Origin of the sequence: Psychrobacter sp. TWR1-1-1 (assembly GCF_049895865.1) — a bacterium.
Taxonomy (GTDB): Bacteria; Pseudomonadota; Gammaproteobacteria; order Pseudomonadales; family Moraxellaceae; genus Psychrobacter; species Psychrobacter immobilis_A.
Window position 1 is genome coordinate 1 of sequence record NZ_JAFCTE010000011.1, and the last position, 57,671, is coordinate 57,671.

At 42.9% G+C, this 57,671-nt stretch carries 52 protein-coding genes (1 of these 52 running past the window's edge); 34 read left to right on the top strand and 18 right to left on the bottom strand.

Annotated elements, in window-relative coordinates:
• Positions 1-327 precede the first annotated feature (327 nt).
• From ACP69U_RS10660 to ACP69U_RS10670, 3 genes are all read right to left on the bottom strand, one after another.
• A complete protein-coding gene (locus ACP69U_RS10660) occupies positions 328-936 on the bottom strand; it encodes a nitroreductase family protein (protein ID WP_314884882.1) in 609 nt (202 codons plus the stop codon).
• Positions 937-1,009: 73 nt separating this feature from the next.
• Entirely contained in the window at positions 1,010-1,948 is a 939-nt protein-coding gene (locus tag ACP69U_RS10665; RefSeq protein ID WP_314884884.1) for a pirin family protein, read from the bottom strand.
• 74 nt (positions 1,949-2,022) lie between these two features.
• On the bottom strand, positions 2,023-2,733 hold the full coding sequence (locus tag ACP69U_RS10670) for a pirin family protein (protein WP_060491574.1): 711 nt from the start codon (positions 2,731-2,733) through the stop codon (positions 2,023-2,025).
• Between the two features lie 219 nt (positions 2,734-2,952).
• On the opposite strand from ACP69U_RS10670, the gene ACP69U_RS10675 reads away from it, so the two are divergent.
• A complete protein-coding gene (locus ACP69U_RS10675; RefSeq protein WP_314884885.1) occupies positions 2,953-3,279 on the top strand; it encodes a GNAT family N-acetyltransferase in 327 nt (108 codons plus the stop codon).
• 240 nt (positions 3,280-3,519) lie between these two features.
• Here ACP69U_RS10675 and ACP69U_RS10680 read toward each other — a convergent pair whose 3' ends face one another.
• Genes ACP69U_RS10680 through ACP69U_RS10690 form a run of 3 tightly spaced genes read right to left on the bottom strand, consistent with a single transcriptional unit; the run spans position 3,520 to position 5,247 of the window.
• Positions 3,520-4,254, bottom strand: coding sequence for a YoaK family protein (locus ACP69U_RS10680; RefSeq protein WP_390890576.1), 735 nt, complete (start codon positions 4,252-4,254; stop codon positions 3,520-3,522).
• Positions 4,247-4,801 (bottom strand): NADPH-dependent FMN reductase, encoded by a 555-nt coding sequence (locus ACP69U_RS10685; protein ID WP_060491577.1) that lies wholly within the window; start codon positions 4,799-4,801, stop codon positions 4,247-4,249. Before ACP69U_RS10685 ends, ACP69U_RS10680 begins: the two co-directional genes overlap by 8 nt.
• Positions 4,802-4,854: 53 nt before the next feature.
• Complete coding sequence (locus ACP69U_RS10690; RefSeq protein WP_314884887.1) at positions 4,855-5,247, bottom strand: DoxX family protein; 393 nt, start codon at positions 5,245-5,247, stop codon at positions 4,855-4,857.
• Between the two features lie 142 nt (positions 5,248-5,389).
• Between ACP69U_RS10690 and ACP69U_RS10695 the strand changes: the two genes are divergently transcribed.
• The 4 genes from ACP69U_RS10695 to ACP69U_RS10710 all read left to right on the top strand — a co-directional run bounded on the left by ACP69U_RS10695 (position 5,390) and on the right by ACP69U_RS10710 (position 9,903).
• Positions 5,390-6,295, top strand: a complete 906-nt coding sequence (locus tag ACP69U_RS10695; RefSeq protein WP_314884889.1) for a LysR family transcriptional regulator — start codon at positions 5,390-5,392, stop codon at positions 6,293-6,295.
• Positions 6,296-6,333: 38 nt separating this feature from the next.
• The gene (locus ACP69U_RS10700) at positions 6,334-7,524 is read left to right on the top strand and encodes a low temperature requirement protein A (protein WP_314884890.1); all 1,191 of its coding nucleotides are present in this window, start codon (positions 6,334-6,336) and stop codon (positions 7,522-7,524) included.
• A gap of 216 nt (positions 7,525-7,740) precedes the next feature.
• Positions 7,741-8,727, top strand: coding sequence for a 23S rRNA pseudouridine(2604) synthase RluF (gene rluF / locus ACP69U_RS10705; protein WP_201554444.1), 987 nt, complete (start codon positions 7,741-7,743; stop codon positions 8,725-8,727).
• A gap of 468 nt (positions 8,728-9,195) precedes the next feature.
• Entirely contained in the window at positions 9,196-9,903 is a 708-nt protein-coding gene (locus ACP69U_RS10710; protein ID WP_426138518.1) for a hypothetical protein, read from the top strand.
• Between the two features lie 95 nt (positions 9,904-9,998).
• On the opposite strand, the gene ACP69U_RS10715 is transcribed toward ACP69U_RS10710, so the two are convergent.
• Positions 9,999-10,247, bottom strand: a complete 249-nt coding sequence (locus ACP69U_RS10715) for a hypothetical protein (protein ID WP_201600226.1) — start codon at positions 10,245-10,247, stop codon at positions 9,999-10,001.
• A gap of 552 nt (positions 10,248-10,799) precedes the next feature.
• On the opposite strand from ACP69U_RS10715, the gene ACP69U_RS10720 reads away from it, so the two are divergent.
• The 4 genes from ACP69U_RS10720 (at position 10,800) to ACP69U_RS10735 (ending at position 15,929) form a co-directional block, all read left to right on the top strand.
• Complete coding sequence (locus tag ACP69U_RS10720) at positions 10,800-11,189, top strand: hypothetical protein (RefSeq protein ID WP_201600224.1); 390 nt, start codon at positions 10,800-10,802, stop codon at positions 11,187-11,189.
• A 476-nt stretch (positions 11,190-11,665) separates the two neighbouring features.
• Entirely contained in the window at positions 11,666-12,256 is a 591-nt protein-coding gene (locus ACP69U_RS10725) for a hypothetical protein (RefSeq protein WP_314886303.1), read from the top strand.
• Between the two features lie 453 nt (positions 12,257-12,709).
• Entirely contained in the window at positions 12,710-15,013 is a 2,304-nt protein-coding gene (locus tag ACP69U_RS10730; protein WP_314886305.1) for a TonB-dependent receptor, read from the top strand.
• An 88-nt stretch (positions 15,014-15,101) separates the two neighbouring features.
• Positions 15,102-15,929 carry a sulfite exporter TauE/SafE family protein gene (locus ACP69U_RS10735; RefSeq protein WP_426138519.1) on the top strand — a complete coding sequence of 276 codons (828 nt, stop codon included), beginning with the start codon at positions 15,102-15,104 and terminating at the stop codon, positions 15,927-15,929.
• 75 nt (positions 15,930-16,004) lie between these two features.
• On the opposite strand, the gene ACP69U_RS10740 is transcribed toward ACP69U_RS10735, so the two are convergent.
• Positions 16,005-16,943: a response regulator gene (locus ACP69U_RS10740; RefSeq protein WP_314886368.1), complete on the bottom strand. Its 939-nt coding sequence runs from the start codon at positions 16,941-16,943 to the stop codon at positions 16,005-16,007.
• 33 nt (positions 16,944-16,976) lie between these two features.
• Complete coding sequence (locus ACP69U_RS10745; protein WP_314886369.1) at positions 16,977-19,334, bottom strand: ATP-binding protein; 2,358 nt, start codon at positions 19,332-19,334, stop codon at positions 16,977-16,979.
• Positions 19,335-19,963: 629 nt separating this feature from the next.
• On the opposite strand from ACP69U_RS10745, the gene ACP69U_RS10750 reads away from it, so the two are divergent.
• Both ACP69U_RS10750 and ACP69U_RS10755 read left to right on the top strand, forming a co-directional pair.
• Complete coding sequence (locus ACP69U_RS10750; protein WP_087814501.1) at positions 19,964-20,440, top strand: hypothetical protein; 477 nt, start codon at positions 19,964-19,966, stop codon at positions 20,438-20,440.
• A gap of 205 nt (positions 20,441-20,645) precedes the next feature.
• Positions 20,646-22,580, top strand: coding sequence for an oleate hydratase (locus ACP69U_RS10755; RefSeq protein ID WP_426138520.1), 1,935 nt, complete (start codon positions 20,646-20,648; stop codon positions 22,578-22,580).
• A gap of 141 nt (positions 22,581-22,721) precedes the next feature.
• On the opposite strand, the gene ACP69U_RS10760 is transcribed toward ACP69U_RS10755, so the two are convergent.
• Entirely contained in the window at positions 22,722-23,618 is an 897-nt protein-coding gene (locus tag ACP69U_RS10760; protein ID WP_193008689.1) for a LysR family transcriptional regulator, read from the bottom strand.
• A 178-nt stretch (positions 23,619-23,796) separates the two neighbouring features.
• Here ACP69U_RS10760 and ACP69U_RS10765 point away from each other — a divergent pair, with 178 nt between their 5' ends.
• Positions 23,797-24,924, top strand: coding sequence for an alkene reductase (locus ACP69U_RS10765; protein ID WP_265089718.1), 1,128 nt, complete (start codon positions 23,797-23,799; stop codon positions 24,922-24,924).
• Between the two features lie 78 nt (positions 24,925-25,002).
• On the opposite strand, the gene ACP69U_RS10770 is transcribed toward ACP69U_RS10765, so the two are convergent.
• Positions 25,003-25,404 (bottom strand): DUF1971 domain-containing protein, encoded by a 402-nt coding sequence (locus ACP69U_RS10770; RefSeq protein WP_193008691.1) that lies wholly within the window; start codon positions 25,402-25,404, stop codon positions 25,003-25,005.
• Between the two features lie 325 nt (positions 25,405-25,729).
• Between ACP69U_RS10770 and ACP69U_RS10775 the strand changes: the two genes are divergently transcribed.
• Positions 25,730-27,208, top strand: coding sequence for an MFS transporter (locus tag ACP69U_RS10775; protein WP_426138521.1), 1,479 nt, complete (start codon positions 25,730-25,732; stop codon positions 27,206-27,208).
• Between the two features lie 207 nt (positions 27,209-27,415).
• Here ACP69U_RS10775 and narL read toward each other — a convergent pair whose 3' ends face one another.
• Positions 27,416-28,075: a two-component system response regulator NarL gene (narL, locus tag ACP69U_RS10780; RefSeq protein WP_426138522.1), complete on the bottom strand. Its 660-nt coding sequence runs from the start codon at positions 28,073-28,075 to the stop codon at positions 27,416-27,418.
• Between the two features lie 74 nt (positions 28,076-28,149).
• Positions 28,150-30,183: a histidine kinase gene (locus ACP69U_RS10785; RefSeq protein WP_426138523.1), complete on the bottom strand. Its 2,034-nt coding sequence runs from the start codon at positions 30,181-30,183 to the stop codon at positions 28,150-28,152.
• A gap of 401 nt (positions 30,184-30,584) precedes the next feature.
• On the opposite strand from ACP69U_RS10785, the gene ACP69U_RS10790 reads away from it, so the two are divergent.
• The 14 genes from ACP69U_RS10790 to modA all read left to right on the top strand — a co-directional run bounded on the left by ACP69U_RS10790 (position 30,585) and on the right by modA (position 47,288).
• Positions 30,585-31,964 carry a NarK family nitrate/nitrite MFS transporter gene (locus ACP69U_RS10790; protein ID WP_426138524.1) on the top strand — a complete coding sequence of 460 codons (1,380 nt, stop codon included), beginning with the start codon at positions 30,585-30,587 and terminating at the stop codon, positions 31,962-31,964.
• 438 nt (positions 31,965-32,402) lie between these two features.
• The gene (locus ACP69U_RS10795) at positions 32,403-36,161 is read left to right on the top strand and encodes a nitrate reductase subunit alpha (RefSeq protein ID WP_426138525.1); all 3,759 of its coding nucleotides are present in this window, start codon (positions 32,403-32,405) and stop codon (positions 36,159-36,161) included.
• 122 nt (positions 36,162-36,283) lie between these two features.
• Complete coding sequence (narH, locus tag ACP69U_RS10800) at positions 36,284-37,822, top strand: nitrate reductase subunit beta (protein ID WP_144297179.1); 1,539 nt, start codon at positions 36,284-36,286, stop codon at positions 37,820-37,822.
• 58 nt (positions 37,823-37,880) lie between these two features.
• Entirely contained in the window at positions 37,881-38,690 is an 810-nt protein-coding gene (narJ, locus tag ACP69U_RS10805; RefSeq protein WP_227690332.1) for a nitrate reductase molybdenum cofactor assembly chaperone, read from the top strand.
• A gap of 14 nt (positions 38,691-38,704) precedes the next feature.
• Entirely contained in the window at positions 38,705-39,430 is a 726-nt protein-coding gene (narI, locus tag ACP69U_RS10810; RefSeq protein ID WP_045447153.1) for a respiratory nitrate reductase subunit gamma, read from the top strand.
• A gap of 308 nt (positions 39,431-39,738) precedes the next feature.
• Positions 39,739-40,638, top strand: a complete 900-nt coding sequence (locus ACP69U_RS10815) for a peptidylprolyl isomerase (protein WP_372862747.1) — start codon at positions 39,739-39,741, stop codon at positions 40,636-40,638.
• 125 nt (positions 40,639-40,763) lie between these two features.
• Positions 40,764-42,059, top strand: a complete 1,296-nt coding sequence (glp, locus tag ACP69U_RS10820) for a gephyrin-like molybdotransferase Glp (RefSeq protein WP_426138526.1) — start codon at positions 40,764-40,766, stop codon at positions 42,057-42,059.
• A 333-nt stretch (positions 42,060-42,392) separates the two neighbouring features.
• Positions 42,393-43,508 (top strand): GTP 3',8-cyclase MoaA, encoded by a 1,116-nt coding sequence (moaA, locus tag ACP69U_RS10825; protein ID WP_426138527.1) that lies wholly within the window; start codon positions 42,393-42,395, stop codon positions 43,506-43,508.
• Positions 43,509-43,574: 66 nt separating this feature from the next.
• Entirely contained in the window at positions 43,575-44,105 is a 531-nt protein-coding gene (gene moaB, locus ACP69U_RS10830) for a molybdenum cofactor biosynthesis protein B (protein ID WP_426138528.1), read from the top strand.
• A gap of 3 nt (positions 44,106-44,108) precedes the next feature.
• Positions 44,109-44,876, top strand: coding sequence for a molybdenum cofactor guanylyltransferase (mobA, locus tag ACP69U_RS10835; protein ID WP_426138529.1), 768 nt, complete (start codon positions 44,109-44,111; stop codon positions 44,874-44,876).
• 59 nt (positions 44,877-44,935) lie between these two features.
• Positions 44,936-45,454, top strand: a complete 519-nt coding sequence (gene moaC, locus ACP69U_RS10840) for a cyclic pyranopterin monophosphate synthase MoaC (protein ID WP_426138530.1) — start codon at positions 44,936-44,938, stop codon at positions 45,452-45,454.
• A gap of 52 nt (positions 45,455-45,506) precedes the next feature.
• Positions 45,507-45,797: a MoaD/ThiS family protein gene (locus ACP69U_RS10845; protein ID WP_426138531.1), complete on the top strand. Its 291-nt coding sequence runs from the start codon at positions 45,507-45,509 to the stop codon at positions 45,795-45,797.
• A 59-nt stretch (positions 45,798-45,856) separates the two neighbouring features.
• Complete coding sequence (locus ACP69U_RS10850) at positions 45,857-46,348, top strand: molybdenum cofactor biosynthesis protein MoaE (RefSeq protein WP_109589626.1); 492 nt, start codon at positions 45,857-45,859, stop codon at positions 46,346-46,348.
• Positions 46,349-46,442: 94 nt separating this feature from the next.
• Positions 46,443-47,288: a molybdate ABC transporter substrate-binding protein gene (modA, locus tag ACP69U_RS10855; protein WP_426138532.1), complete on the top strand. Its 846-nt coding sequence runs from the start codon at positions 46,443-46,445 to the stop codon at positions 47,286-47,288.
• A gap of 24 nt (positions 47,289-47,312) precedes the next feature.
• Here modA and ACP69U_RS10860 read toward each other — a convergent pair whose 3' ends face one another.
• Positions 47,313-47,792 (bottom strand): hemerythrin domain-containing protein, encoded by a 480-nt coding sequence (locus ACP69U_RS10860; RefSeq protein ID WP_426138533.1) that lies wholly within the window; start codon positions 47,790-47,792, stop codon positions 47,313-47,315.
• A gap of 63 nt (positions 47,793-47,855) precedes the next feature.
• On the opposite strand from ACP69U_RS10860, the gene ACP69U_RS10865 reads away from it, so the two are divergent.
• The 7 genes from ACP69U_RS10865 to ACP69U_RS10895 all read left to right on the top strand — a co-directional run bounded on the left by ACP69U_RS10865 (position 47,856) and on the right by ACP69U_RS10895 (position 54,513).
• Complete coding sequence (locus tag ACP69U_RS10865; RefSeq protein WP_055125096.1) at positions 47,856-48,296, top strand: CopD family protein; 441 nt, start codon at positions 47,856-47,858, stop codon at positions 48,294-48,296.
• 131 nt (positions 48,297-48,427) lie between these two features.
• A complete protein-coding gene (locus tag ACP69U_RS10870; RefSeq protein WP_426138534.1) occupies positions 48,428-50,149 on the top strand; it encodes a phosphoethanolamine transferase in 1,722 nt (573 codons plus the stop codon).
• A 40-nt stretch (positions 50,150-50,189) separates the two neighbouring features.
• A complete protein-coding gene (locus tag ACP69U_RS10875; protein ID WP_193008708.1) occupies positions 50,190-50,876 on the top strand; it encodes a response regulator transcription factor in 687 nt (228 codons plus the stop codon).
• Positions 50,877-50,948: 72 nt separating this feature from the next.
• Positions 50,949-52,295 (top strand): sensor histidine kinase, encoded by a 1,347-nt coding sequence (locus tag ACP69U_RS10880; RefSeq protein WP_426138535.1) that lies wholly within the window; start codon positions 50,949-50,951, stop codon positions 52,293-52,295.
• Positions 52,296-52,525: 230 nt separating this feature from the next.
• Positions 52,526-52,918: a diacylglycerol kinase gene (locus ACP69U_RS10885; protein WP_426138554.1), complete on the top strand. Its 393-nt coding sequence runs from the start codon at positions 52,526-52,528 to the stop codon at positions 52,916-52,918.
• Entirely contained in the window at positions 52,915-53,706 is a 792-nt protein-coding gene (locus ACP69U_RS10890) for a PAP2 family lipid A phosphatase (protein WP_426138536.1), read from the top strand. Before ACP69U_RS10885 ends, ACP69U_RS10890 begins: the two co-directional genes overlap by 4 nt.
• Positions 53,707-53,880: 174 nt before the next feature.
• A complete protein-coding gene (locus ACP69U_RS10895) occupies positions 53,881-54,513 on the top strand; it encodes a YceI family protein (RefSeq protein WP_426138537.1) in 633 nt (210 codons plus the stop codon).
• A 91-nt stretch (positions 54,514-54,604) separates the two neighbouring features.
• Here the strand turns inward: ACP69U_RS10895 and ACP69U_RS10900 are convergent, their stop codons facing one another.
• The 4 genes in view from ACP69U_RS10900 to ACP69U_RS10915 are tightly spaced (at most 57 nt apart) and all read right to left on the bottom strand, a layout consistent with a single transcriptional unit that may run on beyond the window.
• Positions 54,605-55,018 carry a PaaI family thioesterase gene (locus tag ACP69U_RS10900; RefSeq protein ID WP_045447171.1) on the bottom strand — a complete coding sequence of 138 codons (414 nt, stop codon included), beginning with the start codon at positions 55,016-55,018 and terminating at the stop codon, positions 54,605-54,607.
• A gap of 29 nt (positions 55,019-55,047) precedes the next feature.
• On the bottom strand, positions 55,048-55,590 hold the full coding sequence (locus tag ACP69U_RS10905; protein WP_426138538.1) for a DUF3124 domain-containing protein: 543 nt from the start codon (positions 55,588-55,590) through the stop codon (positions 55,048-55,050).
• Positions 55,591-55,633: 43 nt separating this feature from the next.
• Positions 55,634-56,335, bottom strand: coding sequence for a potassium channel family protein (locus tag ACP69U_RS10910; protein WP_426138539.1), 702 nt, complete (start codon positions 56,333-56,335; stop codon positions 55,634-55,636).
• Between the two features lie 57 nt (positions 56,336-56,392).
• Positions 56,393-57,671, bottom strand: partial view of a TrkH family potassium uptake protein gene (locus ACP69U_RS10915; protein WP_426138540.1) — the 3' portion only. Its footprint extends 482 nt past the window's final position; only the last 1,279 of its 1,761 coding nucleotides appear in the window; its start codon lies off the right edge, out of view; the stop codon is at positions 56,393-56,395.

Genomic DNA, 57,671 nt, shown 5'->3' on the forward strand with positions numbered 1-57,671 from the left:
CCTGCCGCTTCAATCAGCATGCGAACGGCGCGTTCTTTAATCTCAGGAGTATAGGTTTGTCTTTTCATTGTCGTATTCTCTCAGAATATTAGGTCTCCGACAATCCCGGGGCGGTTCATTCCGAAGCATCCGATTAAAGCGCTCGATGATCTTGAATTCTTCTATAGGCATATCTTAAACAACTGGGCTAGTAGGATTTACTACATTAGTTATAGTCTGCTATAAAATCATATTATCCCAGTTTATAATTATAAAAAAACCAATGAAACCGCTACGATATTTTCATAGCAGTTTCATTGGTTATACGGTCTTTAACGCTAAAAATTATTAGCCGAATACTTTCATACGCTTGTCTAAAGGCTGAAACGCTTTGTCGCCTGCGGGCTGCTCAATAGCGCCGAACACCATTTGCGCATTCAATTCCCAATCTTCAGCGATGTCCCAAGCATCAGCAACTCTCTGATCGATGACAGGATTATAGTGCTGCAAATTAGCACCGACATCAATACTGGCCAATGCCGTCCAAATAATATACTGGTGCATCGCGCTGGTTTGATGTGCCCAGATTGGGAATTTATCCGCATATAAAGGGGCTGCTTCTTGCATGTTTCTCACGACACCTTTGTCCTCGAAGAACAATACTGTACCCGCACCCACTCTAAAGCCTGCGATTTTATCTTTGGTACCTTGGAACTTCTCGTCATCACCAACGATAGTCTTAAGTGTCTCTTCAGTGATATCCCATAATTTTTTATGATCTTCACCGAATAACACCACGATACGCGTCGATTGTGAGTTAAAAGCGGATGGCGTATGCAAGACTGCATGCTCGACCAAATTAACGATTTCGTCATTTGATACTGGCAATTGATTACTCAATGCATAGATAGAGCGACGTTTTTCTGCCAATTTCTGTAAATCTTTTAGGTTTGACATGATTTTCTCCAGTGATTATTGATGAATTTATGTGATTAAGAACTAAGTTATAAAGCTAAATGCTAATCAACCTTTAACCTTTAAGGCCTTGCGGTAATTCAGGTGCTGGCAGACGTTTCATATCAGAGTCGACATTACCGAAACGCTCATGACCGTTATTCCAGTCGATGATGGATTGCTCAATCTCTGCTTTATTGTCCGCAACAAAGTTCCACCAGAGTAGGACTTGGTTATTTAATGGTTCACCGCCGATAAACATCACACGTGTGCCTTTTTTGGCGACCAGCTTGATGCTTTTGTTATTAGCAACATCGCTATCGTGGAAGCGAAATAACTGATCTTGCTTACAAATATTACCTTCAGACTCTATCTCACCCTCTGAGACTAAGATGCCATATTCAAAGCTCGGTTCTAAAGTCAGTGTAGCCTCGCCATCTTCGGTGAAGTACACGTCGATACCGACCAGCTTGGAGTATTGGATGGTAGGCGCTTTAAAGTGCTGACCTGAAGCATTGGTATAGCTACCGGTGGTCAAAATCATCTCAACACTATTTTCCGTCCACGTTGGTAGCTCTGGATAATGATGAAAACCGCGCTCAATCTCTTGATCCGTCGGTAGTGCAATCCAGAGTTGTACCATACTGATAGCACGCGCCGCCTCTGACGAACCACCAGTGTCTGGAAAGACGCTTTGTTCCGTATGACTGATACCTTGATTCAAACCTGTACCTGCAGTCATGACATTGACTTGGTTTTTGGTAATGACTTGCTCGTTACCTAAGCTATCTTTATGCAGTACTTCGCCATTTAACATCCAGCTAAAGGTTTGCAGATTGGTGTGCGGATGACGACCGACTTGCATACCGGTTTCATCTTCACCAAAGTCAGCAGGACCAGCGTGATCTAAAAAGCACCACGCACCGATAGGCTGTTTACCTTTATTGGGTAATAAACGGGCAATCGGAATACCGCCGACATCAGCCAACCTTGGCTCTAGGGTTTGAATACTCATCATCCACCTCTTATGATTTATAGTTACAGATTATTGAATACATGATTATGAATTACTACTATTTTTTGTATCAATTAATACATAGGTACTTCCATTAGTAGTACTCTTGCGTCCTCGGTCGCATCCATCGTGAAGCTTTTGGTATCTGAGATACCAAGGCCGTCACGAGTATCAAGAACGTTACCGTTGATAGTAACTTTACCCTCTAGTACCAAGACATAAACACCGTTATTGGCATCTTTTAAATCATAATTCTGAGTCACACCTTTGTCAAAATGACCCATATGGAACCAAGCGTCTTGATGAATCCAAACGCCCGCGTCGTCCGCGTTTGGAGATAGCACTTGGTTGAACTCATTAGCTTTCATGTGCTCATCCATACGCACTTGCTGATAACGCGGCGTCACGCCCATTTTGTTGGGAATTACCCAAATTTGTAAAAACTTGACAGGTTCATTGGCATCGCCATTCATCTCGCTATGAGTAATACCCGTACCCGCTGACATGACCTGAATCTCACCAGTCTCGATAGTGCCTTGGTTACCGATATTATCTCCATGACCGAGCTTGCCAGATAATGGAATACTGATAATTTCCATATCACGGTGTGAGTGCTTGCCAAAACCTTGACCACCAATAACAAAGTCATCGTTGATGACTCGTAGCGCACCAAAACCCATACGCTCTGGATTATGATAATTGGCAAAGCTAAAGGTATGCTTGCTTTTGAGCCAGCCATGGTTAGCATCGCCACGAGAATTTGCTGCATGATAAATCGTTTTCATAAGTTATCCTTTATTTTTAATTGGCTTGTTTAAGCTATGGGTCTATTATAATTGTTGAGCAGATATAGATAAACAGTGCTTATTGCAAATAACTATTCTTATTTATAGAACAATAGATGCTTAGAATTAACGTAATATAGTAGTCACGCCATCATTCGCGTCACCCGTTAGTACCAATAAGTAGGTATAAAAAATATTAATGATAAAGAGAGGGAAACCATGTCAAATCTACATACATTGAATAATGAAGTCATCGACAACAAAGCTCAAAAACGTTTTGAAATTCATATCGATGATCAGGTTGCGTTTGAAGAGTATGAGTTTTTTACCACATCCGCAGGTGAGGAAGGTGTTGAGTATAAGCACACATTCGTGCCTGATTCGCTTAGTGGTCAAGGTATCGCTGGTTACTTGGTCAAAATCATCTTAGATAACGCCGCTGCTAGAGATTTACGCGTTAAACCAACGTGTCCTTATGTAAAGTCCTATATTGATAAGCATCCAGAATACCAAGCCAATTCGGTGTTTCATGGCGCAAAGGCTTAAACTTATAGTCAGTGAAACGTAATATCGATACCTCATGCACGGCTCATATCCATTTTCTTGCTTGCTGTGCCTTCGCAGACAGAGGCGGCAAAAATTGATATGAGCCGTACCGTCGCGCTTTTATTATTTGTTAACTATAGGAGTTCAAAATAGTTACAGTGACGCTCAACGAAAAAGCCATGATAAATCATCATGGCTTTTTACGATTAATGGCATTACTCAATAACGGTAGAGCTTTTATTAGCTCATATGCTGTAAGAACTCCGAATTACGCGCTAGTAGTGATAAGTACAGCACAGGAATGACAAACAAACCGACTGCCCAATAACTGAGATTTACATACAGCACCGCGCCGAGTAGTGCGCCAATCACAAAGCTGATAACCAATGCCGCGCTATGTCCCAATTTTTTAGCATTATCAGCGCTACGGTTGGCAATATAATCTGACAGACCAATGCCCAATTGGGTCGTATTACCCGTCATTAATACCGTAGGACTCATATGTTTGATGACTGTTTTACTAGCCGTATTACGAATAGCAAGTGCCGTTAAGCCCAAACCACCAGTAATGGCGACCGATATATCGCCTGCTTCAGTGAAAGGTTGAAAGGACAATCCTGCTATCATAAATGCGCTCAAAAATAGCGCTTCTGCTAAAAACAAATGACTGAGTACTAACGTTTGCTTTCGGCTTTTATCAATGTATATTTTGGTAATAACCACCGTTATTATAAAAAGTGGCACCGATGCCAGCTTGATCCACAAGCCATCTTCACCTTTAACCAAACCGCTACCAGCCAGTACTAAGTTACCCGTGACATGAGCGGTAAAAAAGCCAAATAAAGTGATAAAGCCAATGGTATCAATCGCCCCACCAACTATCGTTAATAGTATAGGCGCTTGATAGCGTTGCCAAAAGCTTGGTGGCTCATCATGTACAGGCGCAGTATTATTATTAGTTACCGTTTTACTCACTAGTATTTCCTGCAAAATCCACAAAATCAGTCACAAAGCGCTGTAAGAATTTCTGTGTGCGCGGGCTAACACTGCCATCATCATTTAAGCTGTCAGTTGCATAACTTAAATGAATTTCAGGATCAATCATCATTTGTGCCGAAAGCATTTGCATGCTTTTTCTGACATCAAGGCCACTATTGATACCGCCGAAACTGCCTGGCGAGGCCGTCACTACCGCAACTTTTTTGTGGGTCCACACGCTTTCTTTATAAGGACGTGAGGCGATATCTACGACATTTTTCAAGGCGGCAGGCATAGTGCGGTTATGCTCTGGCGTGACAATTAATACGGCATCAGCGCCTTTCAGCTGCTGACGCACACGCTCATAGCTATCGATAGTCGTATCATCATAATCTTGATTATAAAGCGGTAAGTCTGCGATATAGACTTCTTTTATAGACACGCTTTCAGGCATCTGCGCCGCAATAAACTCTGCAAATTTACGATTGATAGATGCTTTTCGCAAGCTGCCAATAATTAAGGCGATGTTGATTGATGTACTCATAGCGGCTCCCTGATTATGATGATAAGACGATATTTTCTAAGCCATTTACTTTACTATATTCTGCGATGATTATTGTTATCGATTGAATAAGCACCTGCTCCATGAGCAAATATCATCAAGAAACCACCCGCCATCGCAATGTTTTTCATGAAAGGGTTCATCTGTGATTCATCTATCCAGAATTGATGGAAAAGCAGCGCTGATATAATATTGAATCCAACGAGTAAAATAGCAACGAAACGCGCTTTAAAACCAAAGAGAATAGCGAGGCCGCCGAAAAGTTCAACCGCGATGACCAGCGGCAATAACATCCCAGGTACACCCATTGATTCCATATAACCTTGAGTGGCCGCGTAGCCGGTAATTTTAGTAAAGCCTGAAAAGATAAAAATCATTGATAAAAATAGGCGACCAATTGGGACGCTAAGCTCTTGTAGTTTATCCATGGGTTTTCTCCAGTAATAGAATGTTTTTTAAATTTTATTTGATTATGCGATGGCCTTATTGTATTCGTTGCTTATAATTAGATAAACCGTGATAATTGCAAATGTAAGTTCTTATTTAAAGAACAATTAAGAGGTGGTTTACATGGGACAATTAGAAGATATGGCAATGTTTGTGCGTATTGTCGAAGCAGGCAGTATTACCAAGGCTGCCGAGCAACTGAATATCGCAAAATCTGCGGTAAGCCGGCGTTTAAAGGAGTTAGAGACACGCTTGGGCAGTCAACTGATTAGCCGAACCACGCGTCAATCAAACTTAACCCAAGCTGGTGAGCAGTATTATCAAAAGGTGCACCATATACTCAGTGAAGTGGATGCGCTGAATGAAGAGACGAGTGGTACTCCGACACGTATCGAAGGAACATTAAAGATGACTGCGCCATTGTCCTTTGGTTTGATGCATTTAAACGATGTCATCGATGAATACGCCAATCAGCATCCTGAGTTAAAGTTTGAGCTGGATTTTTCTGATCGTCATACTGATTTGATTGAGGAAGGGTTTGAGTTAGCAATTCGTATTAGAGAGTTGCAAGATTCCAGTTATCAGGCCAAACGTTTGGCACTGATTCGTTATGCGTTATGCGCCAGTCCTGAATATTTAGAGAGAATGGGTACGCCAAAGACTTTTGACGATCTGACAGAACATGAGTTTTTACAATATGGTATGAGCAAATCTAGCGCGATAGAACTGATAGATAAGCAAGGTAAGAATCATCAAGTCGCCGTAAACGGTAAAATCAAAGCCAATAATGGGGACTTTTTGCGGGAGATGGCAGTCAAAGGTCATGGTATTGCTTTTCTGCCAACTTTTATTACGTATCAAGCCTTAATCAGCGGTGAGCTTGTGCCTATCCTCCAGCAGTATCAATTACCTACTTTAAACGCTTATGCGGTCTATCCTAAAAATCGATTTTTATCGCAACGTTGTCGTTATCTCATTGATTTCATTGCCGAGCGTTTTGGTGATAATCCGTACTGGGATAAGTTTTGATAAGCATTTACGGCTCAACACTTAACGGACAAGCTTAAATGAACACTATACCTGCTCTCAATAACATAAGTGCCCGCGATCCCAATGAGCCATATCGGGCATCAACAACGCTTGAGTTATTATTTGATTTAGTCTACGTCATTGCCGTTTCAGCAGCAGCAAGCGGTCTTCACCAGCGCTTGCTTGAGCATGACTTTTTAGGGTTTTTGACCTTTATTATAGCCTTCTTTATTTTATGGAATGCTTGGACGAGCTTCACATGGTTTGCTTCCGGCTACGATCCTGATGATTGGTACTATCGTCTCTCAGTATTGCTACAAATGTTTGGCTCATTAATGATTGCCGCCAACATCAATCAGTTTTTCGAGCAAGGATTAACATGGATAGGAGTCACTGGTTATGCGATCATGCGATTGGCCAGCTGTAGCCAGTGGTGGCGTGTCTATCGCCAAGTAGAAGGTCACAAACGGGTGGCTGGTCGCAGTATTATTGGCTTATTAACGCTACAAAGTGTTTGGATACTTTGGTTGTTTCTACCTGCTTCGATACAAACGCCTGCGTTATTTTTATTTATAGCGGCTGAATTACTGATGCCAATATGGGCGCGTGCCGCACAGAACATCAATTGGCATCCTCATCACATGGCTGAACGTTATGGTCTCTTGACCATTATCGTTTTAGGCGAAGGCGTGCTAGGAGTTAGTAATAGTATTCGCACCTTTTTAGTCAACTCCGAGTCTGCTGCTAGCGCTATTATATTATTAGGTTCAAGCCTTGTAGCATTGGTTTTTGCCTTATGGTGGCTCTATTTTACGATCCCGTTTGGTACTATTTTGAACAATGAGCGTCGCCGTTATGATTTATTCTTATTTGGCTATGGGCACTTTTTTGTTTTCGCTACGCTTGCAGCGTTAGGCAGCGCGCTTAATTTAGTGACCGACGCTTGGGCAGATACTCTGAATCGTACGGTCACCCAGCCTTATGCTATGGGATTATTGATGATAATGCTATTTGGCTTTTTAGTGACCCTAACTTTACTTCGAGCCTTGATGTGCCGCAAATCAACTCACAATATGACCGCTCTTATTCTTGCCACCTTTATTATTTTGCTGAGCTATATCACAGTAGCGCAAGGGCTATCGATTACTTATGGTATTTGGCTAAGCCTGCTCGCGCCTATAATAATGACGTGGTACTTTCATCAAGATAACAAGCAATGGCAAGTATGACCTCTGCCGTCAAATCCGTAGACTTAAACATAGGATAATATTGATTTTAATAGGTACAAATACGATACTGAATATATTTCTAAGGTTTTGCCCTTCTCTCCCGAAATGGATATTGAATTTCCTATATAATGTGAGCCATCTCTTTGTTGATAACCCCTTTAATTTAGGCTTTTTTCTTAGTAAAAAAATGCTGCTTATCAGGTAAAACGGTGCTTTATGTTTAACGCTTCCTCAACTCGTTTAAATAAATACATCAGCGAAAGCGGTATTTGCTCCAGGCGAGACGCTGACCGCTTTGTTGAACAAGGTAATGTATACATCAATGGTAAGCGTGCTCAAGTAGGCGATCAAGTGGTTGCTGGAGATACGGTAAAAGTCAACGGGCAACTCATTGAGCCGCGAGAGGCGGATGATTTTGTGTTTATTGTCTTGAATAAACCCGTGGGTATTGTGAGCACTACGGAAGCTTCAGAAAAAGATAATATCGTTGATTTCGTTAGACATAGTACACGTATTTTTCCGATTGGACGTTTGGATAAAGACTCTCAAGGTTTAATCTTTTTGACCAGTAATGGTGATCTGGTTAATAAAGTATTACGTGCTGGTAATAACCACGAGAAAGAATATTTGGTGACGGTGAACAAGCCGATAACAGATAGTTTTATTGAGGGTTTAGCTGGTGGCGTGCCAATGCTTGGGAAGATGACCAAGAAATGCCCAGTTACTAAGGTGGCACCCACCGTGTTTAACATCACGCTAGTGCAGGGTTTAAACCGCCAAATTCGCCGTATGTGTGAGCATTTTGGCTATGAAGTGGTGAAGCTTGAGCGTACGCGGATTATGAATGTCAGTCTTAAAGGTACTCCCGTTGGAGACTGGCGAGATTTAACCGAAAAAGAGTTGTCTGTTTTACTTAAGTCCATAGAAGGTTCTTCTTCAGATGCCAGTAATCCGGGCAAGAAATCTCGTAATGCGCCACGAAAAAATGCTCGTACTGATGATTCATCAAAGACAAAAACGTCTTCAAAATCAGCGGGGGCAGCAAAGGGCAATAAAAAACACGCCAAGGATGATGCTAGAAAACCAGCGGGTTCTAAAGGTAAAGATAGACGTCCTTTTGGTAATGGCAAGAAGGCTGTGGGCAATGGCAAACCTGCTACAAATGGTAAGCGCCCTGCAAAAGGTCGAAGTTCTAAGCGGTAGCAGTATCGCGACTATAGATTGATGGGTAAAGGTTAGCTAATTAGAACACTTGATAAGAAATACTGCACAAAAAGCCAGACAATTTAAGTTGTCCGGCTTTTTTGTGGTCTGCAGATTTTCTCAACCAAATAATTTTTATTATAAAGCCAACTCATAACTCGTACGACACCCCGAAGCTTGAAATTTTTGCGGCATCCCCTGCTCTACTAAGTCATTAAACTCTCTTAATGCGGTATCGATAGAACATTTGGTCATAATTGCTGCGGCGCTGGCATACTATAAAATCGTTGGCGACTGTCATCGCTTTGCACCAGTAATCTCTCAGTAATCTATCGTTAATTTCACAAAGTACCGTTGGTATAGGTCGACTAAAAATAGCAGAGTCTAAGACAGTTAGCAGATGTCATTATTTAAAAATTCGATTATAGTAGATATCGAATCATACATTTAAAAGTTGAGGACAAAATAATGAAGACACTAAGTTTATGTATTGCAGCAGGACTAGGTTTAAGCGCTTGTGCTGGTGGAATGACAGGGAACACGGGTCAAAACAATAATATCAATGGTATCGTCACTCAATACCCTGTCGAGACTGCCATGCTCAACATCTATACCAAACAACGCAGTGATAAATTAGTTGCGGTTGTCGGCAGTCAAAGCGTGTCAGCAGAGATTCAAGTGACGCCTAAAGGCAGTATGGTATTTAATAATAAGTCTGTACAAGGTACCGAAATAAACACCATCAATAAGACGAATAATCAAATCACCAATCAATCCGTCGCTATCAATTACTTCACCCTGAATCCACTGATATTCCATGGTTTTACAGACGGTACAGGTAAATACTCACTATCTAACCAGACGACCACCATTCCTAAAATGGCGACAGTGGGTGCTTCTAGTAAGCTGCTGACGGAAAATGTCTATGCCGATAGCAGCATGCGTAACAAGATAGGGACTTATAACCAAGACTGGTCTTTGTCGCGTGATACGAATAATACCGCATGGTTCTGTATAGAAACCTCAAGCAATCTATTACTCAGCTTTGACCCTGCAGGCACTTCATCAGAATGCTACAAGATCAATGCCAAAGGCGATATCTTAGCAAGCAAAGTGACACTGAGTCAGCCTAGTAGTGATGGTAGTACTAAGACGGTTACTTTAAACAGTCAGTAGTGATTATCTTTGTGACATAGCACTTATTACATAACAACGAAACAAAAAAATAGCGCCTAATATGGGCGCTATTTTTATATCAGTCAGCTGAACGATTAAGAACGATGTCCATGAGTATGCTTAGCTTGATATTTGCTTTTTGCTTTGAGATGAGCCGCTGGTTTTTTTGATTGATGCTTTGACACTACTGCCTTTTTCTTCACATGCTGATGTTTATTATCAAACTTTGCATTGACCTTTTGATGCTTCACTTGAGCAACATGATGCTTAGCAATTTGCGGCGCAGCACTTGCTTGGCTAACCATTGTGAAGCAAGCAGTAATGGCTAGCATTGAACTTATCATTATTTTTTTCATTATTTTTTCTCGTATAAAGTCATATTAGTTATGAGTTGTGGTTGAAACTGCCTTACTTAATATCGAGTAAAGCATTCACGTGATAAAAAGCATCATGATAAAAATCTGCTCTATCGACAACGAGAATGATAAATGATTCAAACGTTAAGTAGATTTATGAAGATTGAAGAAAGGTAACCTTAATGAGAGAAGGTTTCTTAAGTGGTACGCTATAAGCGTCATATTGGCGCTTTTCTAGACGGGCAAGTAATAGCGAATGAAAAGATATCTTATATATAGATTATGATGACTCGCTTTGGCATATTTTTTATAAAGCGTAGACGTTGTCACGATACTTTCATTTTCACCCTATAAAATGCGTTGATTATTCAAAGCCATTGACGATATGCCGCATCACAATAAAGACTTTTAAAGAGTGAAGACCAAACTAAGCAGGCGAGATAAGTATTTTGCAAGAGTCTTTGGCATGTGGATTTTTTTAAAGTAGCCACACTTATGGCCTTCTGAATAGCAATTTTGAAATAACTGAGAATCGATGTAATGAACCATTACTTATGTTTGACAGATTATGAAAAAAACTTGATTGATAGTGCTTTGCTCATTCTGATGAAAAAAAACATCCAATATAGCGATCAATCAAAAGAAAACTCAGTGCAGCAATACTATCAAGATTTTAATCTCACACTTTTTGAGCTATGTGCAAAAATAAAAGCACCTGATTTTGATAAGCAAATGGATTTATCCTCAAAAGAAATCAAAGCAATTAAAAAAGCCCTAACCTCACTGTATAACCGTATCTATCAAAGAACCCTTAAGGATATAGAGGGCAACCAAGAAGATCACTATAAGAGCTGTAAGTTACAGATTATAGAATTAGAGAGAAAAATCGATATTATCGAGAAAAACAATATAGAGAGCAATAGTTGTTAAATTGTCCTTTTTTAGCGAAAAATTTCACTATTTTTAAGTCGCTAGCACCATCAATATTGGTCGCGTAAAACGAAAAATCGCACCCCGCATTACATTAGCCTATCTTTTCCGCTGGGTTTTATTAGCTCTTTCCCATTTTCTTGATTATCGTCTAGTTACTTCAGTCATATAGTCTTCTCAGTACAAGATGAATAGGTACAGCACAGGATAATACGGCAAATAGTAGTACGGCAAATAGCAGGCTGAGCAAACATGACGACGCTGTGACCGATTTCTCTAGAATGCCCGATATATCTCTATACAAGACTTGTAAAGAGCATACCCCTTGTCTTAGAATGGCATTGTTAATGATAATGTCTATTTTGTTAAGTATTCTTTCTAAAATGCTTTAAACTGACGTTTTAAGTTAGCACACCTTCTTACTTATAAATGTTACCTATGCATCATCAGCATGCTGGTAATACGATGACCCTATCATGTCTACTAAGCGCCGCAAGCTTGTTTTACGATATTCATCACCGGTAACGATGTGGTTCGGCATGTTGGTCGCATGTTTTGCTTGGATCATGCACATCATGCTGTTGCTCACACCTCTATGGGATGATAATGCCCACTTAGGTCATGGTATCTGTGCAGAGCTTGCACCGATTGTATCGGCAGCTAAGCAGTATGAGCAAATACAGACTGATATTGCGCAAACGAATCACAACATACCCATTGATAGTGCCGCTCGTCATTTACTTCATCATAATGCATCCCTATCTTTAGCATCGCCTGCGACCGTTGAGCCAGTCATAACGGTAGACGCCGCACCTTCGCACGAAGCTTTGTATAGCAAAGATAAGGTTGAAAGCTCTGAATCTAACCCTGATGCTGTAAAATACACTGGCTGTGACCTTTGCACTGCCATGTCTGCGGCACTATTGCCAGTCGCTTTTACACATACTGACTCGGCTTTGATTGAGCTGTCTACTGTCTCAGTCACGTTTTTGTATCGCTCACATGCCTACTCTCCTAGTAATTTTTTACGACCCCTCGCACGCGCTCCTCCAGTCACACCCACATAACTATCTACATAATTATCCACATTTATAGTCCAATATTTTTAGGGCGTGTCCTCATTTTAAAAATGGTGATAAACATGAGATAAATTGCCGTCAAACAAGAAAAGTAGCGCAAATAATATCGAGATATTAATAAGCTATTTGATGATGCTTGGCAAAATTTAGCCATTTTTAGTCCATTTCGAAAGTAATCAATTGAATTGAGGACACGCCCTAGAGCATTAGTGACAATGCTCTCATTTGAGCTCTGATTGAGGCACTTGTATGCGTTTGCCTAAAACATTGCGCTCAAAACTGTGCTCATAATATTGTGCTCAAAATGCTATCTATTTATATCGGAAAATATTCAGTAATCACCTAGTCTAAGTCCATAAATGGCTTGGCTGACATTGCCTCTTGGTAAAAACTGAATAACCGATTTCATAAAATATTTTTGCGAATTTCTAGGAAAGTAAGATGTTACCTTTATCAATGAACGCTGTACCTATTTTAAAACTAAGTGTTTTAGCTTTGTCTTTATTGCATATCAGTAGCGCTTATGCGGATTCCACAACCGTAAAGGCGCACCTGCCTACTACTGATGATGAGCCACATATTCAATTGCCAGAAATCGTCGTTTATGCGACAGCAGCGGATAAGCGCTCTAGTACCAATGCACCTGGGACAGCCGCCACCCTTGATCAAAAATTTATTAGCAGCAAACAAGTGGCAAGCAGTGATACGGCCACTATACTGACAAAAATACCCGGTCTAAATGTCCAAAGTGCCGGTGGTATCTCAAACCTGCCCGTGATAAGAGGCTTGGCGGACAACCGTCTGCGTATCTTAGTAGATGGCGTTGACTCAATCGCCTCCTGTCCAAACAGTATGAACTCACCCCTGTCTTATATTGCGCCAAGCGCTATAGACAAGACCACCGTCTATGCAGGTGTGACGCCTGTGAGTGTCGGTGGTAATAGCATTGGCGGTACTATCGTTGTCGAAACAGCAGAGCCTATGTTTTCAACGGATAGCGACATATTAACTTCAGGTGAAATCGGCACATTTTATCGTAGTAATGGTGACGCATATGGTGCCAATTTATCTACCACAGCGGCAAACGAGCAGCTTAGCCTCACCTATAAAGGCAGCTTTGCGCAGGCGGATAATTATAAAGCTGGTGGTGATTTTAAATCTTATACAGAGACAGGGAACGCTGGTAAAACCTTAGCGAAAGACGAAGTTGGTTCAACCGCCTATGAAAGCAAAAACCAGTCAGTAGATGTGGCTTATAAGAACGGCAATCATCTACTACAAGGCACTTATTTGTGGCAAAACGTCCCAAAAGAGTTATATCCAAATCAGCGGATGGACATGCTCGACAATCAGCTTGACCGCATTAATTTGCGCTACAAAAGCGAGTTAAATTGGGGACAGCTAGAAGCACAGGCCTATCATGAAGATGTCGATCACTATATGAACTTTGGGGAAGACAAACAGTTCGTGTACGGTAATGCCAAAGGTATGCCGATGTACACCAGTAGCGAGACCATCGGTGCCAATCTTAAAGGTATTATTGATTTGACCAATCAAGGCACGCTCAATATAGGTGCTGAATATCAAGACTACACGCTCGATGACACGTGGGCGGCATCTGGCGACGGTATGATGTCACCAAACGACTTTCAAAATATCAACAATGGTCAGCGTCAGCGTATCGGTATCTATGGCGAATGGGAAACAGACATCTCATCTGACTGGAGCACCCAGCTTGGCGCTCGCTATGAAAACGTACGTACCAGTGCTGATGAAGTACATGGCTATCAAATCGATGGTCAAAACAATATGACCAATCAGCTGCGAGATAGCGCTAACTTTAATGCCAGTGACCGCCGAACCACTGATAACAACTTTGATATTACTGCACTCGCACGCTACGACATTGATTCACAAAAAAATCTAGCCTTAGGTCTATCGCACAAAGAGCGCACGCCAAGCTTATATGAACGCTATACCTGGTCCACTTGGAAAATGGCGGCCATCATGAATAATACTGTTGGTGATGGCAATGGCTATTTTGGTGATCCTAATCTACGCCCAGAAAAATCCAACACCCTATCTGCCACCTTAGACTGGCGCGGTGCTGATGATAGCTGGGGCGTTAAAGCCACTCCTTACTATTCAAAAATTAATGACTATGTCGATGCCGTACAGTGGAACCCCATGGCAAACACAGCAGCTAGCACTCAAACAACGAATCAATATAATGTGCTGCGCTATACCAATCAAGATGCTGAGATATATGGCATGGATATCTCAGCCAATCGGGAGCTGGCAGCAAATGCTTGGGGGTACTGGGATATAGTAGGCTCCTTAAGCTATACCAAGGGGAAAAATAAAGACAGCGGCTCAGACTTATATAACATCATGCCATTCAATGGCAGTGTTGCCCTGAATCGGGAAAATAATGGTTGGACAAACCAAATCGAAGTGGTGGGCGTCGCGGCTAAAAATGATATCTCAACCCCTCGTAACGAAATTAAAACGGCGGGTTATGGTCTCTTAAATCTCAGTACAGGCTATCAGTTTAAAGAGGTAGCGATTGAGGCTGGTATCGATAACGTATTCGATAAAAACTATGCCCTACCTCTAGGGGGCGCATACATGGGTCAAGGCAAAACCATGTCGATGAATGGCGAAATAGGTAGCGGTTCTAACTGGGGTACTGCCGTCCCTGGCGCGGGCCGATCATTGTATGTGGGTGTCAACTATAAGTTTTAGGTGTCATTAAGATAGGTCATTAACTGACTAGCATAACGATTAAACCTTCAACGGATTTTATTTATTTTATATCTTAGGAAGTACCTTCATGACTATGGCACTATTAATTGCAGCATTCTTAATGGGATTTTTTGGTTCGCCGCATTGCTTAGGTATGTGTGGCGGTATCGTCACCGCATTCGGACTATCGATGAAAGAAACCAGTCTAGCAAAAAAACGCGGCCTCATTGCGACTTACCATTTGGGGCGCTTACTCAGTTATGCCCTATTGGGCTTAATTGCTGGAGTGATTGGCACCACGGTATTAACCCCTCTGATGGTTGGCAATAGCACACCTCGCATTCTACTAGGGTTGGTCTTGGTATTTGTAGGATTAACCATGCTAGGGTTGCCCTTTTTGAACAGGCTTGAACGTCTTGGTATGCATTTTTGGCAAGCTTTATCACCTCTGCGGCAGAAAGTCTTCCCCTTAAACACCTTTCCTCGAGCATTGACGGCAGGTTTATTATGGGGATTTTTACCCTGTGGTCTCGTTTATGGCGCATTACTTATTGCGGTCGTCGGTCATGACCCGCTCACAGGTGCCGTATTAATGTTTGTCTTTGGTCTAGGAACCGTACCCATGCTCGTCGCCACGCACGAAACGGTCAACTGGATGCGCAATCAAATCGGGCGTTTGCGCCTAAGGCAAGTGAATGGCGCAATCATAATGCTATCTGGCTTAGCCGTCATAGCGGTGCCGATGGTCATGGCCAATATGCATGATGGACACGGGCAAATGAACCACGAGCAAATGAACCATGAGCAAATGAATCACGAGCAAATGAATCACGAGCAAATGAATCACGAGCAAATGAATCACGAGCAAATGAATCACGAGCAAATGAATCACGAGCAAATGAATCATGAGCAATAAAAATGTCTCTCATGTACATAGGAGGCAATGATATTTTAAATTATGGATAGGGCATTTTTAGCGTGCCCTATTTTTTTATCTGCTAATGCGCCAACCCCTGAATTTGGCAAAGAAACCTTTCAACCTTTCAGAAAAGTTAAAAGCCTCTGACTCCGGCACTTCTTCAACATGATGACGAGCTGCCAGTATCGGCTGCTGCACCAATCTTGCGTGATGATCAAAAGCCCGATCAAGACTGATACTCATGATAGAGAAGTTAGTCGGACGTGGTAGACAGCGATATACCTGACCCTTATTAATTAAATCAATGACCATATGGGCATCTTTGAACTCAGTCAACATCAGCACCATCAGATCTGGCTGGATATTTTTTAAGGCATAAACGATGGGCGTAATATTTTCTTTATTGAGCGTCGAATCTGTAATCGTGACACCAAAGCGTTTTTTTTGTAATAACTTTGCGGCCTGTTCAAGGTTACTCGCCCAGCTCACGGTATAAGCGCTCTTAAAATGACTTTTTATTTGTTGATAGACGCTCTCATCATCGTCTAGTACCAATATATTGCGATTGCTAACCGTGCCACTATTAACACGGTTTTGAGTTGCATCCTTTTCCATAGAATTTTGTGTGATTTCTTGCGTTTGCTGAGCAATTTCTGTGGCTTTATTAACAATTTTTTTGAGTTCGTCATTTTGCCATGGCTTAGTGATATAACGATAAATTTCGCCCTCATTCACAGAATCCATCACAGCATTCAGATCCGCATAACCAGTTAACAAGATACGAATAGTATTTGGTGAAGCTGCTTTGATGTCACTCAATACTTCCGTACCTTGCTTATCTGGCATACGTTGATCGCTGATGACCACTTGTACTTCATTCGTGCTGACATATTCCATTAGCTCAGTGGCATCGGTAGTAATAAATACGTCATGTGACTGGCGAAAATGCATTTTTAAGCTGCGCAAGATACGCGGCTCATCATCGATAAAAGCGATTTTTGGTTTTTGCATGACGCTCTCTTTAAATAAATGGTTGGAAGTCTCTCAACTTTCAAATAAGGCTTGCGAAGGTTTCTTTTCATGAACGATAGACTGTATCGGCAGCATGAGGGTAAACGTCGTGCCCGCGCCAACGATTGAGCTAACCTCGATGTATCCACCATGTTGTTCAATGATTTGTGCCGTGATAGCCAATCCTAACCCTGTGCCATCGCCTACTTTTTTGGTGGTAAAAAACGGCTCAAAGATATGCGTTAAAATATGCTCTGCGATACCGACACCATTGTCTATAATGCGTACCACGATATATTGCTGCGCCTCATCGACAGACGAGCTGACTTGCAATGTCCCTTTATGATCTGGCGGCATGGCTTGCGCGGCATTATTAAATAGGTTTAGTAATACTTGGTTAATTTGTGAAGGATTACACTGAATGAGCGGCAGCTCGGCTAGATTGGTATTGACGTCTAAGGTTTTTAAATTATTGCGAGCCATAATCAATGAGGTATTGATGCAATCATTGATATCGACATCTTTTACTTTTGATTCATCCAGTCGAGAAAAGTCGCGCAAGCTGACGACCAGTTCAGCAATTTGATCGACGCCATACAGTCCATCTTTGATTAAATCTGCCAAATCTTCATTGACTTCATCTTCTTTAATCTCTTCACAGCATTGTAAAGTCTCTTCTATCAGTATCTTGACTTGCTCTTGATTGATAGTTGGCGCTTTTAACGCCTGCAATAATTGATCGGTATGCTGTAGCAATTCATCAAAACGAACAAGATTATCGCCAACCAATTCCATGTTACTTCGCACGTAGCCCAGCGGTGTGTTGACCTCATGCGCCACGCCTGCCACCATTTGACCTAATGTCGCCATTTTTTCGGAGCGCACCAGATGCACTTGTGAGGCTTTCAACTCATCCATGGCTTGCTGCAAGTCTTGGGTGCGGGCAGCGACTTGTTTTTCTAGATGGACATTGATTTCGGCAAGTGCGCCTTCATTTTCGACGACGCGGTCAATCAGTTGATTGGTCTGCTCGCTGATGATTTGAATTTCGCTGACATTTGAGTGTGGCAGTTTAAGCGCGCTTAATTGTTGATATTTTTTTTGCTCAATTAATGCGCCCATATCAGCCACTGCTAGTGCCATATATTTTAGCGGTCGTGTAAAGTAGCGACGGAACACCCACGCGGTCAACAACAGGATAGGAATAAAACCCAGTAGCATGGTTTGAATCAGTTGGTTCGACAACGCATTTGCTACGCTCATCATGTCATTATTGGGCTTGACGATGACCATCTTCCAATAGGTAAATGGCATACGAAACACAAAGGCGGTGGCGGACTGCTGCAACACAAAATCATTGGGCACAGCGATGGTCTCAATCAAGTGACTGTCTACCAGATTAAACGTTTGGTCAATATTCAATAGCAGCAATGCTGACAGCAACTTGGATTCTTGTTCGCTGATTTTATTCAGATTGGTCGTACTCAAAATACTACGTGCCGCGAGCGTATAACGACTCTCATCTTTGGCAACAGCCTCATCGATGAGTGTTTGGTTAATGCTATCTAGGCTGTCCGCAATAGGGGCAAAGCTTGAATGTTTCTCGGCCAATTGATGCGCGGTTACCATCTCGCCTTGGGGATTATCTTCAGTCGCTTGCGTGACCATAGATTGATCAGGAAAGGTCAAAAATCGATTGTCCAAGTCTACCAAAAAGACATAACCACCCAGCTTATCTTGCCACTTTTTCATGGCTTCATCGAGGTTATCTAATAGCAGATTAAAACTCACTACCCCATCAAAAGCCTGATTGCGACTGTCATACAATGCCTTGGCACACGTCATCATCGGCTGATTGCTTTGCGGATCGACATACGCACGGCTCCAGACACAGTGGTCATGGCGTGCGTACATCGCAGGAATGTACCACCACTCTCTATAATAGGGACTCGGCGTTTGGCGCACTTGATTATACTGCTCTAACGGCTGCATGTTGCCTGCGTCATCACGCGCCCACACAAACGACTGACGCTCTCGGTTTTGAGCGTACATATTTGGATCAAACCACACGCCGCCGCCCATAATCCGTTGATCGGTCTGTTGCATGAGATTACCAAAGGTTTCTCTATAAAGACCGTCTTCTTTTGGCAAGCCGCCCGCCATCGCACTGGTTGCCTTTGCCAGTCCGTCGACATGGCTGATATTCGCCATAATGCTATTAATAGCTTCGTTACCCGTTTCAACCACTGTCTCTGAAGTCATCTCCAATATACGAGGCTTAGCTTGAGTCTCAATAACCCAATACACCATCAGGATAATTAGTAAAAAAGCCAATGCTAAAATAATCAGCATGCGTGTGGAAATACTACCAAGCCGACCAGCAACACTCATAGATAAACCTTATATTGATGCGTCTACCATCATCAATGCATCACTTAATGAATAAAGACATCAGTGATACGAAACCACCATTTATAGTGGGCTCAAGGATACGATGCCGTCATGACAATATGATGACAAAAGTTTTTTTTCTTATCTGTTGACCAGCACCTTTTAATTAACAACAATTAGCTTGCCGTTGATAGATACAACCTTGTACTCATTTAGCGCTGCTCTCTTTTTATCATCAATAACATCATGCAGCTTATTGAGCGCATAGCTGTACTATCAGCCATTGCAAGGCACAAAAAAGCCACTTATTGTTTAAGTGGCTTCTTCATATTCAAGTCAGTCGCTAATTTTTTTATTTATGTCATCAATATCTCTATGATTATAGAGTCTGCCAAGTTTATCTTGTTCTGTACTGTGAAATTTTATACATATGTTATATTAATAATACTAATATAGAGGGTGTGTTTGTATTTTATATAATATCGCGGATCACCGTCACTTATCACTGATTGCAAAGCCTGTCTGCTGTACACTCAGAGCTTAATATCACTCGCTCATACAGCTATTCAACTAACCCTAAAGAAAGGCGCTCACAAAGTCTTTCTCTTTTAAATATTAAAGGAAAAGCGATGCGTCCTTTGTTTTTTAGTACTTTGTGCTTAGCAAGTAGTCTTTCACTAATGGCTTGTAGTAGTCATCAACCAACCACGGCAAAAGAATCAACAGCTATCATTAACAACACGGCAAAAGAGAACGCTGACGAACAGCTAAGCATGGAGCCGTCCAGCCCCGAAGAACCGTTATCAGCGTTCACCGCTTTTGGTAATACAGAAAAAAGTTGGCGCACAGTAATTGATGGCAACCAACTCAGCATTGAAGCAGATTTTTTGAAACCAACGACCATCGTTGTCTCTCGTTCGACCTATGCCGAAGGTGTGGAATACGTGAGTACCGTTAGCGGCAAACCTATTATTATGAATATACACAGCCAGATTTGTACCGATGATAATGGCTATCAAAATGAATTTACGGTGACGTTGACTTATGATAATAAAAGCTATCAAGGTTGTGCCGTTGCTGGAGCGTATGAAACAGCGCCTACGTAATTGCATAGAATTTATTGTGGTTAGCAACCATCATAAATAGCCAGCCATTAGCCAGTGGATAACGCATAACTTGGCAAATAAGTACTTATATTACTTTCAACCGATGTCATTATTGTTTAATAAAAACACCCTATAGTCTGTCTATAAACCCTTCATTTTAGTCAAATAACCTTTTATATCAGTCTTACTCAATAAGGATGAACCTATGAAAATTACGAAGACTCAAACCAATAATCCGGTAGACCACGACACATTTATCCATCAGCCTGATGCCAGTAAAACCCGTGTAGCAAACATACCAGGCAAGCGCTTACCCTTCCCTGACCAAATTGGTAATTATCAGCGCAATATTGGGACGCCCACTGACGCTTATCAGGACAGTAAGGTTTATATCGTTGGGGGCGGTATTGCAGGTTTGGCCAGTGCTTATTACTGCATCCGAGATGGCAAAGTATCCGCTGAAAACATTACCATTTTAGAGCATCTTGACGTGGCAGGTGGCTCCTTAGATGGTAGCGGCAATCCTGAGACGGGTTATATGGTGCGCGGCGGTCGTGAAATGGATTTCACTTACGAAAACTTTTGGGATTTATTTCAAGATATCCCCGCTCTTGAAATGCCTGCGCCTTATAGCACCTTGGATGAGTATCGCATAGCAAATGACACCGATCCTAATTACTCTATTGCTCGCCTGATCCATAAGCAAGGCGAGATAAAAGACTTCAGTCAACTGGGATTGAGTAAAGCCAACCAACTCGCTTTAATTCGTTTGCTATTAAAACCCAAGGAAGAGCTAGACGATATCACTATTGAAGAGTATTTTGATGACAGCTTTTTGAGTAGCAACTTCTGGACATTTTGGCGAACCATGTTTGCTTTTGAAAACTGGCACAGCTTACTTGAGTTTAAGCTTTATACGCATCGATTTTTACACGCATTGGACGGTCTAAACGACATGTCTGCACTGGTATTCCCAAGATACAATCAGTTTGATAGCTTTGTTATGCCACTACAAAACTATTTAAAAGATAAAGGTGTGCAGTTTCAGTATGACACGCTCGTTACCGATTTAGACATTGAGTTTGAGCATGCTGACAAGGTAACAGGCACCAAAAAGGTCAAAGCCATCATCACGGAGAAAGCGAGTGAGCAAACCACCATTCCTATGGGTAGCAATGATTACGTCATCGTGACGACTGGCTCCATGACCGAAGATACCCGCTATGGTGATGATCATACTGCGCCGACGCTGGACTTCACAAAAGACACTATGGGGCAATCGTCTGGTTGGAAAGTATGGAATAATCTGGCTAAGCAATCTGCCGTCTTTGGTCATCCAGAAAAATTTAATCAGCATGTGGATAAATCTGCTTGGATGTCGGCGACGTTGACCTGCCAGCCGTCTGCCTTTATTAATAAGCTCAAAACTCTGTCTGTCAACGACCCTTATAAGGGTAAAACAGTGACCGGTGGCATCATTACGATTACGGATTCAAACTGGTTGATGAGCTTTACTTGTAACCGTCAACCGCATTTCCCTGATCAGCCAAAAGACACGCTAGTCGTATGGCTATATGCCTTGTTTATGGATAAAGAAGGCAATTATGTCAAAAAACCCATCCCAGAATGTACAGGCAAAGAGATCTTGAGCGAACTCTGTCATCACCTTGGTATCCTCGATGATATAGATAATATCATGGCCAATACCATCGTCAGAACGGCTTATATGCCCTACATCACCTCGATGTTTATGCCTCGTGCTAAAGGCGATCGCCCTGAGATAGTCCCTGATGGTTGTGTCAATATGGGTCTAGTCGGTCAGTTCGTCGAGACACATAATGATGTGGTATTTACCATGGAGAGCTCTGTTCGTACTGCTCGTGTCGCAGTTTATGAGCTATTAAACGTGCAAAAACAAGTCCCCGATATAAACCCATTACAATACGATATCCGTCAATTACTAAAAGCCGCGAATACACTCAATGATGGTAAAGGTTTCATCGGCGAAGGTCTATTAACTAAGCTTCTTAAAGGTACTTATTACGAGCACATATTGCCAAAAGCCAATCAATCCACCAACGGCAATGACTCAATATTTACTCAGCAGTGGGAGGCAATCAAAGGGCTCTGGCATAAGTAGCTCTGGCATCAGTAATGTTAGTTTTGATAAAAGCAGCTTTGATGAAAATGGCTTTAGTAAAACTAATGACGAAAAATAAAAGCGATAACGCTCTGGGGGATGCATTCATTTTAAAAATGCAGATAGAAATGAGGTCATGCCCTAGTCAGACTTGGATAACTGCTGTAACTGCTCAATCAGCCAACGGTGTATACCACTGTGACTGGTACGTGGATGCCATGCTGCTATCACCTTAAATGTGGGCGGCAGGGCTTCCACTTTGAGCTCTTTAACCCGACTGTTTGGCAATAAACGCGAGGGATAAAATGCAATCATATCGGTTGTATAGAGGATATCTGGCACTGCAGAAAAGCTAGGAACGGACATAACAATGTTTCGTTTAAGACCTTTTTCTGCAAACCACTGATCATGAGAACCACGTAAGTTAGCGCGTGAAGGTGACACCACCAGCTGCGAGTGTGCAGCAATTTGCGCCAGTGACAGCGGCTCTGTTGTAAAACTATTATCGCAACCAGTAATGCAAAAATGTTGTTCTTCAAGCAGCGTCACATAAGCCAAGTTATCAGGGATAAATTCTGGGAAAGTAATCAGCAGATCAAGCTCGCCTGCCGCAATAAGCTGATTGATATTGTCTGAGGCAAAATCACGTACGATTAACTTCAAATCAGGCGCGTCGCGGCGTGTTATATGAAACAACTGCGGTAATAATGCCTGCGTCGCATAGTCGGTCGCGCTAATCGTAAATACGCCTTTATAAGTCTGCGGCGAAAACATATCTGGCTCTAACAGTGCTTCTAACTGCTCTAATATACGACTAATGGGTTGCTGCATCGATAGCGCTTTGGGAGTTGCCACCATGCTATTGCCTTGACGAATAAACAAACGATCATCAAACAAATCACGCAGCTTACGTAATTGTTCGCTGATTGCCTGCTGTGTCAGCCCCATTTTGCGCGCGACTTGTGAGAGATTTTTTAGATCAAGCAACGCATGTAGCACTCGCAACTGCTTGATATCAAGTCGGTTAATTCCATTCATAATATGTACCATTTATAATTGTATCTTAAACAACAAAATCCTGTTTCCGATTGTATCCATAAAACTCTATGCTTGCCAACCTTACTTACGCAGTAATAAAGCATCAAAACAAGCTCAATGGTTTAAACAATAACCCAATCTATTTGTTTTAAAAGAGAGTTTTATGGAACCATCTAATATCGATACCAGCCCATTATTTGCATCTGTCACACTTGGACCATATACGTTAAAAAACCGTATTGTCATGCCACCGTTGACACGCTCTCGCAGCACGCAACCGGACAATATTCCTAATGAATTAATGGCAAGCTACTATACACAGCGCGCCTCTGCAGGTTTTATGGTCACTGAAGGCACGCAAATTGAGCCAAGGGGTCAAGGTTATGCGTGGACGCCAGGCATACATTCGCATGCCCAAATCGAAGGCTGGAAAAAGGTCACTGAATCGGTACACGCAGCAGGTGGTATCATTTTCGCTCAGCTTTGGCATGTGGGTCGCGTGTCTCATACCAGCTTACAACCACAAGGCGCTCAGCCAATTGCACCATCAGCTATCACTGCTGACAATGTAAAAGTATTTATCGAAACAGCACCAGGTGCAGGCGCGTTAGCCGATCCTAGTGAGCCACGCGCACTCAGTACTGATGAAGTTAGTGAACTGGTCGCTATGTATGCGGCAGCCGCGCGCAATGCATTGGAGGCAGGTTTTGATGGCGTCGAGCTGCATTGTGCCAATGGCTATTTGGTGAATCAGTTCATCTCTGAGCATAGCAACACACGTGATGATCAATATGGCGGTTCATTGACCAATCGCTTGCGTTTCTTAAAAGAAATCGTGGCTGCCGTCAGTGAGGTGGTTGGCGCTGATCGCTTAGGCGTACGTTTTGCACCGCTGTTTGCTAGCACAGATGAAACTCGCGTGTATTTAGGGCTAGTGGAATCAGATCCACATCATACGTATATTGAAGCGATTAAAGTACTTGAACAAGCGGGTATCGCTTATTTATCTATTGCAGAAGCTGACTGGGACAATGCCCCTGATTTACCAGAGACTTTTTATCAAGCGGTCAGAGCGGAGTTTTCAGGACGTATTATCTATGCGGGTAAATACACGACGGAAAAATCGGTTCATATGCTAGCTAAAGGTTATGGCGACTTATTTGCTTTTGGTCGTCCCTTTATTGCTAATCCCGATTTACCTGAGCGCATCGCCAATCATTGGCCACTCAACGAGGCAGATCCTACCACGATGTATGGTGGCACCGAAATTGGCTATAATAACTATCCTTACTATCAAAACTCTTAATACAATAAGGCCATTCGTGGCCTTATTTTTTTGCTTATGAATAGGATGTTTTTAATAGCTGATTCATATATATAGCCCTTATGATTCATCCGACTGATCAAATAACTTTTCGATAGGCTTGCTATGTATCTTTGAGCTATTGAACAGCGACTTATTACCAGTATCCGCTTCTGTCCAAAAATTAATATTGAATTGGGCATCATCACTTAATTCTACGCGGTGCCAATATTGAGGCGGACTGACCGCGAACTGCCCTGCTTTAATAACAATTGTTTTTTCAGGTTCAGTGGCGGCTTCATCAGCAAAGCCGTAAAAGGTAACCGTGCCTTGCATGACACAAATTTGGCCGTATACGCCCTCTGCTGTATTGTGATGAGTCAGCAAGGCTTTTGGGACTTTATCTTTAGTAAAAAAGTGGGTCGAACGCTTTATTTTCCAATGGCTGGGTATGACGGGGTTTGAGGCGACAGTATCACTCATGGTAACTCCTTGGCTAATTTGATGGGTGTATCCCAATCCTTTTTATTAACAGCGTACTTGTGAATAAAATTCTATTAATAAACAAGAAAAGCACGCACAGTAATGGTTATTATTACTATAGCGCATCATATTTTTAAATGTATTGCTATCCTCATATCATCTTAGTTAACCATCAATATATAGGATATTAAAGCCACTTTTTAATCCCCATTAAGTAGTATGTGAAATGACATTCATACTGCTTTCGCCTAATGGTTAGCGAGCTTACTTATTGCTACATTAACTCCATCTAAACTATCCAGTTCGACGGTGGAGAATACTTGTCATGCATGCAAAAGAGCTACTTGAGGTTGAACGCCGTGATATAAGAGCGCTTCACTATACGTGGATTGCTTTTTTTCTGACCTTTTATGTCTGGTTCAATATGGCGCCACTAGCCACTTCTATGCTAGAGACCGAAAGCTACTTAACTTCTGAACACATCAAATTATTTCTCATTGCCAACGTTGCTTTGACCATTCCAGGACGAGTGGTAGTCGGCATGGCATTGGATCGCTTCGGTCCGCGTCGCGTGTTTTCCATACTGATGGTCGTCATGGCGATACCGACATGGTTCTTCGCTTTTGGTGATTCCGCGATGCAGCTGTTCGTCGCTCGCCTATTTATGTCTATCGTGGGCGCAGGGTTCGTCGTTGGCATTCACATGACTGCCCTTTGGTTTAAGCCAAAAGACATTGGCTTTGCCGAAGGATTTTATGCCGGCTGGGGTAATTTTGGTTCAGCTGCCGCAGCGATTACCATTCCCACGGTTGCGCTACAGTTCTTTGGTGGTGATGACGGTTGGCGCTGGGCAATTGCATTATCTGGCTTACTGATGGCCGCTTACGGGGTAGCCTATTGGTTTTTAATCACCGATGGTCCTACACAAGATACCCATAAAAAAGCACGTAAGGCGGGTGCTTTAGAGGTATCAAGTTGGAGAGATTTATTATTATACTGCCTATTTATTATTCCTTTATATGGCGTATTGGGTGTATTGGTTTATCGCACTAAAAACATGGGATTCCTGAGCGAAACAGGCGCTTGGGGGTTTTATACTCTCATCGCTGTGGTGGTTATTTATCAAATTTATAAAGCCATCAGTGTCAATGTACCCATGCTCAAAGCGGGTATCCCTGAGGATGACAAATACCCATTTACCTCTGTTGCCGCCCTAAATGTCACCTACTTTGCTAACTTTGGCGCAGAGCTGGCGGTCGTCTCTATGCTACCGATGTTCTTTGCCGCAACGTGGAAGCTCGACCCTACCGTCGCAGGGTTAGTCGCATCGACCTTTGCTTTTGTTAACTTATGGGCACGACCACTTGGCGGCTATATCTCTGATAAGGTTGGCAATCGTCGCTTGGTGATGTTGGTATACATGTTCGGTATCGGTATCGGCTTTGGATTGATGGGATTGCTGAATGCAGAGTGGCCATTGTTTATCGCAGTCGTCTTTACGATTCTATGCTCAGTCTTTGTGCAAGGGGCAGAAGGTGCAACTTTTGGTATTATCCCCTCAATTAAACGGCGCTTAACGGGTCAAATTTCTGGTATGGCGGGTGCTTATGGCAACGTGGGCGCTGTGTTCTATCTATTTATATTTACCTTGGTCGAACCAAATCAATTCTTTTTTATCATTGCGATAGGTGCATTTATCGCTTGGGTACTTTGTTTCTTCTGGTTAAAAGAGCCTGAAGATGCCTTTGGTGACGAATACAAGATGTCCTCGGTCGATCGTCAAATTGCCGCTGAAGAAGGCTAATTTTATTAGCTTATAAAAAAAGCCACCCAGCATCACTGCTCGGTGGCTTTTTTTGACTGATATAGAGAGCTATCTAGACATGTCATAGGGATTATTCAGATGACCCATGATTTTTTATAAAAAGTAAAGCTTTCAAAAAGTAGCGATTTTAAAAAGTAATATTTTAAAAAAACAACTACTTTGATAAATAACCATTTTGACAAACGACTACTTTGATAAATGATTCACGGTCCATACTGCTGCCTCTACCCGTGTGCGTAGTCCGGTTTTGTTCAAAATATGCTTAACATGCACTTTTACTGTGGATTCTGCGATATCCAGTTTGTTGGCGATCATTTTATTACTTAAGCCTTCCGCAATCATTTGAATCACTTGCAACTCTCTAGTAGTGAGATTGCCAGCGATATCTTCAATGCTTGGTGTACGTAACGTTTGCGCCAAGATTGAGGCCAAATTGGGACTAATAACCAGCTCACCGCGCAACACTTTTCTAATATCGACGATGATTAACTCAGGCTCCATATCTTTTAGCAAATAACCATCCACCCCTAATTTCAATGCTTCTTGTACGTCTTCTCCGCTGTCAGAAACTGTAAATAGCAAGGTAGCCACGTCAATATTTCTGGCTTTGATTTCTCTTAGGGTTTCGATACCAGTCAACACTGGCATTTTATGATCTAGAATGACCAGATCGACCGGATTGTTTGCCAAAAAATCCAACGCTTCTTGTCCGTTATTTGCCTCACCAACGACGGTGACATCACTTTCGAGACTGAGCAGTTCTGCGACACCGCGGCGCAGCATAGGATGATCATCAACCAATAATAGACGAGCCGGAGAAACAGACGTATAAACTTTAGTAGTCATAAAATACTCACAAATTGAAAAATGGTACAAAAAACACAATGCAGTGGTTAAGAGCGTTTACTAAGCCTATTCACTTAGTTTTGCTCAGCCATATAATCCGTAAAGAAACTGGGTACAAACCTGACGATGACGCTGGTACCTGCGGGTACATTATTAGAGATAATCAAATCACCGCCTAATTTATAGGCACGCTCTTTCATAATCATTAGACCATGATGCTGGGTCTGATTGACAGTCCCTGATATGCCAACGCCGTCATCATTGACCATCATCGCTACATAATTACTTTCATCATCATAAACCAAATCGATAGTGACGCTGTTAGCATGGGCATGGCGACTGATATTCGACAGCGCCTCCCTTATAATTTGAATGAGATGCACTTGTTCGGTTGCCGTTAGATTCAAGGATAGGATTTGATTGTTGACCTTTATGTCAAACTGCCCTTTCACAGCAAACTCATCAGCCGCCTCATATAAAGCTTCATCAAAATTGCCGCTATCAATCGTCAAGCGAAAAGTCGTCAATAAGTCTCGCAGCTCATGATAAGCAGAGTTCAGACCCATTTTTATTTGTCTAATATGCTGCCCAACCTTGATTTGACTTTGTTCATCAAATACCACCAGCCCACTGTCTTTATCAGCAGACAGTTGCAGATGTTTTTCGAGCACGCTGACTTGTATTTTTAGATAAGACAATGACTGTGCTAAAGAGTCATGCAATTCCCTAGCAATGGTCGAGCGCTCTTCAAGTAGAATAAGCTGATGGTCTTGCTGCCTTTGTCTGCGTAGCGATAAGGCGGTGCTGACGAGATTGGTCAGCACAACGATCAACTCATTATTTTTAGCAATTAAATAACTACTATCCACCTCTACTACCTTGATACGTGTTGAATCTTCCTCGCTTTTTTTCTTATCTTCTGCATAAGCTTTATTGGTCATTAAGACAGATTTTGGTCTGACCTTTAACTCACCAAATTCTATATCTTGATGAATAATCGGAAACGTTTTGGTATAAACGTCTTCTTTAATAGAGCAGCTGTCACAAGTGAGTTTGGTACATAGCTCTTTCATCCTATCATCGTGCAGGGCTATAGAGTTTTTATTGGTTAGAATATTGCTTTGGATACACAGCGTAAAATCTAAATATGGGAATATACACCCAAAGCCAGTAATCAATTCATCAAGCCGATGTAAGCTCACAGGACTACTGGTCAATTGCTTTGAGAAATCATAAAATAATGATAAGGCTTGGTTGGCTTTTACCAGATGCTGAGTCTTTGTCTGTACCTCACTCTCAAGTGAACGCTGATACCTCTCAATGGTACTGGCCATACCGTTAAAAGAATTGCCAAGCGCTTCAAATTCTCTATAGCCGCTGATAGACACTCTCGTATCATATTTGCCTTCTTTAAACGCCCGATTGGCTTTAATGAGTTGCTGAATAGGCGTTAGCACTGAGTTCTGTAATCTCCGTACGCCTATCAGCATGATAATCATGCTCAGTATCAGTGATAGTATTTGTAGGTTTTGCTGCCATGTCTGACGCTGCTCATTTCTATCCTGTAACGCGCCAACAAAACGATTAACATCGTCAATATACTTGGTTGAATCACTATAAAAACCTTGCTTGTCTTGTGCCAACAATGCTGGTTTTAAATCACGAAACCATTGTGATTTTATCTGGCTCCATTGAGCACTGATCGCCTTATCTCTGTTAGCACTGGTCAGTTGATACGCTTGTAATTTGTTGAGACGACTCTCCATGTCTTCAACCAGCATGTCTATTTTTTCAGACTCACTTTTATTGGAGAAATCCAGTCTGTCTTGCTTTTCTACCTGCGGCGCATTGTCACTAGCTAAGCCATCTTGTTTGATATTTAGGCTTGAGCTAAAGGGATGGTTATCCGCAAAGTCAGTTGCTAACTGAAAGCTAATGCGATACGTTGCCATGCGTATCGAGCCTGCGGCATTAATCGCCTCAGCATCAGACTTTGCTACCCAAGCGAGCGCACCGCTGCCTATCGCTGACATCAAAAACAAAGTAGCGATGATCGTAATAGCAATCCAAGTATGAAGGAACAAAGACTGCCGTCGTAGATTAGACATGATTAATAGCGCTCCCATCAAACACTTTCTGCACAAAAGATTTGAGATCTTAAAATTGAACGTCGCAAAGGCAAAAAATACACAGCATAAAAAATACTACAGCACACTTATCCGTCCATAGACAAGCAAAATTTTAGTCATAAATCTGCCCGCAACATACCCCTTTTAGTCATCAGTATACCACTATGTATGAATACTACTCACCGTGATAACACAGTACCGTGAGTTATCATTTTTTGATAGAGCAAGTGATTCATAGCGCTCATAAGCCATTAAGGCGGCTCTTTGTTATCAACATTAACAAGAGTAAGCGCTACGGTTTACTGTAAGTTTAGACAGCCATTTGATGATAAAAAATACTGAACATAACTAGGCATAGCTGATACTAAGTGAGGAATAACATGGGCAATAATTACAACTTCAAAGGTGGTAAGCTCATCACTGACTGGCGACCTGAAGTAGAAGAATTTTGGGAAGGAGGCGGCAAAAAAGTCGCCCGTAGAAATTTATGGATATCCATTCCATCGTTGCTATTGGCATTTGCAGTATGGATGGTATGGAGTGCCGTCATCGTCCGTCTACCAGAGATTGGTTTTGATTTTGATGATGGGCAGTTGTTTTGGCTCGCTGCGCTGCCCGGACTATCAGGGGCAACGCTGCGAATTTTTTATTCTTTTATGGTGCCTATCTTTGGTGGGCGACGTTGGACAGCGATATCTACCTTATCCCTGTTAATTCCAGCATTATGGATGGGCTTTGCGGTTCAGAACCCTGATACGCCATTTATGATATTTGCCATTATTGCCCTACTTTGTGGCTTCGGTGGTGGTAACTTTGCCTCCTCCATGTCCAATATCTCGTTCTTCTTTCCAAAAGCAGAACAGGGCACTGCTCTTGGGCTAAACGCGGGTTTGGGTAACCTTGGCGTGTCGGTGATGCAGTTCGTTGTACCGATGATTATATTGGTAGCAGCCTTTGGTAGCTTAGGCGGCGACCCACAAGTCTCTACAAGCGGTCAGCTGTTTTATCTACAAAATGCAGGCTTTATTTGGGTACCCTTTATTCTGCTATTTTCAGCACTGGCATGGTTTGGCATGAACGATATTGCTACTGCTAAAGCTTCCTTTAAAGACCAATCCGTCATCTTTAAACGCAAACATAACTGGATCATGTGTATCCTATATATGGCAACCTTTGGCTCGTTCATTGGTTTTTCAGCCGCGTTTCCAATGCTGATTAAAAACTCATTTCCTGCCATTGATGCGCTTAAGTTTGCTTTCTTAGGTCCTTTAGTTGGTGCGCTATTTCGCCCCTTAGGTGGTTGGATATCTGATAAAACCAGTGGCGCAAAAGTGACTTTTTGGAACTATATCGTGATGGTATTGGCGGTAGTGGCGGTGATGTATTTCCTACCTAGCGAGACTCATGAGGGCAGCTTTGTCGGATATTTTATCTCCTTTATGGTGCTGTTTATTACCACAGGTATCGGTAACGGCTCTACCTTTACCATGATTCCCGTTATCTTCAGAACCTTTCATGAACGCCTTGAACCTCAAAAAGCAGGTACAGAGGACTTGTTTGTCGAGATACGTAAAGAGTCAGCGGCGGTGGTTGGATTCACCTCAGCAATCGCCGCTTATGGCGCGTTCTTTGTACCAAAAATGTTCGGTTCAGGACTGGGTATTGATGGCACCTTTATCGCCTTAATTGTCTTTTACATTCTCTGTATCGTATTGACTTGGTGGTATTACAGCCGTACTAATGCTGAGATTCCTTGTTAAAGCAGATATTTTATAACACCCCTTTAACAACCGTCTTTTGAATGAGCAATAACCAACCCTATGAAGTGCTACTTGCTAATGTGAGTAGCACTTTTTTTGTTTTAAATTTTTGCTAAGTAATTTTCAGCTGCTAAATAAGCAGGGCTCATGGACGTTTAACGATTAGACGTTTAATGATTAGACGTTTAACAGTTAGACGCTCAATAATTAGACACTTAACAGTTTTTTTAAGCAAATTTGATAACTTGCCGCTACTACTAAGGTGGTAGTGGCCTGCTCATGTTAGCTGATAGTAAGAGGGTGACGGCTTACTTAAAATGACGCTATCGAAATAATATTTACGGCTTAGCTGCATACCGATATCAAGCACTATCAAGATAGAAGCATTCTGCACTCAGCTCTAGATACACCTTAGGCAATAAAACAGAGGATAGCGAAATGAGCCATTTACTCGACCAATTCCGTTTTTTTAAACGTAAACAGGGCGAATTCTCCGATGGGCATGGCGAGACACGCGATGAGTCTCGTGATTGGGAAAATGTGTATCGTAGCCGTTGGCAGTATGACAAAGTTGTGCGCTCAACGCATGGCGTCAACTGTACCGGTTCTTGCTCGTGGAAAATCTACGTCAAAAACGGCTTGGTGACGTGGGAGACACAGCAAACCGACTATCCAGAAACCCGTCCAGACTTACCAAACCACGAACCGCGCGGCTGTCCTCGTGGCGCAAGCTACAGCTGGTATATGTACTCAGCGAACCGTGTGAAATACCCTAAAGTACGTAAACCGCTACTAAAATTATGGCGTGAAGCTAAAGCGCAGTATCCTGATCCAGTCGATGCGTGGGGCAGTATTGTCCAAGACCCTATCAAAGCAGAACAGTATAAATCTAAGCGCGGTTTGGGTGGCTTTATCCGCTCGACGTGGGCGGAAGTCAATGAAATCATCGCTGCCAGTAATGTGTATACCGCCAAAACCTTTGGTCCTGACCGTATCGTCGGTTTCTCTCCAATTCCTGCGATGTCGATGGTCAGTTATGCTGCTGGTAGTCGCTATTTATCATTAATTGGCGGCGTCTGCTTATCGTTTTATGACTGGTATTGTGATCTGCCGCCAGCATCGCCAATGGTTTGGGGCGAGCAAACTGACGTGCCAGAGTCAGCCGATTGGTACAACTCTGATTATATTATCGCGTGGGGTTCAAACGTTCCGCAAACGCGTACACCTGACGCGCATTTCTTTACTGAAGTGCGTTATAAAGGCACCAAGACCGTCTCCATCACCCCCGACTATGCGGAAGTATCGAAATTAACCGATTTATGGTTAAACCCAAAACAGGGTACTGATGCGGCAGTCGCGCAGGCATTCTGTCATGTGATTATCAAAGAGTTTTATCTTAAGCAGCCAAGTGACTATTTCTTAGATTACGCCAAACGCTATACCGATTTACCTGTGCTCGTCATGCTAGAAGGTGAAGAAGGCGCACGCCATGCTGGTCGCTATCTGCGTGCTTCTGACTTAATCGATAATTTAGGTCAAGAAAACAACCCAGAATGGAAAACCATCGGTCTAAATAGTGATGGCGAGCTGGTTTCTCCGCTTGGCTCTATCGGTTATCGTTGGGGCGAAAAAGGCAAATGGAATCTTGAGCAAAAAAATGGCACCACAGGCGCAGATATTGACCTAACGCTGACTTTAAAAGACAGCAATGAAACCTGCAAAGTCGGCTTTGATTACTTTGGTCATGTGGATCATCCTCATTTCACCTCGGTACCGGGCGAAGCAATACAGCAAAAAACCGTCCCCTGTAAAACCATTACTTTGGCCGATGGCACAACCGCTATCGTAGCCACTGTCTTTGATTTAACCGTGGCCAACCTTGGGGTTGATAATGGAGTCGGCGGCGAGCACGTCACCGACGACTATAATGATGCCACCGTACCAGGCACGCCTGCTTGGCAAGAAGTCATCACCGGTCTGAGCCGTGAGCGCGTCATCCAAGTCGCGCGTGAATTCGCTGAAAACGCCCATAAGACTCATGGTAAATCGATGATTATCATCGGCGCGGGTATGAACCACTGGTATCACCTCGATATGAACTATCGCGGCGTGATTAACATGCTCATGCTATGCGGCTGTATCGGTAAATCTGGCGGCGGCTGGGCGCATTATGTTGGGCAAGAAAAACTACGCCCTCAAACCGGCTGGTTGCCATTGGCATTTGCGCTTGATTGGCATCGTCCGCCGCGTCATATGAATGGCACGAGCTTCTTTTACAATCACAGCTCACAGTGGCGTCATGAGACCATCTCTGCCCATGAAATCCTCTCGCCTCTCGTTGATAAAAAGTTTTTCCCTGAGCATATGCTTGATTACAACATCCAAGCAGAACGCGCAGGCTGGTTGCCTTCAGCACCACAACTCAATCGTAACCCACTGACCATCGCCGCCAAAGCCGCCGATTGCGGCAAAGATGTGGAAGAGTATGTGGTCGATTCTCTACAAGACGGCAGCTTACGCTTTGCTTGTGAATCCCCTGATAATCCTGACAACTTCCCGCGCAATATGTTTATCTGGCGCTCAAACTTATTGGGCTCATCAGGTAAAGGCCATGAATATATGCTGCATTATTTCTTGGGCACCAAAAACGGCTTGCTCAATAAGGAAAATGCAGAGGGTCACCTGCAACCAAAAGAAGTTGATTGGGTAGAAAAAGGCCCTACTGGCAAATTAGATTTGGTTGTCACCCTAGACTTCCGTATGTCATCTACCTGTTTGTATTCTGACATCGTACTACCAACAGCAACGTGGTACGAAAAAGATGACATGAATACCTCCGACATGCACCCCTTTATCCACCCATTAACTGCGGCAACCGACCCTGCGTGGGAATCTAAAACCGATTGGGAAATTTATAAAGGCATTGCCAAGAGCTTCTCTGAAGTATCAAAAGGTCACTTAGGCGTTGAGACTGACGTCGTTACTTTGCCGATGCAACATGACACGCCGGGTGAATTGGCCCAGCCATTTGGTGGCACTGACTGGAAAACGGCTGGCGAAAAACCTGTACCGGGTAAAAACTGCCCGATGATTAAAGTGGTTGAGCGTGATTATCCAAACACTTACAAGAAGTTTACTTCTATGGGCCCTGCCCTAGAAAAATTAGGCAATGGCTCCAAAGGTCTGAATTGGGATATGAAAACCGAGGTCAAACAGCTTGGCGATTTAAATCACCGTGTGACTGAAACGGGTATCTCTGAAGGCAGACCGCGTCTTAATACGGCGATTAACGCTTCTGAGATGATTTTGATGCTCGCGCCTGAAACCAATGGTCATGTGGCGGTAAAAGGCTGGGCTGCACTCTCTGAGTTCACCGGTCGCGACCATACTCACCTTGCTAAATCTAGCGAACATGAAAAAATCCGCTTTAAAGATATCGTCGCCCAACCACGCAAAATCATCTCAAGCCCAACGTGGTCAGGTATTGAATCAGATGAAGTCAGTTATAACGCCGGTTATACCAACGTCCATGAGCTGATTCCTTGGCGCACGATTACTGGTCGCCAGCAGTTTTATCAAGACCATCCTTGGATGCAGGCGTTTGGCGAGCAAATGCAGCAGTATCGTCCACCGATTGATACCAAGACCACTGAGCTGCTCAAAGACGCTAAGCCAAATGGTAATAAAGAGATTGTCCTGAACTTCTTAACACCACACCAAAAATGGGGCATCCACAGTACCTACTCTGAAAACTTGCTCATGCTAACCCTAAGCCGCGGCGGCCCTTGTGTTTGGATGTCGGAAGTCGATGCCCAAAAAGCTGGCATCGTCGATAACGATTGGATTGAGCTGTTCAATGCCAATGGTGCTATCACCGCTCGTGCCATCGTCAGCCAGCGGGTCAAAGAAGGCATGACCATGATGTATCACGCCCAAGAAAAACTGGTCAATATTCCCGGTTCTGAGCAAACAGGCACGCGCGGCGGTATCCATAACTCAGTCACTCGGACGATTTTGAAGCCGACCCACATGATTGGTAGCTATGCCCAGCAGTCTTATGGCTTTAACTATTATGGCACCGTTGGTTGTAACCGTGATGAGTTTGTCGTGATTCGTAAAATGTCAAAAATCGATTGGCTCGAGGACAAACCCGATAACGAATTACCGCGCCCATTACCAACCACCATTGAGGATTAAAGCGTTTTCTTCTATTGAAAATCCGTCGTTTTAAAAGACATATTTTTAAAACGACATCTTTTGAAACGACATGATTGAAGAATAAAGGCTGCTTTTTCTACTAATATTTGGAGCACAGATCCATGAAAATTCGTTCGCAAGTCGGCATGGTGCTTAACCTTGATAAATGTATCGGTTGTCACACCTGCTCAGTCACCTGTAAAAACGTCTGGACCAGCCGTGAAGGTATGGAATATGCGTGGTTTAACAACGTTGAGTCAAAACCCGGTATCGGGTATCCCAAAGAGTGGGAAAACCAAACCAAATGGAAAGGCGGCTGGATACGTAATGCCAACGGCACCATCAATCCGCGCATCGGTGGTAAATTCAGAGTATTGGCCAATATCTTTGCCAACCCTGATTTGCCAGAGATTGATGATTATTACGAACCATTTGATTTCGATTATCAGCATCTACATACCGCGCCTATCAGCAACCATCAACCTATCGCCCGCCCGCGCTCAGCCATCACCGGCAAACGCATGCAAAAGATTGAATGGGGTCCTAACTGGGAAGAAATCTTAGGTTCCGAGTTTGAAAAACGTCGTAAAGATAAAAACTTCGACAACATTCAAGCGGAGATTTATGGCGAATACGAAAACACCTTTATGATGTATTTGCCGCGTCTATGCGAGCATTGCTTGAACCCTACGTGCGTCGCTTCATGCCCAAGTGGCGCGATTTATAAGCGTGAAGAAGACGGCATCGTCTTGATTGACCAAGAAAAATGTCGCGGCTGGCGCATGTGTATCTCAGGCTGCCCGTATAAAAAGATTTACTATAACTGGAAATCGGGGAAATCTGAAAAATGTATTTTCTGTTATCCACGTATTGAAGCAGGCTTGCCAACAGTTTGCTCAGAAACTTGTGTTGGTCGTATCCGCTACTTGGGCGTACTGCTTTATGACGCAGACAAAATCGCCGAAGCGGCAAGCACGCCTAACGAGCAAGACCTTTATCAAGCGCAGTTGGATGTATTCTTAGATCCTAATGACCCTGCCGTTATCGCTCAAGCATTAAAAGACGGCGTCCCGCAATCGGTGATTGATTCAGCGCAGCGCTCACCAGTTTATAAGCTGGCGATGGATTGGAAACTTGCGCTACCGCTACACCCTGAGTACCGCACGCTGCCTATGGTGTGGTATGTGCCGCCATTATCACCGATTCAAAACGCTGCTGAAGCGGGCAAGGTCGGTATGGATGGCCTCATTCCAGATGTCGACAGCTTACGTATTCCGCTGCGCTATCTTGCCAATATGCTTACCGCAGGTGATGAAGAGCCGGTGCGTTTGGCATTAAAACGTCTACTTGCTATGCGTAGCTATAAGCGTATGCAACTGGTCGAAAAACAAGAAGTACAAAGCATTTTAGATGATGTTGGTTTGACCAAGCTGCAAGTTGAAGAGATGTACCGCTACTTAGCTATTGCCAATTACGAAGACCGCTTTGTGATTCCAACGGCGCATCGTGAAGAAGCCTTAAGTGATGCCTTTGCTGAGCGTAATGGTTGCGGCTTTACCTTTGGCGAAGGCTGTTCAGGACATTCTGACAACAGTATGTTTGGCCAACGTAAAGCCAATCGCCGCGATTTCATCGATACTGTCCAAAAGTGGGAGTCATAAGATGCAAACTACTCAATTTAATAACAATACTTCGGTGCATGAACCTATTACTTCATCGATGGAGTCACCAACTATCGGTAACTCGGATTTGAAGCTACTCAAGGTCTTAAGCTTACTTATCGACTATCCAAGTAATGAGCTGTTTTTAGGCGATACGCTTGCCGATTGCACCGAGATTGTCGCCAAATCAACGCTGATTAGCCCAGAAGTACGCACGCAAATCATCGACTTGATTGAAGATTTAATCGATACCGGCTCTCTTGAGGCGCAGGCGCGTTATGACGGTCTGTTTGAGCGCGGTCGTTCTTTATCACTATGGTTGTTTGAGCATGTACATGGCGAATCGCGCGACCGTGGTCAAGCGATGGTCGATTTGATGGGTCAGTATCAAGAAGCTGGCTTTGAGATTAGCGTCAAAGAGCTGCCTGATTATCTGCCTTTATATCTTGAATTTTTAGCGTATCAAGCAACCATTATTGAAGACGACATTCAAATTCGTATGGATATCGCTGATGTTAGCCATATCCTCGCTTTGCTTGCCGCCAGATTAGAGGGTCGCGGTAGCTTGTATAAAGGCTGCTTCAATGCGCTATTGCAAATCGCTGGTAAACCGCTCGATATCGTTGAAGAGTACCAAGAAAAAATCAGCAAAGAAAAGCGTGATGACAGCTTTGAGGCATTAGACAAAGAATGGGAAGAAGAAGTGGTGACGTTTTTGGATGCGCAACAAGAAGAGCGCTGCCCGTCACAGACAAGTACCCAAAATCTTGCAGCAAAAGCTGGTATAAAAAATGCCTCTGCTACAAATGCGGTCGATGCTCCAGTGCACTGGGTAGATTTTAAAACCAACCAGCCGGTTAAATCATAATAAGGAGAAAGGACATGAATATCGCAGATCCTAGTGTGCAGTCTTTAGCCAACCTAAACTGGCTACAAATTTTCCTTTTTGGCGTTTATCCGTATGTGGCATTGACCATCGCTATCATTGGTACTTGGGTACGTTTTGATTTATCTCAGTATTCATGGAAGACAGGCTCGACGCAAATGCTCAGAAGCAAAAACATGCGCCTTGCCAGCAACTTATTCCACGTTGGCATTATCGTGGTGCTCCTCGGTCATTTATTTGGCATGTTGACGCCGCATTTTCTTTATGACAGATTTATCAGCGCCGGACATAAGCAGATTTTAGCAGTGGTCGTTGGGGGTATCGCAGGCGTGTTTTGTTGGTTTGGCTTAGTCATGCTCATGTGGCGACGCTTTACCGATGACCGTATCTCAAACACCTCATCGTTCTCAGACAAGCTGGTACTGGTGCTGTTATTTATCCAGCTGAACTTAGGTCTGCTGTCCATCTTTACGTCAGTGAAGCACTTAGATGGCTATACCATGATGAATTTGGCAGGCTGGGCACAGGACATCACAATCTTAAGACCTTTGCAGGCAGCGGCGCGCATTGAGCAAACTGACTTAATTTATCAGCTGCATATGGCGCTCGGCATCACTCTGATTGCGATATTTCCGTTTACACGGCTTATTCATATCATTAGTGCGCCAATTTGGTATTTCGGGCGTCGCTATCAAATTGTCAGACAAAAAAACTCTCAGTAAGGTTATAGAGCGGTATCTAAATGGAACGGCGTTTTTAACCCTATCCTCAACTAGATATTGCTCTTTACCCTACCTTTAACGATAAATCAACACGCCCTATATTTTAGAATTTCTATTACCAGAATCCTTAGTGGAGCAAAGCCATGACTGTCAGTACCTACAATCCAGCCGACCATGCGACCAACCAAAACGCTCATGTGCACAGTGGTAAACATCACAGCCATGGTAATGATAATCACAGTCACAGTCACAGTCACAGTCATGCCGATCACACTCCTACTGGTCGCAGTGATGATATTCTTAGAGTAATGCCAACCTTGTCTGATTTGCAAAAACCACATTCTGACCAAGAGTTCATCGAAAAAGCAATGGCGGAAGAGCGCAGCAACCATAAAAATCTGATTGCCTCTAGCCGTGATGAGCTGCCTTCAGTAACGGTCAATGGGGTGATGATAGATAGAACCAATATCGCTCAAGAGCTGCAATATCATCCAGCAGAAAACAAAGAAGACGCCGTCTTTTTAGCGACACAAGCGCTAGTTGTGCGCGAATTACTGAGATTGGCAGTTTTAGATGAGCCAAGCCTTGGTGAAGCGGCGTGGGAAAACGACGAAGAGCAAGCTATCTCTACCTTAATAGACAAAAACGTTCAAGCAACGATGCCAGATATGGCAACTTGTGAGCGCTATTATAAGCAGAATATGACTGACTTTAAGACTGATCCCATCATGACTGTACGCCATATTTTATTGGCATGCCCGCCTGAAGATGGCGATGAGCGCTTAAAACTTAAAAAGACCGCGTATGAGTTTATCGAACAAATCAAAAATAACGCCAATCCTGATGCAGAGTTTATACAGTTGGCACGCCAGCATTCGGCTTGCCCTTCAAAAGAGCAAGGCGGCGAACTGGGTGTGATTAGCAAAGGTCAAACCGTACCGGAATTTGAAGGTGTATTATTTAAGCTCGATAAAGGACTTGCGCCAAGCCCTATCGAAAGCCGTTACGGTTTTCACATCGTTGAGGTGCTCAATAAGGAACCTGGCATACAGATGACTTATGAGCAAGTCAGCCCTGCGATCCATAATAAATTGAGCCAACAAGCCTTTCACCAATCATTATGCGATTACCTGTTTACCTTAGCGCATGAAGCTGATATTCAAGGTATCGAGATGACGCTTGAGCAAGAGAATATCTTCCGCGGCTAAGCAGTCCGCTGTCGGTCACTTAATTCTTATGTTATAAAGTAGCTGCTATGGTATAAAGGTTCTTATGATACAACACCCTTTTTATGCTATGTGTCGTTCAATATTAATAAAATGAGTAGACGTTTATGATTACGGTTGCAGGACTTATCTCTGAAATACAGCAGCGCATAGAAGCTTATAATACTAAAGACTATCCGCTACATAAAAGAGCGGTCGCAAGCTACGACTTATTAGACAGCCGTCATCATATATTGGCAGAAGATATTGTCTCGCCTTTTGCCATACCAAGACAAAATCTATCGGCGATGGATGGTTATGCGATCGCTAAAGACAGCATACTCTCAGCAGACAGCACGATTGATATCGTGGGTGAATCACAAGCAGGCAGTCCTTATAGTGGTGAAATTTCAGCAGGACAAGGGGTGCGTATTTTTACCGGTGCGGTCGTTCCTGACAGCTGTGATACGGTCATCATGCAAGAAAACACCAATTTTGCCGCCATAAAAGACCGCATTGATAAATCACAGCCCTATGCCATCACTCTCAGTCAAGACGCTAAGCATGATGACAATATCCGTAAACAAGGCGAAGAGATTGAAGCTGGTGAAGCGGTTTTGTTAAAGGGTAAACGCCTAAATCCTGCTGATATTAGCTTACTGGCTAATTTGGGTTTTGGTCAAGTGACGGTATATCAGCCTTTAATCGTTGGTGTGCTCGCAACCGGTGATGAGCTGGTTGCGATTGGCAATGAGCTGATCAGTTTGGCGCAAATCTATAACTCGAACACGCCTACCCTAAAAAGCTTACTCTCTGATTTGCCCATTACTATTCGTGATTATGGCATTATCCCAGATGACTTAGATAAAACCACCACCGCTGTAACCCAAGCGATGCAAGAGTGCGACGTCCTTATCTCCACGGCTGGGGTATCGGTTGGCGACTATGATTTTTTAACCACCGTCATTGGGCAGCTTGGGCAGATTAACCACTATAAAGTGGCGATGAAACCCGGTAAGCCATTTGTCTTTGGCGAGCTGACTAAAGATCTTGCCAAGCCCGTGCTATATTTTGGCTTGCCCGGCAATCCGCTATCGACCATCGTTGGTAGTCTGCAATTTGTCATTCCAGCCTTGTGGCAAATGGCAGGCGCTGCGCCACAAGAGCGACCTATGCAGTTAAGTCTCACTGCAACGCTTAAAAATGATATCAAAAAATCAGCGGGGCGTATGGATTTCCAAAGAGGCATATTGTCCCAAAACGAACTTGGCGATTTCCAAGTTGAAAGCTTTACCAAGCAACAATCGCACCGTATCAAACAACTAAGCCATGCCAATTGCTTTATTGTACTAGCACAAGATTCTGGCAATGTAGCCGCTGGTGAAACCGTAAAAGTGCAACCTTTCCCTTGGTTACATTGCTAAATAATCGCTAAACAACAGCTAAATAATTGAGTCATTAATAACGGTATAGCTAAAAAGCTGCATGGCTAATCAATGGTATAAAGCGTTACACAGTTAATAACTCTTTATACTGTTGATTAGCCATGAATCATGAGAAACTGCTTGGGGCGTATGTTGATTTTAAAAATCATAACCAAGTAGATCTACTACTTTAGTGGTAGTTTTTGGGTCACTTACGGTGAATGGTTATTTGCAAGCAAGCTGTCATAATCGTGTTTAAATAGAACTTCCCACTCACAACCTGAGGCAACGCCTAAAAGTACACACTATACTTAATATTAATGGTAATCATCTATGAACCATCTTGCCCCTACCCTAGGTAATGCGCAATTGTATTCGCCTGCCGCTGCACCCGTTATTTTTGATGGTGACTCATCATCGAACGTTGCAACGCAAGCTGCTAGCACGTCGACGTATTTTCCGGTCACGCTCTCTCAACCGTTAACCGATGGTTTCGCACGACGTCTCACCTATTTGCGTCTATCGATTACTGATTTCTGTAATTTTCGCTGTGAATATTGCCTGCCAGATGGCTATCAAGGTAAACCCCCACAAAACGAGCTTAGCGTCACTGAAATTGCCACGTTAATCCGCGGATTTGCCCAAGTTGGTACTAAAAAAGTCAGGATTACGGGCGGTGAACCCTCTATACGCCGTGATGTGGTAGACATTATTAAAACCATCAAAAACACCGAAGGCATTGAAACCGTTGCCATGACCAGTAATGGGTATAAGCTTGGTAAGCACTTAGCCAGCTGGCAAGCCGCTGGACTGAATCAGCTTAATATCAGTATGGACAGCTTTGATGCCGCGACCTTCCATAAAATGACTGGCTTTGATATGTTGCCGCAGCTGTTGGCGGACATGGATACTTTGCTTGCGACCACAGATATTAAGCTAAAAATAAACAGTATTTTAATGGCTGAAACCGCCTTTGAAAATCTAATGAATGCCATTGAATACATCAAAAACAGAGCGGTCACTTATCGCTTTATTGAATTTATGCAGACCAGTGATAATAGCGATTTATTTTTTGCGCAGCATGCACAGTCCGATATTATTACCAATTATTTATTAAAAAATGGCTGGCAAACTCATATACGTAGCAGCAACGATGGCCCAGCCATAGAGTATAGCCATCCAGATTATCAAGGGCGTATCGGTATGATTGCCCCTTACGCTGCTCATTTTTGTGATAGCTGCAATCGCTTACGGGTTAGCAGTCAAGGCAAGGTGCATCTGTGTCTATTCGACCAAGGTAATTACGATATTCGTCAGCATCTAGCACAGGATGATGTCGCAGGACTTGTTAATACCCTCCATAGCTTTATGCCAATCAAACCTGAACATCATCATCTTCACGAATCAAACAGCGGCATGATGAATAATTTGTCGATGATTGGTGGATAAAATCAATAATGTATCAATAATAAAAACTTTTATTTCCATAACAAGCGTATTTATTAAGGATTATTCATGAGTAAGCTGCAAGCACCCTTTACCCCGCTTAATATCGCCATCTTAACGGTTTCTGATAGTCGTACTCTTGCAGAAGATACCTCAGGGCAGTATTTGGTTGACCAACTGACCACAGCAGGACACCAACTTGCCGATCGTCAGCTGATTATTGATGATATTTATAAAATCAGAGCCGTCATCAGCGGTTGGATTGCCGACCCAAATGTGCACGCTATTATCACCACTGGCGGTACTGGCTTTTATATCCGAGACAGTATGCCAGAGGCGGTTGGCGTATTATTTGATAAATCGGTCGATGGTTTTGGTGAAATGTTCCGCTTAATCTCAAAAGACGATATCGGCATGTCTACCATCCAATCTCGCGCTGTGGCTGGCATGGCAAATGGCACGGGCATTTTTTGCTTACCCGGCTCGTCAGGCGCTTGCCGCACTGCTTGGGAAGGTATCTTACAAGAGCAGCTTGATAACCGCACACGCCCCTGTAATTTTGTCCCGCACTTTATGCGTACCAATCCAGGTCATGATTAATTCATGCTTGAAGTGGCGGATAGCTTAATCAAAGCAGATGGATTCAATCGCTTAGCAGGTATCGTAATTTTGGCGGGCGGCGCATCCAAACGTATGGGAACGCCAAAAGCTGAGTTGATACTCCCGACAGGCGAGTGTTTGCTTGATTATCATGTTAGACAAGCGCTTGAATTGAGTGCTGCATTGACAAGCAACTTACCTATTATGATTGCGGATAATGGGCGTGGTTTTAGCATCAATCCAGATTTGATTAAGAATTCGCCATCGCCAGTCTTTCATATTAATGATTATCTATCTGCTAACGCTCTTTCTAACAAGATTCTGTCAAGCAATGATAATAAGCCGATTGAAACAGGTGGCGCGTTGGTAGCGATTGAATCAGCACTGCAAGCATTAAAGAGTTTGGCAAGTTCAAACCAATTAATAAAAGAAGCAAGCTGGCAGCAATCTTGGTTGATGGTTATCAGCTGTGACAGTTTAATTCCTGTCACCGATTTATGGCAAAAACTGCGACCTTATATCACGCAAGCTGCAGACAAATCTGTTATTTGCCTGACCGATGACAGTCATTTATATCCATTGTTAGGTCTATACCGCTTGGATATGGAGCCTGATTTAAAGCGTTATATTGACGATGAGCAACGGCAAGTAATGAAGTTTATTAAGCCGATTGTGCAGCCTGTAGCTTTCGTGAAAAAGTGGCAGAATTTAACCAATTTCAATACGCCTAAAGATTTTTCCCGTGCTTGTTTAGCTTTGAACAACTTATAAAAAGGTTTATTGAGAGAAACTAGCTTTCAGAAAAACTGACCATTTAAGAGAAATAAAGAATGAATAGCGACCAAGTAAACAACAATAATAAAAACAATCAATCTGGCTTATCCCATTTAGACAGCGACGGTGATATCACCATGGTCGATGTGAGTGGCAAAACGGCTAGCACCAGAGAAGCTTGTGCTCTCGGACAAGTGGTTTTTCCCGCAGACATTTATACGCAAATCAAAGCCGCTGACGGCATGACCAAAAAAGGCAGCATCACTCAGACTGCTCATATTGCCGGTATCATGGCAGCCAAACGCACTCACGACTTGATTCCACTTTGCCATCCTCTGCCCTTAGATAAAATTAGCTTAAGCTTTGCATACGATGATGCAAACCATAGCATTACTGTGACTGCCACGGTTAAAGTTACTCATAAAACTGGGGTAGAAATGGAAGCATTAACCGCCGTCAGTGTGGCTTGCTTGACCATTTATGACATGACCAAAGCCATCTCGCATGACATTGTGATTGATAATATTCATTTGATGAGAAAAACGGGCGGTAAGTCCGACTATCAACATGCCTGAAAATAATTTGAAAACTATAAAGTTAAGCAGTTCATAAATAAGGGAGATTGCTATGAGCACTTTAATAGAAAGCAATACAAATTCTAAGTTAGACACCACGATGAATATTAACGTCTTATATTTCGCTAGCTTAGCTGATGAAACCAATTGTCATGAAGAAACAGTCACTGTGCCACAGTCGACGTCATTGACCGAACTGTACGAACAACTACGCCAAAAACATCGCTTTAGTCGTCCGCAGTCAGAGCTGCGCGTGGCGGTCAATGACTATTTCGCTAAGTGGACCGATGAAATTTATGACGGCGATAGTGTGGTTTTTATCACCCCAGTGGCTGGTGGTTAAAACCATTTAACTATCATCTGCATCATTAAGAATCTTAAAAACAATAAGAGAAAATGGTTATGACAGACAATGTACACGGTCAATCGATGAGCATTAAACGTACCATTGATGAGGCATACCTCATCGCTGAACGTGATGGTTTTGCGCTGTTAGATACCGATATTGATGAAAATCGGCTTAAAAGCACCCTTGATAATGACAGTTGCGGCGCGTTTGTCTGCTTTGAAGGACGGGTACGCAATCATAATAATGCCAGTAGCGTCAATCGTTTGACTTATTATGGTTATGAAGACCTTGCTATCAATCAAGGTCGCGCCATTATCGAAGAAGCCAAAAAGCGCTTTGAGATTACCCATGCCATTGCCATCCATCGTATCGGTGCATTAGAAATTGGTGATGTCGCTATTTGGGTTGGCGTCGTCTCAGCGCATCGCTATCCTGCCTTTGATGCTTGTCGCTGGATATTGGATACGATTAAAGCCGACATTCCAGTTTGGAAGCAAGAATATTACCAAGACGATTCCTCTAAGTGGCTTAGCAATAATGGGTAACAATGCGCTTCAAATGACTGCTTAAAGCGATAGCTAACCTTTAGCAATAACAGTGAGCGACACTGGCGAGCAATAATAAGAAGGCTTCATAATAATGATTAAAATAATAACAATATCATCAGCTTGCTTAGCGTTAATGCTAACTGCTTGTAGCAAAGAGCAAACCACTCAGCCAGTCCAATCAGATGTCGATAACACCACTGAGCAAAGTCAAACACTGCGCATCGCAGCGGCTGCCAACTTATCAGATGTATTGCCTGAGATTATTGCTGCTTATCAAGCGGATAAAACCCCGCCTGCACAAGCGATTGACGTGACTTATGCCTCTTCAGGTAAGTTATATGCGCAGATTACCTCTGGCGCACCTTACGATATATTTTTATCCGCCAATCAAGAATTCCCTGCCAAGCTTGCCAAAGAAAAACTAGATAACGCAAAATCTGCTGACGAAGCAACCCACGAGCCCTTTACTTATACCCAAGGTCAGCTGGCACTTTATAGTGTTAACAAATCCCTTAAAGGACTCAATAATACTACTTTAAATGCATTATTGATGTCTGAATCTGATAGCAAAATCACCATTGCCAATCCAGAACTCGCCCCTTATGGCAAGTCGGCACAAGCGTACCTGCAATCACAAAATATCTTTGACACTCTCACTGAGCAAAGTCGCATTATTCAAGCTGAAAATATCGGGCAAGCGTTTCAATATGCGCACACTGGTAATGTCGATTATGGCTTTATCGCTCAATCACAACTGACAGCGATTAAAGCCACGCCTGAGCAGTTCTATACGTTAGCGCCAGACGCTTATCCCCCTATTTTGCAAGACGGGTTGGTGATTAGTGACACTACTGCCGCGACCGATTTTTCAAACTATCTGCGCTCACCTACTGGACAGCAGTATTTTTCTGACGCAGGTTATCTCGCTATAGATTAAGACAACTTTGATAAAAAATGCGCTCTAGCGGTTCTCATCGGAGCGTTTGATACTGTCTGGACTGGCATCATAAATAGCCTCTAATTCTTCTGTTGTTAGATAGCACTCAACGATAGGAAACAATTCTCGTTCTTCAAAACGAATATGATCGTATAGCAAGGTGGCGAGTTTTTTGACTTGTCCAACGGTGACGTGATTGCTTTGAGATTGCGGCAAATCTTGAACCTCTGCCATGAGTGCATGCAGGGACTTGTGCTGCGCATCAAGTGTATTTAGTACCGCTGCCACCTCAGGTTTGGAGCTGCTATGAGGCTGTAAGGCATGAGCCATTAGATTGTCTTCAATCTGAAAATGCTGTTGCATCTCGTTAATATAAGACGTGATATTTAGCCAATGCTCGGCAATTGCGTTAGGTTCATCAGCACACTCTTTAGCATGGCGAGATAGATTCAGACCTAGATGATGTTGGCGAGATAATGGTTGTAATTGTGCGGCGCGTTTCATGATTAAGTACCTCAGTTAATCGACATAAAGCCCTATGTCAGTGGCATTTAAGGATGTTTATCTATGCTTAACTATATACTCATACTACACTTGTTAGGCGCTACTGTCTGGACAGGTGGTCATCTGATTTTGACCTTGGTGGTATTACCAAAAGCGCTATCATCCCGAAATATTGATGGTCTGATGCAATTTGAGCAGCTGTTTGAAAGGGTTGGGATGCCAGCTTTGATGCTGCAAATAATCACTGGACTTTGGATGGCCTACCAGTTATTACCCAACATTGCTGCATGGTTTAAACTTGATAATGATTTTAGTATTCTTATTAGTCTCAAATTACTATTATTGCTAATGACTGTTCTGGTTGCCCTGCACGCTCGTTTCTATCGAATACCCAGATTGTCTATTCACACCCTGAAAGGATTTTCAATCAATATCATATTGGTCACTTTGTTTTCTGTCGCCTTTGTTGTCGTTGGCACGCTCTTTCGCACAGGTTTAAATTAGGACGTGTCATCGTTTAGGTTATTGATACGTCCTAATATCTTATTGAATTCAACTACCTTAACATCTTCTTAACAGCGTACTGGTTACTGTAAGGCATTACACTCCTTACCATCCTGTTGAGAAGTACTTGTATGTCAATATCTCAAGCCGCCAAAATCGATGTACCCAAAGCCAATAAAAAAATCCGCTTCCTAAGCAAGCTCTATGATCGTGAGATCAATCTCAATCATCTGATCATAGTTGTTGCTCTGTACTTAGTAGCGACGGCGAATATTGGCTTTTTTGAGCAGTTACTCAGCGTTTATCCATTGAGCACAAACACGGGCTTTATTTTTTCCATCATAGGCTTATTATTTGGGCTGATGTGGTTGGTGTTGTCACTGCTGTGTTATCGCTCAACGGCAAAAGTAGTGCTCATCATAATGATGCTGATTGCAGCCATCTGTGGTTACTTTACCGACGCCTACGGGACGATATTTAATCGTGATATGCTCATTAACGGCTTACAAACTGATCAAGCAGAAGCCATGGGATTAATGGCGCCCAGTCTATTTATTCGCCTGTTTCTATTAGGTATAGTGCCTGCTTTCATGATTGGTAACATTCGTCTAAAGCGATTGTCTTGGCAACAAGCAACCCTTCAAAAATCAGTCACCCTATTATTATCTATTGTATTGATAGCGGTGTGTCTGGTGCCATTTGGTGACCAATACGCCAGCTTTTTTCGCCAGCACAAAATAGTCCGTAGTTATGTCAATCCTATTACTCCTGTTTATTCTGTCATCAAACTGGGTACTGATTATATCGCTGAGCGCCGTCGTCCCGATACGCTAATCCCTCATGCCACAGATGCAAAACGCAGCATTACTATTAACGCTAGCAACACTAGCAACAGCGCTGTAAAACCTAAGTTGATGGTATTTGTAGTAGGAGAAACCGTTCGTGCTGACCATATTGGCTTAAACGGTTATGCGCGCAACACCACGCCTTTGCTTTCAAAACAATCAGACATTTATAGCTTTAAAGACGCCTCGTCATGCGGCACATCCACCGCCTATTCAGTACCCTGCATGTTTAGCTACGCCAATAGAAAAACTTATGACCCTGATAGCGCTAGCTATAATGAAAACGTGCTCGATACGCTACATAAGCAAGGCGTCAATGTCGTTTGGCGAGACAATAACTCTAGCGCCAAAGGGGTGGCTGACCGCGTAACTTTTGAGGACTATAAAACAGCCGCGCTCAATCCAGACTGTGATATTGAGTGTCGAGACATAGGCATGCTTGATGGTTTTGATAAACTGGTTAAGTCAGGCAGCTCACAGAAAGAGACACCTAAAGCCACACTTATTTTGTTGCATCAAATGGGCAATCATGGACCCGCCTATTTTAAGCGTTACCCTAAAGATTTTGCAGAATATCAGCCCGTCTGTATGACCAATGAGCTATCAAAATGCGACAACCAGTCGGTTATCAATGGCTATGACAATGCCATTCGTTATACAGATTATTTTTTAAATAGCGTGATCGACACCTTAAAACCTTATGAGCAAGATTATGAGGTGGTGATGGTATATATTAGTGATCATGGAGAAAGTTTGGGCGAAAACAATATTTACTTGCATGGTCTGCCATACGCTATTGCGCCAAATGCTCAAAAGCACGTGCCAGTGATTATTTGGTCACCGAATGGCAACGGCATTGATAGCAGCACTATTGCTAACAGTAGCCTAGCTAACATGATTGATCAGCCCGTATCACATGATTTTATTACGCCAACCTTGCTTCAGTTTTTTGGTATCACCACTGACGAAACCAAAGCAGCACCCACCTTTTTTAAAGTGACTAATTGAATTCTTTATCATCGCTCCGCCTTTTTAGGTAATAATACTCATGTACAAGATACTCATCATTGAAGACAATCCCGATATCGTCGCCAATATTTATGCTTTTTTTGAGCCGAAAGGCTTTGAGCTAGACAATGCCCATAATGGCATTAGTGGCTTAACGCTCGCATCGAATAATCGATATGACGTCATCTTGTTAGATGTCATGCTGCCGGGTATGGACGGCACTAAACTGTGCAAAAAGCTTAGGGAAGAGCTGCATGACAAAACGCCAGTATTGATGCTGACCGCTCGCGATACGATTTTAGATAAAGTGGCAGGATTCGATAGTGGCGCTGACGATTATCTGGTTAAGCCTTTCTCATTGGTGGAATTAGAATCTCGTATTAAGGCTCTCATACGCCGACATAAAGATGATCATTTTGAGCATGGTTTAACTGTTGGCACATTGTCTTTAAATCATAGTGAGCATACGATTACACGTGAAGGTAAGTCGCTAAAACTCACACCAACAGGCTTCAAAATACTACATACCTTGATGAGTGCGGCGCCGCGCGTGGTTAGCAAAACCGAGCTGGAAGAAAAGGTATGGGGCGAAGATGTACCAAGCAGTGATGCACTGCGCACTCACATGCACGGGGTCCGTGCGCAGGTCGATAAGCCGTTCGATAAAATCATGATAGTCACGTTGCCCGGTGTCGGTTATCAGATTATTGATCCTGATAAAGCCTAAAAAATCATCGTCTGATGTCCTTATTTGACTCTCACTGTCTTTCATATCGCCTTTCACAACGAAGTAAATACCATGTTTAATATCGACTCCATCGCCAATAAGTTTCGACTCTCCTACTTGTTATTTGCCCTATTACTGTGTGCCACTTTCGTCAGTATTTTCATGTATGCCGAAGTCAGAATGGAGCAACAGCTGGTCAAAGCTCGCTTATTGCAACAGTTAGAGCTTAGCCAAGAAAAAGAAGGCGATCAGCCTATTTATACCGCTGAACCGGGTATTAAGATTTATCGCTTCGATAACGCACCGAGCAATCTGCAAAAACTGGCCACCCAAACCGTACAAGAGATGCCCGTCACTGTCACCACTAAAAATGGTCAATCGACAACAGAGTTACATTTCTTTAATTATAAAAAAGACAAAGAAAACTACATTTTAACCTACTTAGAAAACACTGAAATGGTGATGGGGAATTACCCTGTTTTGGCCATATTTGAGCATTTAGAAGACATATTTGCCAACGCCCTAAAAATAGCGGTCATTTTGAGCTTATTGATTGCAGTGATATTTTCATCGCTGTCCTCCAAGCAAATCATTAAACCTTTATTAGACTTAAAGCAAGCCGTAGAAACAGATCATCGCAACTTGACGGAATTGACGCATCTGCCCTCCGAGGTTGGCGTGTTAGCACGCGCAATCGATGAAAAAAACCACAAACTTGAGCAGTACCTCAAACGCGAACAGCTATTTACTGGTGATGTCAGTCACGAGCTGCGCACGCCTTTGACGATTATCATGGGGGCATCAGAGGTATTGTCCTCACAACTAGAAAGCGACCCTCACTTGAGCGCATTTGCCACTCGTATCAGTACGACCGCCAAAGAAACCTCGGAGATTATCAGCGCCTTATTATTGCTGTCTCGTGCTCCTGAAAAACTGGATGCACCGCCAACGTCTATCAATGACATCGCGTTAAATGAAGTACAGCGCTTAAATTACTTGCTTCGCCATAAGTCAGTCACCTGTAAAATAGTCGCAGAACAGCTGTATGTCGCACACGTACGACCTGAACTGCTAAAAATGGCACTGGGTAATTTGATAAAAAATGCGTTTCAGTACACCGATGAGGGTGAGGTCATCATCACTATCGATGCTGAAAAAATCACCGTCACTGATACTGGTCTAGGTATTCCTGAGGTGATGATGCCGCTGCTATATGAGAGATTTGAACGTCTAGAGCAGCAGTATAAAGACATCTCATTGGATACAGAATCGTCATTGGCAGCTGACGCCCATTATCCAGTAGAAGGCACAGGCTTGGGGCTCAGTATCGTACACCGCATCATGACACATATGGGCTGGCAGCTTACCCATAAAGTCAATCCGTTAGGTGGCAGTACCTTTATCATCAATTATCATTAGAGCAGATCTCTATTTTAAAAAAGCTTAACGTTTTCTTAATGCCTGCCCGCTTATACTTAGGGCATGTTGAACATTCGACCATGGTTAAATGGTTAACATTTATCGCATACCTTGATATTAATAGACTGTGAAGCATTTGACATGAATAAAGCAAATCCTATTAATTTTGAAAACCAGTCGGCCAGTCGGCCAGTCGTGGGGGTTTAAGCCCAATAGCAGGCAAAAAACAACTGCTACCTCATAGCTATGCCAGTGACGCCAAGGGTAAAACAGGATTTTACCGTATTATAAAAGCCGCTGGTTACTCTCTGGACGGCTTCAAAGCAGCTTACAAATTTGAGGCGGCTTTTCGACAAGTATTTTGGCTCAATCTCATATTATTCATGGCTATTATATTGTGCCCTTTCATTATCAGCGTCAAAATGCTACTGGTCGTTGCTTCTTTCTTATCATTAATCGTCGAACTCATTAACACGGGAATCGAAACCAGTGTCGATCACACATCGACCGCCAAGCATCCACTGGCAAAGATAGCCAAAGATGTTGGCTCTGCGGCGCAATTTTTGGCATTACTGCTGCTATTTATCTTGTGGATGATGGCATTATTGAGTATTGTATTTTGAAAACATATTCAGCCAATGGAGTCTGGCTTAAACTCCTATGTTTGACCATCATAGCGACACTGCTGTTTGAGCACAGCCAATTAGACATTCATATTAGCAAGCTTTTTTACACTAATGGACACTGGCTACTAGAAAAAGGCACACAACCTTTTGCCTTTATTTTTTATGACTTGCCTAAATTGCTACTCATCTTGCTTGGCATTTATCTCATAGGCGTTCTAATTCTGAGACATAAACAGGATTCAGACATCAATCTGGTAATAAAAAATGCTAAGTACGATAAACGGTGCACGCCTTTATCCACGCGTGAAATAGGTTATCTACTGCTTGTTTTAATTGCCGTTCCCAGTATGATTGCGCTACTCAAAGGTGTCACTCATGTCAGTTGCCCCAATCATTTAATACTGTTTGGTGGCGACCTGCCTTATCTAAATATTTGGCAAAATATAGTCGCTAACACGCCTGCCAAGTGCTTCCCAGCGGCTCATGCCAGTGCCGGATTTTCTCTATATGGCTTGGTCTTTTTACCCACTCTACATCAGTATCGCTATAGGATATTTGAAATAGTCACGGTCATAGGATGGACGATGGGACTGTATAAAATGCTGTTTGGTGATCACTTTTTTAGTCATACATTAGTATCGATGCTTCTGTCATTGACCATAACCTGCGCACTTGCAACGCTATTTTTTAAATACCCAGTAGCGAATAAAGCCAACAGTATCAATGCTAATAGCAAAAAACCTGATGCAGCAAGCTTTCAAAAATCGTCGAAAACCCAATCTTAGCTGTTAAATAATAGCCAAATTAACAATGATAGTCTTATAAAAATAAAGCTACTAAGCATTTGATAAGTAATGTATAAATAGTTATTGCTGACTGACTTAATATTGAGTAACAGCATGGATTGCGCTCATCGACGACGTTCTTTATTTATCAATAGCCCGCAAAGGAATGTAGCTATGAGCATCCTATCTTTTATTCTAAAAAAATCAAATATCTACCCTTTACTGACATTGGCACTGCCACTGACACTGCCATTATTAATAATAAGCGCTGCACATAGCAGCCATGCCGCCAGTTATACCATCAATCCTGCTGGCACCCATGTGCGCTTTGCCATTGAACGCTTCCAATCCCCTGCCACTGCGGGCGGCTTTTATAATGTCCAAGGTCAACTGCAATATGACTCAAGTTTAAAAACTGGCAATATCTCCTTGGTCATTCCGATCAGCTCTCTAAATACGGGAAATAAAGCATTTAACCAGACTTTGACAGGCCCTAGATTCTTTGATATGCAGCGCTTTCCGTTGGCACGCTTTGATTCTAACAAATGGTATTTTAGCCAAGACAAATCACGCCCAATGGTCACAAAAGTAGACGGTCATCTAACGATGCATGGTGAAACCCACCCTATTAGCTTAACAGCGACTAAGTTTGACTGTTATCTACACCCTACGCTCAAAAAAGATATTTGTGGTGGGGATTTTACGGCGATGATTGATCGCACCAAATGGAATATCGATAAATATGCGTGGTTTGGCGTCACTAAAAACCTTCATTTAAACATTCAGGTCGAGGCAACCAAACAGTAGCAGTCCTTATCAGCATTAATTTTATGACATTAATTTTTATAGCACTGCTTTTTTAGAGCCTATCCTCATTTTAAAAATGGGCTAAAAATAGCTAAACGTGCTGAGGCGGTACGGAATACGTGCCAACTACGTGAGCCACCATGTCGCGAGAGCCTTCAGAATAAAGCGCAACCTCGCCAACGATTAGTGTGCGCCCAACTTTCATCAACGTACACTCAGCGATAATACGTGCTTCTGCTGAGGGTTTGCGCAGGAAGTTAATGGTCAAACTCGTCGTCACCGTTAATGGCACAATACCTATTTTACCAAGTATCGCCACATAGAGAGCCACATCAGCGATGCTCATCAATACTGGTCCAGAGACCGTACCACCGGGACGCAATTCATTGATACCAATATCGTGTGATAAGGTCGAGCGATTGTCACCGACTGCCTCGATGACACATTTGGTTTGTGGAAATTCCAACGCCATAAAGGCGACAATTTCTTCTTTGGTTGCAGACATATCCCTTCCTTGGATTTTATTATCCTTAATCAATGCACCACTGGCGTACCTTCTGTACTAAATGCAAAGCCTTTATTGCTAAAATTACCGATCATCACCGCCTCAATGACAGGCTTGACCGTCTCATCTATCCCTTCGACTTCGATGATAAAGTTGGCACCCGATCCGCCTTTATCCTCTTCTTTTTCGACGATATAATTGAGCGTGGCCATTGCTGGAAGCTCAATCGGTTTGGTTAAATAGGGTTTTATAAAGGTTCCATCAGTGCCATAGTAGTCAATTTTATTGATATACAGTGATTTTTTTAGCGTGGTATTGCGTACACTCAAAGTCGCTGATAGCAATACTTTACGATTGTCTCTATCGGTGTAGATGTCAGAATAAATGGGCACATAAAAGGTTTGTTTATAGGCAAACTGGCTACGATCAACCGCTGTTGTCATCTCCAGCTCTTGAATAGGGTCTTGATGTTTTTCTGAATACAACACGTTCGGGTCTTGCGGCGTCTGATCACAGCCTGACAACAATGCCATCGTCGCAAGCAACAAGATGGATATAGTGCGCTTACTCATAAGTTTCCCCTTTGCCTTTTCATGTCACGGCTGTTGCAAATGTTTATTTGATGTTTACACCGACACTACGCAGAAACTCATTGATATGCTTGTTAGCACCGTAGATGACCAATACGTCTTTATCTTGCAATACTTGCTCAGGCTCAGCCAAACCTTTAATACTAGGCTTACTTTGCGTACGACCAAAGCTGTCTTCATAATACTCATAGCGCAGGGTACTAAGCAATCGAATATTGAACTTTTGCTCCAATTGCAAGTCATCAACAGTCTGACCAATCAACGACTTGGGAATGCTAATCTCTACCATACTGAAATGATCACTCAGCTCAAACGAGTCGACGAAATAACGTAGCGACAGCCGTTTGGCCCAGCGATTGGCCGCCTCTTTTTCAGGGTGAATAAGGTCGTCCACACCGATAGCTTGCAACACTTTTTCGTGCAGTGGATTGATACTGCGACTGATCAAACGTTTTGCTTTTAGGGTTTTAAATAATGCCGTCGCCATGACGTTTGCGCCTTGGTCTTCACCGATTGCAACAATAACGATATCGGTGTCGACAATCGGTAAACCGTTGACGGTATATTCATCCGTGGCATCCATACAGATGGTATGAGAGATGACTTCCTTATATGCCTCAACCTTTTGCATGCTACTGTCAATGGCAATCACTTCGTGCCCCTGACGGGTCAACGCCATGCCTAGCGATGAGCCAAAGTTCCCTAACCCTACGATGATATATTTCATAACCTTATTAACCTTTTTCAGTATTTTTTAATGATGAAATGGCTTATTTACGACCATTTAATTGATCGTGATTTCTTCAGTTGGATAGCGATAATTGCGCTGGCGTCTATTTTTAAGTAGGGCAATAAAGATGGTCAACATGCTGACACGCCCAACAAACATAATGACTGACACCACTATTTTGCTAAAATCTGATAACTCTGTCGTCAAATTCAAACTTAATCCCACCGTGCTGTAAGCTGAAAAGCACTCAAAAACCACCTTGATTAAATCAAGCTCCGGTTGATCGTAGCTGATGAGCGTCACCCCCATACCGATGACCAATAAAGACAGCCACATAATAGAAAATGCACGGCGAATCGAGATGTCAGCAATCTGGCGCTTAAAGACCTCAACATTGGTCTGACCACGTGCCAAACTCAAAGTGTTTAACAGTGCAATCGCAAACGTACTGGTTTTGATACCACCGCCCGTCGAATTTGGCGAAGCACCAATCCACATCAAAAATATCGTCAGCATGACTGTTGGAAAGGTCAGCTCACCCATATCAATCACATTGAATCCCGCGGTTCGCGGCGTGGCAGCAGTGAATAGCCCTGTGACAAGCTTACCGAAAAAGCTGCGATGGTCTGCCAGCACATTGTTATATTCAAATATCATCACACCGATGAGACCTACCAACAATAAAGCGCCCGTCGTAATCAAGGTTATGCGGCTATTAATATTGAGCAACCATGGTCGATAAATATAACGCTGATCATGGCGATAGATCAGGCGCTCGGCACGATCACGTAAATAACGCAGCACATTGACCACAATGACAAAACCCATGCCACCAAAGATAAAGGTCGTAGCGATAATCAGTTGTAATGGATAATTAAAACGTAGCGCGTCATCATACATGCCAGCGCTAAATGTAGAAAATCCAGCATTACAGAACGCAGAAATTGCATGGAAAACAGAGAAGAATAACTGCTCAGACCAATCCATATCTGGTATGTCATAAATACTGATATAAATGAGTGCCGCAGCCACTGCCTCAACAGCAAACGTCACATATAAGATAGATTTGAGGGTCGATACCACATCACCCATGCCGCGCATGTAAGACATCTCACTGATGCTCGCCTGCGTCTCATAACTGACACCGCCCTTAAAGAAATAACTAAAATACGTCACAAAGGTCAAAATACCCAAGCCGCCGATCTGTATCAGCCCCATGATAATGACTTGCCCAAAAGTTGTGAAATAAGTCGCCGTATCTACCACGATGAGACCAGTCACACAGACAGCACTGGTCGCGGTAAAGAGCGCATCAATGAAAGACAGCGGCTGC

What these genes read in the sequence shown, in the direction of transcription:
- ACP69U_RS10660 (WP_314884882.1), bottom strand. Translation starts at nt 936, where the DNA reads ATGTCAAACCTAAAAGATTTACAGAAATTGGCAGAAAAACGTCGCTCT.
- ACP69U_RS10665 (WP_314884884.1), bottom strand. Translation starts at nt 1,948, where the DNA reads ATGAGTATTCAAACCCTAGAGCCAAGGTTGGCTGATGTCGGCGGTATT.
- ACP69U_RS10670 (WP_060491574.1), bottom strand. Translation starts at nt 2,733, where the DNA reads ATGAAAACGATTTATCATGCAGCAAATTCTCGTGGCGATGCTAACCAT.
- ACP69U_RS10675 (WP_314884885.1), top strand. Translation starts at nt 2,953, where the DNA reads ATGTCAAATCTACATACATTGAATAATGAAGTCATCGACAACAAAGCT.
- ACP69U_RS10685 (WP_060491577.1), bottom strand. Translation starts at nt 4,801, where the DNA reads ATGAGTACATCAATCAACATCGCCTTAATTATTGGCAGCTTGCGAAAA.
- ACP69U_RS10690 (WP_314884887.1), bottom strand. Translation starts at nt 5,247, where the DNA reads ATGGATAAACTACAAGAGCTTAGCGTCCCAATTGGTCGCCTATTTTTA.
- ACP69U_RS10695 (WP_314884889.1), top strand. Translation starts at nt 5,390, where the DNA reads ATGGGACAATTAGAAGATATGGCAATGTTTGTGCGTATTGTCGAAGCA.
- ACP69U_RS10700 (WP_314884890.1), top strand. Translation starts at nt 6,334, where the DNA reads ATGAACACTATACCTGCTCTCAATAACATAAGTGCCCGCGATCCCAAT.
- rluF (WP_201554444.1), top strand. Translation starts at nt 7,741, where the DNA reads ATGTTTAACGCTTCCTCAACTCGTTTAAATAAATACATCAGCGAAAGC.
- ACP69U_RS10710 (WP_426138518.1), top strand. Translation starts at nt 9,196, where the DNA reads ATGAAGACACTAAGTTTATGTATTGCAGCAGGACTAGGTTTAAGCGCT.
- ACP69U_RS10715 (WP_201600226.1), bottom strand. Translation starts at nt 10,247, where the DNA reads ATGATAAGTTCAATGCTAGCCATTACTGCTTGCTTCACAATGGTTAGC.
- ACP69U_RS10720 (WP_201600224.1), top strand. Translation starts at nt 10,800, where the DNA reads ATGAACCATTACTTATGTTTGACAGATTATGAAAAAAACTTGATTGAT.
- ACP69U_RS10725 (WP_314886303.1), top strand. Translation starts at nt 11,666, where the DNA reads ATGTCTACTAAGCGCCGCAAGCTTGTTTTACGATATTCATCACCGGTA.
- ACP69U_RS10730 (WP_314886305.1), top strand. Translation starts at nt 12,710, where the DNA reads ATGTTACCTTTATCAATGAACGCTGTACCTATTTTAAAACTAAGTGTT.
- ACP69U_RS10735 (WP_426138519.1), top strand. Translation starts at nt 15,102, where the DNA reads ATGACTATGGCACTATTAATTGCAGCATTCTTAATGGGATTTTTTGGT.
- ACP69U_RS10740 (WP_314886368.1), bottom strand. Translation starts at nt 16,943, where the DNA reads ATGCAAAAACCAAAAATCGCTTTTATCGATGATGAGCCGCGTATCTTG.
- ACP69U_RS10745 (WP_314886369.1), bottom strand. Translation starts at nt 19,334, where the DNA reads ATGAGTGTTGCTGGTCGGCTTGGTAGTATTTCCACACGCATGCTGATT.
- ACP69U_RS10750 (WP_087814501.1), top strand. Translation starts at nt 19,964, where the DNA reads ATGCGTCCTTTGTTTTTTAGTACTTTGTGCTTAGCAAGTAGTCTTTCA.
- ACP69U_RS10755 (WP_426138520.1), top strand. Translation starts at nt 20,646, where the DNA reads ATGAAAATTACGAAGACTCAAACCAATAATCCGGTAGACCACGACACA.
- ACP69U_RS10760 (WP_193008689.1), bottom strand. Translation starts at nt 23,618, where the DNA reads ATGAATGGAATTAACCGACTTGATATCAAGCAGTTGCGAGTGCTACAT.
- ACP69U_RS10770 (WP_193008691.1), bottom strand. Translation starts at nt 25,404, where the DNA reads ATGAGTGATACTGTCGCCTCAAACCCCGTCATACCCAGCCATTGGAAA.
- ACP69U_RS10775 (WP_426138521.1), top strand. Translation starts at nt 25,730, where the DNA reads ATGCATGCAAAAGAGCTACTTGAGGTTGAACGCCGTGATATAAGAGCG.
- narL (WP_426138522.1), bottom strand. Translation starts at nt 28,075, where the DNA reads ATGACTACTAAAGTTTATACGTCTGTTTCTCCGGCTCGTCTATTATTG.
- ACP69U_RS10785 (WP_426138523.1), bottom strand. Translation starts at nt 30,183, where the DNA reads ATGTCTAATCTACGACGGCAGTCTTTGTTCCTTCATACTTGGATTGCT.
- ACP69U_RS10790 (WP_426138524.1), top strand. Translation starts at nt 30,585, where the DNA reads ATGGGCAATAATTACAACTTCAAAGGTGGTAAGCTCATCACTGACTGG.
- ACP69U_RS10795 (WP_426138525.1), top strand. Translation starts at nt 32,403, where the DNA reads ATGAGCCATTTACTCGACCAATTCCGTTTTTTTAAACGTAAACAGGGC.
- narH (WP_144297179.1), top strand. Translation starts at nt 36,284, where the DNA reads ATGAAAATTCGTTCGCAAGTCGGCATGGTGCTTAACCTTGATAAATGT.
- narJ (WP_227690332.1), top strand. Translation starts at nt 37,881, where the DNA reads ATGGAGTCACCAACTATCGGTAACTCGGATTTGAAGCTACTCAAGGTC.
- narI (WP_045447153.1), top strand. Translation starts at nt 38,705, where the DNA reads ATGAATATCGCAGATCCTAGTGTGCAGTCTTTAGCCAACCTAAACTGG.
- ACP69U_RS10815 (WP_372862747.1), top strand. Translation starts at nt 39,739, where the DNA reads ATGCCAACCTTGTCTGATTTGCAAAAACCACATTCTGACCAAGAGTTC.
- glp (WP_426138526.1), top strand. Translation starts at nt 40,764, where the DNA reads ATGATTACGGTTGCAGGACTTATCTCTGAAATACAGCAGCGCATAGAA.
- moaA (WP_426138527.1), top strand. Translation starts at nt 42,393, where the DNA reads ATGAACCATCTTGCCCCTACCCTAGGTAATGCGCAATTGTATTCGCCT.
- moaB (WP_426138528.1), top strand. Translation starts at nt 43,575, where the DNA reads ATGAGTAAGCTGCAAGCACCCTTTACCCCGCTTAATATCGCCATCTTA.
- mobA (WP_426138529.1), top strand. Translation starts at nt 44,109, where the DNA reads ATGCTTGAAGTGGCGGATAGCTTAATCAAAGCAGATGGATTCAATCGC.
- moaC (WP_426138530.1), top strand. Translation starts at nt 44,936, where the DNA reads ATGAATAGCGACCAAGTAAACAACAATAATAAAAACAATCAATCTGGC.
- ACP69U_RS10845 (WP_426138531.1), top strand. Translation starts at nt 45,507, where the DNA reads ATGAGCACTTTAATAGAAAGCAATACAAATTCTAAGTTAGACACCACG.
- ACP69U_RS10850 (WP_109589626.1), top strand. Translation starts at nt 45,857, where the DNA reads ATGACAGACAATGTACACGGTCAATCGATGAGCATTAAACGTACCATT.
- modA (WP_426138532.1), top strand. Translation starts at nt 46,443, where the DNA reads ATGATTAAAATAATAACAATATCATCAGCTTGCTTAGCGTTAATGCTA.
- ACP69U_RS10860 (WP_426138533.1), bottom strand. Translation starts at nt 47,792, where the DNA reads ATGAAACGCGCCGCACAATTACAACCATTATCTCGCCAACATCATCTA.
- ACP69U_RS10865 (WP_055125096.1), top strand. Translation starts at nt 47,856, where the DNA reads ATGCTTAACTATATACTCATACTACACTTGTTAGGCGCTACTGTCTGG.
- ACP69U_RS10870 (WP_426138534.1), top strand. Translation starts at nt 48,428, where the DNA reads ATGTCAATATCTCAAGCCGCCAAAATCGATGTACCCAAAGCCAATAAA.
- ACP69U_RS10875 (WP_193008708.1), top strand. Translation starts at nt 50,190, where the DNA reads ATGTACAAGATACTCATCATTGAAGACAATCCCGATATCGTCGCCAAT.
- ACP69U_RS10880 (WP_426138535.1), top strand. Translation starts at nt 50,949, where the DNA reads ATGTTTAATATCGACTCCATCGCCAATAAGTTTCGACTCTCCTACTTG.
- ACP69U_RS10895 (WP_426138537.1), top strand. Translation starts at nt 53,881, where the DNA reads ATGAGCATCCTATCTTTTATTCTAAAAAAATCAAATATCTACCCTTTA.
- ACP69U_RS10900 (WP_045447171.1), bottom strand. Translation starts at nt 55,018, where the DNA reads ATGTCTGCAACCAAAGAAGAAATTGTCGCCTTTATGGCGTTGGAATTT.
- ACP69U_RS10905 (WP_426138538.1), bottom strand. Translation starts at nt 55,590, where the DNA reads ATGAGTAAGCGCACTATATCCATCTTGTTGCTTGCGACGATGGCATTG.
- ACP69U_RS10910 (WP_426138539.1), bottom strand. Translation starts at nt 56,335, where the DNA reads ATGAAATATATCATCGTAGGGTTAGGGAACTTTGGCTCATCGCTAGGC.